The sequence below is a fragment of the Anabaena cylindrica UHCC 0172 genome, from assembly GCF_034931625.1.
GTDB lineage: Bacteria > Cyanobacteriota > Cyanobacteriia > Cyanobacteriales > Nostocaceae > Anabaena > Anabaena cylindrica_A.
The window spans coordinates 1-57,671 of sequence record NZ_JAYGGY010000082.1; the positions used below are offsets into that span (position 1 = coordinate 1).

Below are 57,671 nucleotides of genomic sequence, written 5' to 3' on the forward strand. Positions count from 1 at the left end.
GAGAGCTATGAGGCTTATTCTGTCTGCATTTTAACCATTTTTGTCATCCCGTCAGGAATTTTACCCAAGACTAAATGCAAGTTGGATAGAATTGGCAAGCGATTTTTTAGAAGAAAATGGTATTCCACTGTTTGAAAGAAATGATAAGACCTGCAAGTAAATAACAAAGTGTTACCGCATCAATAGCCCCACACCAAAATTTTCTGTGTAGTAAAGCGTTATAACAAAATGAATAATAGAAATACAAGTTACTAAATATTTACATGAAATATCGTCCTAGACATGGCTGATATTGTAGGTTAGGTTAACGCAAGGAATGTAAATCTGGGATGATTAGCAACAGGTACGACATTTATTTGTGAGTGTGAGGTTTATGTCAAATTTAGTAAAGTCCAAATCTCCCAAACGCCGACTCAAACGCCAACTCTTCATCGTCATGCTGGTGATTTTTGCTTGGAGTATAGCCATAGGATTCATACTAGGTTTAGCTACCAGCACCCAAGCAGCTAACCCCGCTGCCACTATTGGCACTGTTGATGTAGTACCTGCACAATACAAATTAGGGCAAGAATTATATTTAGAAAACTGCGCCAGCTGTCACATTGGTATTCCACCAGCGGTTTTCCCTACCCAAACTTGGAAAAATCTGATTGAAGACTCCCAGCACTACGGCGTACAGGTTCAGCCTTTAGTCGATCCTCAACGGATTTTGGTGTGGAAATACTTATCAACATTTTCCCGTGTGCAACTCCAAGAGGAAGCAACACCTTATCGCTTCAATAGATCACGTTATTTCAAAGCCTTGCACCCCGGTGTCAAATTACCAAAACCGCTGCAAGTTAGTAGTTGCGTAAGTTGTCATCCTGGTACGAGTAAGTATGATTTCCGTACTTTGACCCCAGAATGGGAGTAGGAAGAAGGTGACAGCAGTTAAGAGAATATCTCCCTAATCTTCCCTGTCTTCCTCATCTTCCCAGCCTCCTGCTTCATCTAGGGGCGAAATGATAGTATAAAAGAGGTTTAACTATAAGATATGAGTTAAAACCAATCACATAATCAGTTGATTGGTTAGTTTTCATTCAATTTTTGAGTTCATTCTCATTTCTTGCCCATCCACAAGCAAAATGGCTGGGTTGAGTTAAATGCTTATAATCATATAGCTATTTGCTAAACCTTTAATTCCCATCCCCCTTGATTTAGTTCTATAAACTGCCATGCTAAAACTATTGTTGGGCGATCCCAACGCTCGTAAACTTAAAAAATACCAGCCTTACATTACAGAAATTAACCTCTTAGAGGAAGAAATTCAGCCGCTTTCTGATGAAGCGTTAAAAGGCAAAACGGTTGAATTTAAACAACGGCTGGCGAAAGGCGAAACACTTGATGATATATTGCCTGAAGCTTTTGCTGTTGTCCGAGAAGCGGGACGGAGAGTATTAGGGTTGCGTCACTTTGATGTGCAACTATTAGGCGGCGTAATTCTGCATAGCGGGCAAATCGCCGAAATGAAAACCGGTGAAGGTAAAACTTTGGTGGCTACCTTACCGAGTTATTTAAATGCCTTGACTGGCAAAGGTGTCCACGTCATTACCGTCAATGATTACCTGGCACGTCGGGACGCGGAATGGATGGGTCAGGTACACCGGTTCTTGGGATTAAGCGTGGGGTTGATTCAGTCCACAATGAATCCTAGTGAACGCCAAAAAAACTATCAGTGCGATATTACCTATGTCACCAATAGCGAAGTAGGTTTTGATTATCTGCGGGATAATATGGCGACATCAATGGCTGATGTGGTGCAACCGCCGTTTAATTATTGCGTTATTGATGAGGTAGACTCGATTTTAGTGGATGAGGCGCGGACACCGCTGATTATTTCTGGACAGGTGGAAAGACCGACAGAAAAATATGTCCAAGCGGCAGAAATTGCTTTTACATTGAAAAAAGATGAACATTACGAGGTTGATGAAAAGGCGCGTAACGTTCTTTTAAGTGATGAAGGTTTTGCTGAAGCTGAAAATCTTTTGGGTGTGACAGATTTATTTGACCCGGAAGATCCTTGGGCGCATTTTATGTTTAATGCGATTAAGGCGAAGGAATTGTTTTCGAAAGATGTAAATTATATTGTCCGCAATGATGAAGTTGTGATTGTGGATGAATTTACAGGTCGGGTGTTACCGGGACGACGCTGGAGTGATGGCTTACACCAAGCAATTGAGGCCAAGGAACACGTAGAAATTCAGCCAGAAACCCAAACTTTGGCGACGATTACCTATCAAAATATGTTTTTGCTGTATCCCAAGTTGGGGGGAATGACGGGAACTGCAAAAACGGAAGAAGTGGAGTTTGAGAAGATATATAAACTGGAAGTAGCGATTATTCCGACTAACCGCATTAGAAGACGGGAAGACTTGTCTGATATGGTGTTTAAGACGGAAGCAGGTAAGTGGAGAGCGATCGCTCAAGAATGCGCCCAAATGCACCAAAATGGTAGACCTGTGTTAGTGGGTACAACCAGTGTCGAAAAATCAGAACTTCTTAGCCGACTCCTCAAGGAAATAGAAATTCCCCACGAGTTACTCAACGCTAGACCAGAAAACGTGGAACGGGAAGCGGAAATTGTCGCCCAAGCTGGACGGGGAGGGGCTGTAACTATCGCCACCAACATGGCGGGACGGGGTACAGATATCATCCTTGGTGGTAACTCCGAATATATGGCCAGGTTGAAGTTGCGGGAATACTTTATGCCCCGCATTGTTAGACCTGAAGATGAAGATACCTTTAGTATGCAAAGGGCTTCTGGACTACCGACAGGTCATGGTAGTGGACAAGGTTTTGCGCCTGGTAAAAAGGTGAAAACTTGGCGGGCTTCTCCCGAAATTTTCCCTACCCAGTTATCGAAGGAAGCAGAACAGCTGTTAAAAGAAGCCGTGGAAGTGGCGGTGAAGGAGTACGGTGAGCGCAGTTTGCCGGAATTAGAAGCAGAAGATAAGGTAGCTGTAGCTGCTGAAAAAGCCCCAATAGATGACCCTGTGATTCAGAAATTGCGGGAAGCTTATCAGTTCATTAAGCATGAGTATGAAGAATTCACCAGCAGTGAACATGATGATGTGGTGAGTAGAGGTGGTTTACACGTTATTGGTACAGAACGCCATGAGTCACGCCGGATTGATAACCAGTTGCGCGGAAGGGCTGGTAGACAAGGTGATCCAGGTACAACCAGATTCTTCCTTAGCTTAGAGGATAACCTATTAAGGATCTTTGGGGGCGATCGCGTTGCCGGCTTAATGAATGCTTTCAACGTAGAGGAAGATATGCCTATTGAGTCAGGTATGTTAACCCGCAGTTTGGAAGGCGCACAGAAAAAAGTTGAAACCTATTACTACGACATCCGTAAACAGGTGTTTGAGTATGACGAGGTAATGAATAACCAACGTCGTGCTATTTACGCCGAACGTCGTCGGGTTCTAGAAGGTCAAGATTTGAAGGAACAGGTAATTAAATACGCCGAAAAAACAATGGACGACATCGTTGATTATTACATCAACCCTGATTTACCTTCGGAAGAATGGGAATTAGAAAAGTTGGTAGAGAAAGTCAAAGAGTTTGTTTACCTGTTGGCTGATATGCAGCCTAACCAATTAGAAGATATGGGAATGGGCGAAATTAAAGCTTTCCTCCATGAACAAGCGCGAATTGCCTATGATATGAAGGAAGCTCAAATTGACCAAATCCAACCAGGACTAATGCGTCAAGCAGAACGGTTCTTTATTCTCCAACGCATAGATACTTTGTGGCGAGAACATCTGCAACAAATGGATGCTTTGCGTGAGTCGGTTGGCTTGCGTGGTTATGGTCAAAAAGACCCGCTGATTGAGTATAAGAGTGAGGGTTATGAGTTATTCTTGGATATGATGGTGAATATCCGCCGTGATGTGGTTTATTCGCTGTTTATGTTCCAGCCTCAGCCTCAGCCTACTGTGCAGACTTCTGAGATGGTTTAGGATTTTTTTCACGCAGAGACGCAGAGGCGCAAGAGAGGCGTTTTCTGCGTCTTTTGTTTTATGGTGAGAAGGGGAGATAATGAACCGCGAAGGCGCGAAGGACGCGAAGGAAGAGGAAGAAGGAAGATGAGTTAGGATAGGAGGAAAGGGGGTTTTTATGATTTATCTTTCTGCTAATGAAGTAAAACAGAATTTTACAGAATTTTTAGATCAAGCTCAGAAAGAACCTGTTACTATTCAGGGTCAGAATGAAGATTTGGTGGTTGTGCTTTCTGTTGTTGAGTATCAAAAACTTAAAGGGTTATTGAAATCAGGATTCTCAAAGTGAGGATTACTAATAACATCTGACGAAAAGTATGGTGTTTCAAATTGTGGTAGCAAGGTCTCTACCCTTGACTGACTTCGATTTCCCAAAAACACATTATTTCACAACAGTAAGAATAAATATTATGACTGTATCTATTTCTGACCAAGTTATTGAACAATTAAAAATCATGCCTCAAGACTGGCAATATCAAGTTCTGGAATTTGCCCGTAATTTGACAAAATCAAAAATAAAAGGTGTTCCCGGTAAAGAATTACTACATTTTGCAGGTTCAATACCCAAAGAAGACTTACAGCTAATGAGTGAAGCAATAAAACAAGATTGTTAATATATTGACATCAAGTATTTTTTTACAGCGTATGACTTCCATTAATTTACAATTATCATCTGATTTAATTAACGAAGGTGAGCAAGCTATTCGTCAAGAATTAGCTTTACAATTGTATGAGCAAAATATTTTCACTTTTGGTCAAGCGCGACGTTTAGCTAATTTGTCTGTTTGGGAATTTCAGCAGTTTTTAGGAACAAGGAAAATTGCACGTCATTATACTGAAGTTGATTTATTGGAAGATGTCAAGACTATTACTGAATCCGAACTAATTGATATAGCATTTCCTAGTTGGTGAAGTACAAAATCATCTGCGTTTATCTGCGTCCATCTGCGTTTAATTATTACAGCTTGCACCTTATTTTGAATGGTAATTGCTATATAAATGAAAAAGCTATTATTCCTCTGTAGCCAAAATAAATTACGCAGTCCTACTGCTGAAGCTGTGTTTTCAGAATATCCAGGACTAGAGGTAGAATCTGCTGGTTTGGACAGAACAGCCGATAACCCAGTTTCTACAGAATCTATTACCTGGGCTGATATTATCTTTGTCATGGAAAAATCCCACAAAAGCAAGCTATCTAAGAACTTTCAGCCGTTTCTCAAGGGTAAGAGGGTGATCTGTTTGGATATTCCCGATGAGTATGAATATATGGAACTTGCTTTAATTGAGTTGTTACAGCAGAAAGTTCTGCCGCTATTGGGAACATTTTAGTTGAGATATCTGCTGAAAACCACCTTGCTGCTTGATAAGAAGATAATCATAACTGATATTTTACCCACTACCAGCAGCAAATCACTTAACTAAATTTAACACTGCTATATACTTGTATATATAAATATTTATTTCTAGCATAAATACATAAATTTTCTCCACAAGTTTTGCACAATAATTGTCTAAATTTAGAAGCATCAGGGTGATAGGACAATTCCTGTGGCAGAACTATCAGTGCTTCTCCTTGCCCTGAGCTTATCTAAAAATTTTGTAAAATAACTTCTGGAACGAGCTATGAATAATCTAAAATCTATGGAATCTAAACTACTCTTTCAAGAATTTCAACTTTGTACACAACTACAATACGACGGACAGTTGAAAATTCAAACTTTACAAGGAAAAAGTTGGATTTTCTATTACAGTCAGGGACAGCTAGTTTGGGCAACAGGAGGGATTCACCCCTCTCGCCGATTACGTAGAAACATCGCTCAATTCTGCCCTCAGATTGATACTAACAAATTATCTTTAAGCTCTGAAGATACGTCACTACATTACTGGGATTATCGACTTCTTGAAAATTTATATCAAGGTCAGAAAATCCAACTAAATCAAATTAATGCTATTGCCGAAAGTACTATATCAGAACTTTTATTTGATGTAGTGCAACACCTAAGTTCTAACTCTTTTATTTGCGAACGCAATCAAGAAGTAATACTAGAAGCACCAATTAGTTCCATTAGTGCAAATATGTTTCTCCAGCAAATGCAAGACTGCTGGAATAATTGGTCAAAAGCTGGATTGGAAAACTTATCTCCTGACTTAGCACCAGTTTTACTCAAACCAGAAAAACTCCGGGAGCAAGTAAGTCCAAATGTCTACAAAACCCTTGAGAATTTAATCAACGGCAAACATACTCTGTGGGATTTAGCTGTCGAAATGAAACAGAGTGTATTATCCGTTTCCCGTTCATTACTGCCCTATATTCAGCAAGGAATCACAAAACTAGTAGAAGTTCCTGATCTACCATTAGCATTTGCAAGAATTAAAAATAATCATATGATTACACACATTCATAGTGGAAATATTCCCCTCATTGCTTGTGTTGATGATAGCTCTCAAGTTTGTCAAATTCTAGAGAGAATTGTTACCTCAAATGGAATGAGATTTCTGAAGATTGAAGATCCTCTGCAAGCTTTACCAATTTTGATTCAAAATAAACCAGACTTGATTTTCTTGGATTTAATGATGCCAGGTATTAATGGTTACGAACTTTGCGCTAATTTACGACGTACTTCTGCTTTTGCTAAGACACCACTAGCTATTTTAACAGGTAGTAATGGTGCTTTTGATAGAGCTAGAGCTAAGGTATTTGGTGCTACAGATTTTATTAATAAACCTGTATCTATTGGTAACGTTTGGAGCGTAATAGATAAATATTTAGACACGACACCAAAAAATGTGAATCTATCTAATTCCTGCTTCTTACCTCCTACAAATGAGCAATCTTTATGCTCCTCTAGTTAATACAGAATTTCTATTTCATTTTTGTGAAACTAGCCTGTGTTCTGCATTTCATAATACATAAACATCTACCTTGATTCTTTTTTCTAGCCTTCACTAGTCAGTTGAGTAACCAAACTGGATTCATAATAGTGATATTAAAACTCACTCTTGAAACTTACTCTGAGCATAACGAGGTAAGGATACAGTAAATGTCGTACCTAAGTTCTCTTGACTCTCCAATGAAATATTTCCTTGATGAACTTCAACACATTTTTTGACAATTGCTAGTCCTAAACCTGTGCCTTTGATATTACCGACATTACTACAACGATAGAAGGCTTCAAACAAGTGTGATTGACTTTCTAAGGGAATTCCCATCCCTTGATCACGTATTTGAAATATAGCAACATGATTCTGACATTCCAAATCGAAATAAATCTCAGATCCAGAGTGAGAATATTTAATAGCGTTGGAAAGTAAGTTGGTGAGGATACGTTGGAGTAGTATTAAATCCATTTCTGCTTTTGTAGAGTTGCCAGTGCAATTAAAACAGATTTGGTGTTGATTACCCATACTATATTTCAGGGTATCAATGAGTTCTTTGCAAAAATCTTCTAAATTAACTGATACAGGTTCATACTGCATTTTACCTACTTCCATTTTACCAATGAGAAGTATCTCATCTAGCAATGAGAGCAGTTGGTCAACCGCATTATTAATCTTGTCAACGTAACGATTGAGTGTTTCAGGAGTAGGAACTTTACTACCACATTCAAGTAACCCCGCAAAACCTTGAATACTAGTGAGTGGATTCCGAAAATCATGGGAAATCATCGAAACAAATTCTGATTTTAGCTGATTGAGTTCTTGCTCTTTTTCTAAAGCTTTAAGAGCTTGATCTTTTGCTTTTTGTAATTCTATTTGCATTTGTCTCAAGCTTAACTGAGTTTCGATTCGAGCCAGGACTTCTTCTAACTGAAAAGGTTTGGTGATGTAATCTATCCCTCCTATTCTAAAAGCTCTAACCTTGTCTATTGTTTCGCTAAGAGCGCTGAGGAAAATTACTGGGATAGTTTGAGTCTGTTCATCTAATTTTAAACGCTCACAGACCTCATAGCCATTCATGTTGGGCATATTGATATCTAACAATATGATATCTGGATGCTCGATTTCCACTGCCTTTAGTGCGATCGCACCACTATTAGCACAACGTACCTCATACCCCTGTTCCTCCAGCATACTGGACAGCAAATGTAGGTTGTTTGGCGTGTCATCAACAATTAGAATATTAGCTTTACAGGGATATGGCTGAAAATTATTCATAATTAAAGTGAGTTTAAAAACTATCTAAATCCTATTCTATTTGAAAAAAAATATATAAATTAGTATTTTATATCAAATATTAGATAATTACTTATAATCAACATAGTATATAGCAATTCGTATTCAATTGAGGTACAAGCAATAATAATTAAACGCAGATAATTTTGCATTTTTTAGACTAGGAAATGCTATATTTAATAATTTATTTTTTCAATTATCTGCCCAAACAGATATATTAAATGTAACAAACGAAGATGATGATATCACATCTGATTTCTAATTGTTCGGATGCGCTGGAGACGATTGATAATTCGGGTGAAGAGTTCATTGGGGACAATTGGCTTGGTTAGATAATCATCTGCTCCATTGATAAAGGCTTTTTGCAAAGTTTCTACATCAGCACAGCTAGTCAAAAATAAGATTGGTAGCCAATTCCAGTCATGATTTTGACGTACATCCCGACACAAATCTAATCCTTCTGTTCCACTAGGCATATTAATATCAAGAATCAGAAAATCTGGATAAGTCGATCTTAACGTTTCCCAGAAATTTTCTGGATTTCCTAAACAAGTTAACTGCACTCCTAAAGGTTCTAATAATATTCTTAAGGTGATCAAAATTTGTGGATCATCATCAACGGCTAGAATTGTAGCATTTATTGGTTCAAATAATTCAGATTTTTCGCCTATATTACTGACATTAATTAGCTCTTTAGCAGAACCTTCTATTTCATGACGTAAAGCAATCACTAACGGTTCTAATTTCTGAGCAATTTTTTGTTGGTAAACTACTGTAAAGCGCGATAGAGATTTAAAATCCGACTCCAAGGAAATTTCTATTTGTCGAGCTAAATTACTCCCTTTATCAAAGCCAAACATACCCAGAGATCCGACAAGTTTATGGGCATTTTGAATTGCTTGTTGGTGTGAGTTTTCATCAAATAGACCAACTACTAAAGCAGATATAACTTGTTCCAAAGCTATGAGACGTTCAAAAGTTAAGTTTTTTGTCTGCTGCCATATTTCTACAATAGAGTTATCTAAAGTTTCTTGTTTAGCTGAATTGACAACTAATTGATCATTTTTCGCTGCAAGGAAAGCAGCATTAATCCGGTATCCCTGCCCATATACTGTTTCTAATAAATCACCCGCACCAACTGCTTTTAATTCACGGCGAATATTTTTAATATGGGATCTAACTGTAGATTCATTGGGTAGTTCATCATCAAATGCCCATAGGTGATTAACAATATCTCCGCAACTGTAAACCCGTTTTTGATTGCGAAAAAATAATTCCACTAAAAGATACTCTTTGCGGCTAAACTTCAGTAATTGTGACCCATAAGTTACTTCATGCAGATTTGGATCAAGACGTAATTCACCACACATAAGTACCACAGAACTAGATGTACTTCCTCTCCGAATTAAGGCGCGAATGCGGGCAGCAAGTTCTTCAACATTAAATGGCTTGACAACATAATCATCTGCTCCACTATCTAGCCCCATAAGCTTATCATTTGTAGTATCACAAGCAGTCAATAGCATTACTAAAACTGGATTTTTCATCTCTCTCAAGCGACGACAAAAGCTGATGCCATCAAGTTTAGGGAGCATTACATCCAGCAACACTAGATCATACTGAAAGCTTTCTATGAACTCCCAACCAGTTTCACCATCGCTGGCTACATCTACAACATAATTCTGTTTCTGTAGTACATCAGTCAAAACTTTTACTACAGTGTCATCATCATCTACCAGTAGAATCCTCATAGTGTTTATCTTCAGCTCCTGTGTATCCTCACAATTTATCTCTTATCGTTAAATTTTATAGCTATAATCAATTTAAAAGTTAAGTAATATTACTGGATATTTTAGTTAATTATGGGTTGATTACTGGTTCAAGACCTACAAGGTGAAGTAAACTCATAATATGATATTTGCTGCCTACATTGATTATGAAGATTTCGGAATAATGGAAAAAGTGAAGATTATCTATTTTTATTGGATATTATCTTCCCCAAGTCATAATCTAGCAGATGTATACTTCCCTACGGGTAAGTATTGGTTTTCTAGGAGGTTGAGATGAAAAGAAAAACAATTTTGGTGATTGATGATGAAGATGATATCCGGGAGGTTGCGAAAATCAGCCTAGAAGTTATGGCAGGATTGAAAGTTATCTTAGCTAGAACCAGCCATGAAGGAATACAAAAAGCTGAGACTGAACAGCCTGATGCTATTTTGCTGGATGTGATGTTACCAGATATGGATGGAGTCAAGACATTTCAGAAACTCCAGTCGAACCCATTAACGCAGAATATTCCAGTTATTTTGCTAACTGCAAAAGTACAGGCATCTGATCAACGTCTCTTTGCGGATTTGGGTATTCGAGCGCTGATTGCTAAACCTTTTAAGCCGGCTCAATTAGCTGAAAAGTTATTACTAGCTCTTGGTTGGAGTAATGGAAGTATTGTGGAGTAATCCCAAAAATCAATAAAATCAATAATTAGGAAATGTTTTGGTGAAGGTTTTGTCCAGGAAGTAAGTAATTTACTCTCTTCCTGTAGCTGATTCAATGTATATCCACGAATTTTCCACAATCTAGCAATACAATTTTTAATTAATAACTTAATTACTTGGTAAATACAGGGTATGAATTATGACAAATAGTCTATCTTCAAATCTACACTTTAATGATGCTGCTAATTTAGAAATTAAGGATGAAAATTTCTTCTTGGGTATAAGTCATGAGTTGCGTACTCCTTTGACGGCAATTCAGGTTGCGCTTGATCTTTTAAGTTCAGGTAAGCTCGGTAATCTTTCGCCGCAGGAATTACGGATGGTAGAGATTGCTACTAAAAATACAGAACGGCTGATGCGGTTGACGAATGCGATCGAACGGCAGCCAGAAGCGCAAACTCTCTTCCTGTCATCGGCAGAACTTGCTCACTTGCGGTTGGAGCGAGATCTAAAAATGGCATTAACTCGCAATGAGTTTAAGCTGTGCTATCAGCCAATAGTTTCCTTAACAAACAATCAAATTAGCGGTTTTGAAGCTTTGATTCGTTGGCAACACCCTACTTGGGGGATTATATATCCTGACAAATTTATTCCTCTGGCAGAGGAAAAAGGCTTGATTATCGACATCGGCTTTTGGGTTTTACAAGAGGCTTGTCGTCAACTTTGTAACTGGCAACAGCAGTCTCCTGAGCTTTTTAACTCTTTGACGGTGAGTGTCAATGTTTCTAGTAAACAATTGGCACTTCCTCTTTTAGTGGAACAAGTTAAGCAAGTTTTGGAGGAAACTGGTCTACAGCCTCACAACTTAGTAATAGAAATTACTGAGAGTGCTATAATTGATAACCAGGTAAATGCTAATAAAACTTTAGAGGACTTACAGAATTTAGGAGTTCGGTTGTATATAGATGATTTTGGCACGGGTTATTCTTCCCTGAGCCGACTTTATGAACTGCCATTAGATGTTTTAAAGATTGATCGTTCTTTTGTACAGAAGTTGGATTGTTCCAGTGGCAACCACATAGTTCAAGCGATCGCAAACCTGGCACATAATTTAGGACTGGAGGTAATTGCCGAGGGAGTGGAAACAGTTGAGCAAATGAAAAAGCTTCAGTTAATCGGTTGTAATCAAGGACAGGGATATTTCTTTGCCAGACCCTTAGAAACTCATGAGATCGTAGATTTGTTATTTAATCAGCCCACAGCCGTCAGCTAATGGGTAGACTAATGCTAGGGCAAGCGATCGCTTGCTAACCCGTAATTAATGAATATGAACCAGCAGCAACCTTCTCAATCCCTAGCAAATATCTTGGTGGTTGATGATAGTCCAGTAAATTTAGTTTTGCTCTCCAAAGTACTTACTAATTATGGTTATAAGGTGCGGTCTGCATTAGATGCGGATATAGCACTGAGGTCAGTCCAGGCCAAATTGCCCGATCTGATTTTGCTGGATATTATGATGAACGATATGGATGGCTATGAGGTTTGTAAAAGGCTGAAAGCAAATGAATATAGCCGTGACATACCTATAATTTTTATTAGCGCCCTTGATGAGCCTTTAGATAAGGTAAAAGCATTTGGAATGGGTGGTGCAGATTATATTAGCAAACCCTTTCAAGCTGAAGAAGTAATTGCCAGGATTGAAAATCAACTCAGAATTCAGCGCTTACAAAATCAGCTAGTTGAGCAGAATGAAGAATTACTGCAAAAAACCCAGGCACTGGCTGATTTTAGTTCCAGCCTAAAGCAGTTACATCGAATCAACATGACTGATTTTAGTAATGTTGAAAAACTATTTTTAGATTATTTAAATACAGGTTGTCAAGTTCTGCGATTTTCAGCAGGATCAATTGGTCAGATCAATCATCAGATATATTCATTTTTGGCCGTGCAATCTAATATAAGCAGCCTGGTTCCTGGGCTAGAAATTAAGTTATCAGATGCTTATTGTGGAAAGGTTGTTGAACAACAACAAACTGTTACCTTCCACAATGTAGGAGAGATGATAGAGATGCGTTGCCATCCACTATACCAAAGCTTAAAAATAGAGTCTTATATTGGCACTCCTATATGGGTAGATGGACATATTTATGGTACGCTTTGCTTTTTTTCTACTGATACCAGACCTGATAAATTTGAGAGCCATGAAAAAGAAATTATTGAATTGATGGCTCAAAGTATTGGTAAGTTTATCAGCGCTCATCAAACAGAAAAAAAGCGCCAGCAGGCAGAAGAGGAATTAAGACAAGGTGAGGAACGTTGGCAATTGGCAATTCAAGCCAGTAAAGATGGTATTTATGACTTGAATTTACAGACAGCCGAAGTATTTTATTCGGCTCGCTGGAAAGAAATATTGGGCTATGAAGAAGAAGAAATTGCTAATGACATTAACGAATGGATCAAACGCGTTCATCCAGATGATCTCAAAGGGGTGATTCAGGCAAATCGCGCTCATATGAATCGGGAAAATCCCAGCCTCATACAAGAGTATCGAATGTTGTGCAGAGATGGCAGTTACAAGTGGATTTTGGTACGCGGTCAGGCACTTTGGAATGAAGATGGTAAGCCAATTAGATTTATTTGTTGCCATACAGATATTAGCGAAAAAGCGCGGCTTGAAGCTGAACGCAAACAGCAAGAAGAAGAAATCAGGCAAACTCAAGCATTCCTAGATTCTATCATTGAAAATATTCCCGATATGATCTTTGTCAAGGATGCCAAGGATCTCAAGTTCATCAGGCTTAACAAAGCAGGTGAAGAACTACTAGGCTATACCAGAGAAGAATTAATTGGTAAAACCGACGAAGACCTTTTCTCTCAAACAGAAGCAGATTTTTTTATTGCCAAAGATCGGGAAGTTTTAACCAACAAAAACATTTTAGACATTCCCGAAGAAACTATTCACACAATACATCAAGGAATCAGAACCCTACATACTAAAAAAATCCCCATTCTTGATGAAACTGGAAATCCACAGTATTTACTGGGTATTTCTGAAGATATCACCGAAAGCAAACGCCAACAAACAGCCCTACAGCTGATAGTTGAAGGTACAGCTTCAAAAACAGGAAGTCAATTTTTTCGGTCATTGGTGCGTTACCTAGCAGAAGTTTTACAAGTTCGCTACGCTTTTGTCACCCAATTTATAGATTCTGCAAAAATGCGGGCTTGTACACTAGCATTCTGGGCAGGAGAAGACTTTGGTGAAAACTTTGAGTACGACTTGGCAGAAACACCTTGTCAACAAATATTATCTGGAGAAGTCGTTTTCTATCCCCATAGCATCCAGTCATTTTTTCCTCGTCATGAACATCTAGTCGAGTTAGAAGTTGAAAGCTACTTGGCGATCCCACTCAATGATTCAGTAGGAAATATTGTGGGATACTTGAAGGTATTGGACACCAAGCCAATGGTTAACAACCAAACCACAGAACTGATTGTTAGAATTTTTGCAGCCCGTGCAGGAGCAGAGCTAGAGAGACAATTATTTGAAAATGCTTTGCAAGAAAGTATAGAACAGCAACGGGCAAACCTGCGAGTAGTGGAACGGATGCGACAGACTTTAGATATTTCCAAAATCTTCCATACAACTACGGTAGAATTGCGAAATCTCTTGAAATGCGATCGCGCTGCTATTTACCAATTCCATTCTGATTGGAGTGGTGAATTTGTAGATGAATCTGTAGGTAATGGATGGATTTCTTTGCTGCCACAACACAATAATCATACCCAATTAACAGAAAATCTCGTTTTGAATGAGCAATGTTCTATCAGAAAGTTTGAGAGAAGAAAGCTAGACAGATCAGCCCCAAAGAATAATACTCCTAACTATAAATTCTGTACAGATACTTATATCCAAGAAAAAAAAGACGGTATTTATAATCAAGGCACAAGTTATCGAGTTGTAGAAGACATATACAAGGCAGGATTTAAAGATTGTTATCTGCAACTTTTGGAAAAATTCCAAGCTAAATCCTATATCATTGTCCCAATTTTTCAGTCTGGTAAGTTGTGGGGACTGTTGGCAGTTTATCAAAACTCTGCTCCCCGTCCGTGGCAATCAAGTGAAATTAATCTTGTCATTAACATTGGTCAACAGTTAGGAATAGCCCTCCATCAAGCAGAGTTATTTGCTCAAATTCAACACCAATCAGTAGAACTAGAAAAAGCCAGAGATGCAGCCGAATTAGCTAACCGAGCCAAAAGCGAATTCCTGGCTAATATGAGCCACGAATTGCGAACTCCACTTAATGCTATTATGGGCTTCACTCAAGTAATGAGCCGTGATGTATCCCTGCATCAAACACATCAGGAACATCTCAATATCATCAATAGCAGTGGGCAACACTTACTAGAACTGATCAATGATGTGTTGGAAATGTCCAAGGTGGAAGCAGGTAGAATCCAACTCAATACAACTAGTTTTGATCTATATTATCTACTCAGTAATCTAGAATATTTATTACGCTTAAAGGCTACTTCAAAGCAATTAACACTCATCTTTAATCACACTCCCAATATTCCCCAATATATCAAAACCGATGAGGTTAAATTACGCCAGGTTCTACTAAACTTGCTGGGGAATGCTATTAAATTTACGCAACAAGGGCAAGTGAGCCTAGAGGTAAGCACCAGAGAAAGTCAAGATAACCAAAATCAGGTTTCTAGTTTCCTCATATTTGAGATCAAAGATACCGGTCCAGGTGTTGCACCAGAGGAAATACAGCGGTTATTTACTCCTTTTGTGCAAACTAAAACTGCTCATTCCCATGAAGGAACAGGACTAGGATTAGCCATTAGCCAAAAATTTGTCAAGCTGATGGGAGGAGAGATTACGGTTAATAGTATTGTGGGTGCGGGGAGTGTATTTAAGTTCCATATCAAGGTTGATTGTGCAGAAAAAGTAGATGTTCTTGCTCCATTATCTAACCATCGAGTTATTCACTTGGCTCCTGATCAACCCGCTTACCGATTACTAATTGTGGAAAACCAATGGGAGAGTAAAAAACTTTTAGTAGAGATGCTTAGTCCACTGGGGTTTGAGGTTTATACAGCGGAAAATGGCCAAGAGGGATTAGAACTTTGGCAGCGTTATCAACCCCATCTAATTCTGATGGATATGCAAATGCCGATAATGGATGGTTATGAAGCTACACGACAGATTCGGGCGGGAGAAATACACAATTTAGCTGCTATTCAACACCAAACCAAAATTATTGCTTTGACTGCTAGTGCTTTTGAAGAACAGCGGACTTATATCTTGTCTATAGGTTGTGACGATTTCATTCACAAACCATTTCGAGAAGAATTCCTGTTGAATAAACTGGCAGAACATTTAGGTGTTAAGTATACCTACGCAGAGAAGACCGAAAATATAGAAAGAGAAACGGAACAATCTTCATGTTTTATCCTTACTCCTTCATCTTTACAGGTAATGCCTGCGGAATGGATTACTCAACTACATGGATCTGCTGGTCGATGTAGCAAACGTCAAACTGTGGAATTAATAAATCAAATCCCTGAATTACATAGCAATCTAGCAAAAGCTCTCACTAATTTAGTGCATGACTTTCATTTTGAGAAGATTGTACAGTTATGTGTCGAGTAGGATGCAGGTGGCAGAAGTAGGTAGAGAAAATTTTTACTGAGTACTCAGTACTCATTTATCAGGAGGAAAAATATGGGTTTGGCTGGAATCAGAATTGTGTTGGTAGAACCAGCAGGACCCTTGAATTTAGGCTCAATTGCTAGGGTAATGAAAAATTTTGGGTTATGTAACCTAGTATTAGTGAATCCGCAGTGCGATCGCTCTGCCGATGATGCCTTAAAAATGGCAGTCCATGCCAAAGAGATTTTAGAGTCTGCGGTCATAGTAGACACATTACCACAAGCATTGCAAGGATGCGTGCGTGCGATCGCTACCATAGGCCGTGATTACAGCGGAGAAATCCCCCTAGAAAACCCCCGCACTACCCTACCCTGGCTATTAGAAGAACCAGAACAGCCAGTAGCCCTAATTTTTGGCAGGGAAGACCGAGGACTAAGCAATGAAGAAATAAATTATGCCCAAAAGTTAGTTTTCATTCCCACAAGTCCCAACTATCCATCCCTGAATTTAGCTACCGCTGTCTCCATCTGTTGTTACGAATTATCACAATTAGCAGAAATATTTATAACTCAGAAAAAACCTCCTACAGAAATCGCACCTTTGGATATTGTGGAACCTTACTATCAGGAATTGGAATCTCTGCTATTATCCATAGGTTATCTTTACCCCCATACAGCAGCTAGTAGGATGGAAAAATTCCGTCACTTATATAATCGCGCTCACATCCAAACCGCTGAAGTTGCTATGTTACGCGGAATTCTACGACAAGTGGAATGGGCATTGAAGGAGGCAAGAGGTAGGGAGCAGGGAGCAGGGAGTAGGGAGCAGGGGGAAAATTTTTCATAACTTCTTTCTTCCCAATCACCAATGACCAATGACCAATGACCAATGACCAATCACCAATGCCCAATGCCCAATCACCTAACTAGCAACTTAGGTTAATATGACTTAAACTGAGCAGAAAAAAGCTACTTAATCCCAGAAGTTTATCTGAGTATATCAAGGTGCGGGAAGATTCAATTTTGAGTCGAACATCTACAAACAAAACAGTTGAGCGGGTCACAAGGAGGAGTAGTGTCAGAATCAAGTGACAAACTAATAGCTGTCTCACGACAGCAACCTTCACAGCGTCGTCGCCGTCCACGCCAAAAGGCTGGACAAACACCCGTTGTCAAGAAACAGCAACAGGTTATAGCTAGAGGCGAAAGTGTGGCGCTAACAAGGCTTAATCACAATAATATCATTCCTCCGGCTCTCCCCTCTGAGGGGCGAAGACCACGCTCTAAGATAGTTATGCCGACAGCAGTTAAACCCATCCCTAAATCTATCCCTAAATCTAAGGGCAAGATGCCACAACCGGGTACTGCGAAGTTGAAGACAGTGCGTGTACCAAAGCAAGGAAAGCCAAAAATAGATAGGCGAGCATCCCGCAAAACTCGGTTAAAGCCAATGGCTAGAACCATATTGTATACGTTACGGTTGTTGATTGTGGGCATCGGTTTAGGTGCAATTGTTGGCACGCTGTTGTCAGTATTAGACCCTGCTAATCGCATCACCACATCTTCTTCCCCATCTCAGACTAACGCGGGAAAATCTCCAACTAATTCCTCTGTAACCGCTTCCAGTTTATATTTATCCCAAGAAATTATCCCTTTAAAAACCGATGTGCAGAATTTAGCAGCAGCCAATCCAAATCTGACACCTGGGGTGTTCATGGTAGATTTAGATACTGGGGCTTATGTGGATATTAATAGTACTGCTAGTTTTTCTGCTGCCAGCACAATTAAAGTACCAATTCTAATTGCTTTTTTTCAGGAAGTAGACGCGGGGAAAATACGTCTGGATGAAATGCTGACTCTGCAACAAGAGATGATTGCAGGTGGTTCTGGGACTTTACAGACGAGTACAGTAGGTAGTCAGTACACTGCCCTTGATGTTGCCACAAAGATGATTACCATCAGTGATAACACAGCCACAAATATGCTCATTGCCAGATTGGGAGGCCAAGAGGTACTGAACGAGCGTTTTCGCAGTTGGGGATTAGCAACTACAATAATTCGCTCTCCACTCCCAGATTTACAAGGCACAAACACCACCAGTCCTAGAGAATTGGGTAATTTGATTGCGGCACTCAATCAGGGAAATATGGTGAGTATGCGATCGCGCGATATTATGCTTGATATTATGCGTCGCACACAAAGAAATAATCTCCTACCTTCCGGCTTAGGAGAAGGAGCAAAGTCATACCACAAAACCGGTGATATCGGCACAATGTTAGGAGATGCAGGTTTAATTGATATCCCCACCGGTAAGCGTTATATAGCTGCTGTCATGGTACAACGTCCCAACAATGACCCTGCTGCTGAAAAACTTATTGGTTCCATCTCTAGTGCCGCTTACCAATACTTTAGCCAAACTCCTATCACACCCCGGACTCCCACAAATAATCTACCTACAAATAATTTTCAGCAACCTGTTCAACCATTTATTCAACCCCAGGTAATGACTCCAATAGCACCTAACGGAACAGTTAACAATGCGCCTATGGGTACTTATCCAGCCCCTGCAATCACTCCACAATATTACCCACCACAATAAACAATTCAAAATTAGAAAGTGAATAGATTGCAGAAAATATGACTTTCTTGTTAGAACAGCCTTAAGGCTATCAATAAGATGGAGAATACATTATGAATATTCAACTTAAACCTGAAACCGAGGAATTAATACAAGCTTATATCGCTAGGGGGAGATTTAAAAATATAGAAGATGTAGTTAACGAAGCTTTTGATTTACTGCTGGATAGAGAAAGAAGACTAGAGGAACTAAGAGAAAAAATAGCTGTAGGAACTGAACAAATTAATAATGGACAAGTAACAGATGGTGAGTTGGTTTTTGCCAGACTACAAGCAAAAATTCAACAGATAGAACAAGAATTAGGCAATGGGTAAATATTCATTTTCAGATGAAGCTATTCAAGATTTAGAAGAAATTTGTGAGTATCTTGGTCGTAGTAATCCAAAAGCCGCAAGTCAACTTTTTGATAAAATTAGAAACAAGTGTAAATTAGTTGCAGGCTTTCCAAGTATTGGTAAAAGTTATGGAAGACTAGCAAAAAACCTCCGTGGCTTTCTTGTAGATGACTATATTATATTTTACTATCCTCAAGAAGATGACATTAATATTACTCGCATTGCTAGTGGCTATAGAGATTTAGAATCATTATTTGAGTAAATTTAATGATTTTGCAAACATTCTCTCAAAATCTTTGATATCGCATTCCTGGTAATTGCGAAACCAAACCCATGAGTTCTAACTGTAATAAAGAACTGGAAACTAAACCAGCATTCATACCTGTTTTCTGCACAATGAAATCAAAGGATAAAGCATCAATAGATAGAGTATCTATTACCTGTTGTAATTCTGGTGATAAATTAGGTAAAGGAGCAGATTTAACTAATGGTATCTCTACATCTATGTTTGGAATTGCTCCCAACATTGTTAATAATTCACTTAATTGCTGATTAATAATACCAGCACCTTGACTAATTAATTTTAAACAACCTTGTGATGGTTGATCATCAACTCTTCCCGGTAAAGCATAAACATCTCTACAAAATTCATTCGCATAGGTAGCTGTAATTAACGCACCAGATTTTATCGGTGCTTCTATAACTAATACTGCACGACTTAAACCCGCAATAATACGATTTCTTCTCGGAAAATGGGTACGATTAGGTGCAGTTTTAGTCGGATATTCACTAATTACTATTCCAGAAGTCAAAATCTCTTTATATAAATCTCGATTTTTATGGGGATAAATAACATCTACACCAGTTCCCACAACCGCTATTGTTCTTCCTCCAGCTTTCATTGCTGCTGAATGACTTTCCGTATCTATTCCTTCGGCCATTCCCGAAACAACAGTAAAACCATTTTTTGCTAAAGCGGTACTAATTTGACGAGTCCATTTAATTCCATATTCTGTAGGTTGACGAGTTCCCACAATTCCCACTAAGGGTTTTTGTCCCGAATTTTCTTGTAAATCAACTTCACCGCGATAGTACAATAATGGAGGTGGACTGGGAATTTCTCGCAGCAGTTGAGGATATTCTGTGTCTGCTGGTGTCCAGAAAAGAGGGTTTGCTTGTTGGTGTTGGGTAAGTAGTTGTTCTGGGTTTAAACGGGTTCTCTGTTGGACGACTTTTTCTAATGTTTGAAATCCAAAACCTTCTACTGTTCTTAAATCACTGGAATTTGCTTTCCAAGCTGTTTCTAAATTTCCAAAATGTTGTTGTAATCTTTGCAATAATACTGGACCAACACCAGAAATTTGTGACCAAGCTAACCAATATTTGCGTTCTTCTGTCACTGGTTATATCTCTTCTTGATTACTGGTTTTGTGAAAGCCAATCAATTACTTGTTCTGCATTTTTATCAGGTGGAAATACAGGATAAAACACTTTTTCAATTTTCCCATTGGATAAAATCAATGTTAACCTTTTCCCTCCCTTAAATTTTCGCTAATCGTTGATTTTTTAAATAATCAAATACAGATTTATCACCAATATCATCAGGAATATTTTGTACTGTTTTCCGTAATGCAAACACTAGAAAACAAATTGTCCAAATTCCTAATAAAATTTGTTCAGCTTGAGTTGATAAAATTCCTGTTAAATGTCCTAATAAAAGTAGAGGTACAAGGGGTGTTAAAATTTTAGTTTCTAAGCGGTTGAAGCAAAAACCTTCTTTAAAAAAGATCCCTGTTAATGCTGCGAAAGTAAAACCAAATCCGAATAAAGTCAGAGGTTCATTATAAACAGTAATCGCAAAAGGTTGACTATCAAAATGTCCAAAAATCAATGCGGAAATGCTGCCAATTATCCAGAAAAGTTGTAAGATTCGGTGCAGAGATGCCATATAAATATGGATGGTTAGCAAACTAACACCCAGTGCAAGACTAAAACAGGTGTAGAGTGGAGTAATTGCTGGAATTGCGACAGATTGAGGAGAGAATAAAACTAACCCGCTACCGATCGCAAAACTAACAGCAGCTACCATTAAACCTGTACGATAGATGATCACACTTGTGCGATCGCTCTCCGTAATTGTAAAATTGCCAAACTGGCCTTGATATACTTCTGGTGCAGATATTGTTTGTGTAGTCATATTACATAATAGATGATATTGCTAACGAGCTTCTATAGCCATTCTATCTGATTTGTGCAGATTTCCCCAAATCTCATCAGCCCAACCAAAATCACAAATTCCGTACCCCACATTCTACAGAAGCGACTTATATTAATATTTTTGAAAAAATATGAAATGATTGATATAGGTTTTCTTGTACCCAATTTTACTATATCCTCTCAATTACAAGAAAATGCTGTAATTCTACTCCTGGAGAAGGTACAGAAGTCCAATTAGAAATTCCTATTGTTTATTCATTAGATAATTCTAGAAAAATATAAATTTAATTATTCTTTCACTGCTAATTCTCATCAATCATTTACACCTGTTGCTAGTTGAGAACGGTAATGGGTCATTGGTCATTGGTCATTAGTCATTAGTGAATAATTTTCTGTTTTAATCCTGTAAATCCTTAAATCCTGGATATCCTGTTCGCGTTCACGTAGTGTGACGTAGGCATAGCGTGGCGTTAGCCATATCAGACATTTTCCCTAACTAGCAACTTACGTTACTAGAACATCGCTGGAAAGTAGCCAGATTAAAGGGTAATACTAGTGTAAGTTAAATTTGCTAAAGAATTAAAATTTTTTTGCATAAAAAAATATTACCAGTTTCGACCAGTGTTGCCACACCTTCTAAATAGGTAACAATTAAGAATATTGCTGTTAATTATGCAGTGAATTTAGTAGTTGTCAAACACCACATCTCAAAACAGATAAAAGAAAATTTTTGAAGCCTTATAGCCAGAGTAGGCAAAATTTACTCAAAAATGGCTATAAAGCTAACATTGGTCTCAATGGACATGAACTTCTGGACAAATTACCCAAGGATAACCAGGTAGCAATTTCGCCGAATTTGCTGAAAATTGCCAAGACTGGATTAAATAGTGGTTATTTCCGACCTGTAAATAAGCGGTAAAAACCCCCATCCAGTCAGTTATCCTTTGGGTTTTGTAGAGTTCTTTATTCAGTTTGTAACTGTTGACGGATATCTAGTTCTAGATACCTGATCAGGTTCTAAAACAGTGGATTTCATTGCTGAAATCTCACAATGTCTATAGATATCTCTGGAACTGAAAGAGGTTTATTTAATGGGATACTGCTATGGATTTAGCAGAGAGTCCTTACTTGAGTCGTCGTGGTTTTACTATCGTCTCAAGTGCAGTCAATGTTTCTGCACTGGAGATTTTAGAGTTTAGACTCCTCAAGACAGATTCATATGTCACCATTAACCTGCATTTGATGGACTTGATCTGCTAACTCTTGACGACCTTGATCATCCAATTTGTCAATTGCTAACATCCCCATGAGAATAACCTCTTTTAAGGTTAGACGTGTAGAATGTGCCTGTTTTTGCACAATCTCTTTAATTATTGGACTGACACCAATTGCGGTACTAGCTCTAGCCACGGAATAAAAGGAAACATTAATGACTTCGGATAAATCTTAGCACTTTAAATGACGTTATTCTAATTTTGAAAAAATTTTTACTTACTTGTAAATAATAATAATAAATTTGAGCCGCTTGCTGAATGTAGTATTTTATACTTGGGCTTAGGAAGTTATATTCTCATGGGGGATATTGATACAGATGTAAGGAAAGCAAAATTTTCCTGAATTCAGCCTGAACAGACTGTCATAAGGAAAAGTAGTGAGTATTTACAAGGACAGAAAAAACGATGAAGGAACCTTATCTGTTGGCAGCCAGCTTGTTAACAGGATTGACTGTACCAACATCAGATATCCCAAAGATGTCAAGTATCCTACCAGAAAATACTGGTTTTCTGGAAGATTTAACACCACATTCACAGTCGCAAGTAGGTGAAAAAGTTATCACTAATGTTGACATTTCTTTACCAGAATTTAGCGGTCAAGCTACTTCTACACCAAGGCGTTCACAGCGACAAGTACGTGAAAAAAGTATCTCTTTACCAGAATTCAGCAGCCAAGCTGTATCCACATCTGAGAATTCGCAGCGAGAAGCAGGTGAAAAAATTACTCCCAGTATTGACATCTTGTTAGCAGAATTCACTAACTATATTTTGCCAACACCCATAAAAACATCACTGAACTTAAGTTCCCAAAAAACCAAACAAACTTTTTTATCTGGAAGTCAACTGTACTACCTCAGATTAGCGTCATTAAAAATTGGTCAGATTTACACACGCGTGGATGATGACGATTTATCATCTTCGTGGAAGTCAGCTAAACAGTATAAACTCAGTTATCAAGATTGGAAAAGCTTATTAGCTATGGAAGCTAGAGCTATTTCCCAAGGTCAGGGTACAAACCGGTTGAGTATCTTGGTGGGTGATTCTCTGAGTTTGTGGTTTCCTAAAGAAAAGCTGCCTTCTGGTAAATTGTGGCTAAATCAAGGCATATCTGGAGATAGGTCTGAGGGTGTATTGAGAAGACTGGGAGCATTCTCGACAACACGTCCAGAAGTGATTTATTTGATGGTTGGGATCAATGATTTACTCAGAGGTGCTAGTGATGTTTCAATTTTGCGTAATCACCGCCAGATTATTCGCAGCTTACGCCAAACTCATCCAAAAAGTCAGATTATGGTGGAATCAATTTTGCCTATTCGCCGGACTATAATTCCCAATAGTCGTATTCGTCACCTTAATGCCCAAATAGCTCAAATAGCCAGACAAGAGGGTGCAAATTATCTGAATATCCACAATTGGTTTACAGATATGGAAGGCAACTTACGTCCAGAATTAACGACGGATGGGGTGCATTTAACACCGGAAGGATATGATGTATGGCAAGCTGCTCTACAGCAGACAGAGTTTAGGGTTGCCCAAAGCCTGAATTGAGGGTAATTAGAGGAGTTAAGATTTATTACCCACGGTTTCCCGATTTAAAACCTGATTTAACTTGCCGCTGCGATAACCTTCTAAATCTAAGGTGACGTAAATAAATCCCAAATTCTGAAATGCAATAATTAAAGAGGGTAAGTTTGTAGTTAAAACAAATTTTTGAATTTGTTCTGGTGATAGTTCAATTCGTGCGGTGTCTTGTTGAGAACGTACCCGCAGATTGTCCCAACCCAGATTTCGTAAATAAATTTCTGCTCTGCCGACTCGCTGTAACTTGGCTATGGTAATTTCTTCACCATAGGGAAAGCGAGAACTCAGACAAGGTTGGGCTGGTTTATCCCACCAAGGTAAACCGAGTTGTCGAGAAAGTTGACGAACTTCGGCTTTAGTGATTTCAATTTCTGCTAAGGGCGATCGCGCACCTCTTTCTTTAGCAGCCTGAATGCCGGGGCGATAATCGTGCAGATCATCGGCGTTTACCCCATCTACCACATAGGGATAGCCTAACTCTAAAGCTAGAGGTTTAAGTGTATCGTGGAGTTCACTTTTGCAAAAATAGCAGCGGTTAACAGGGTTAGAAGTGTAATTGGGATTTTCCATTTCGTGCGTTTGGACGATTTTATGGTTAATCCCAATGGTTGCGGCTTGGGCTTCTGCATCTGCCAACTCTTCTGGTAACAGCGAAGGAGAAACAGCCGTTACAGCCAAAGCGCGATCGCCCAACACATCATAGGCAATCTTAGCCACTAATGTACTATCAACGCCCCCAGAGTAGGCAATCAGCGCCTGCTCCATTTCTGCAAATAAAGCTTTTAATTGCTCCAATTTTTCTGTTAGCATCATTTCTCAATCCTGCCAAAACCTGATAGCACCTGACAATTCCTATTTTAGGGGTGGATGAAGATAATTATGAATTTTGGAGTAATTCAAACATTCTCTTAGTAGATTTTTTATCTACCTATCAGGCGTTGCACTTGAACAAATACGTCGGGAAAGGCTAAGGGGGCAATAGTGCCTGTAGTTATGATCAGTTCTGTTGAATATTGTCTATTTTTTAAGTCTCGAAATACTTGCAATTGCGGAGTCTTGAGATTGGCTACCCAATATTCAGCAATACCTGCTTCTGCGTAGATCTCTTTTTTTTCACCTAGGTCTTTGCTGAGAGTAGCTTTAGAAAATTCAATAATCCAGAAGATATCTTGAGGATAAGGATGGTGTTCTAAATAGACTTCACCTAAAGGTTTGACTATGGCAATATCTGGTGCGGGTTCTGAGTCATTGGGTAGAGTGATGGGTTTGGCATCGCGGATTTTTGCCCTTGCACCAAGGAGAGTACGGATATAATCTGCGGCTTCTGTGTTGTAATAAGCGTGAGGTTCTCTTTCTGGGGGCATAAGGATGAGGTCGCCGCGCAATAATTCTATAGGCTGGTCATCAAAAATACCTGCTGCTATTGCCCGGTGATAGCGTTGAACTGTCCATTTATAGGTAGTTACGGTCATGAAAGTTGATTTGGTTGTTTCTGCCGTTGAGACTAGAAGCTCTATTTTGAGTTTAACTTTTTCGCACCCTCATCTCCTCATTGACAATACTTTGCCATCAGACGGGCTAAAAGTTGTAAATCTATGGGTTTAGAAATATAGTCATTGACACCAGCCCCTAGACAGGTTTCTCTATCCCCTTTCATAGCCATTGCTGTTTGGGCAATTATTGGTATTTGTTGATATTGGGGATTGTCTCGCAGTTGTTGTACCAAGTTCAAACCATTGCCATCTGGTAGACTCACATCCATTAAAATTCCTGCTGGTTGTAGCTGTGGGAGAGTTGCCCACATTTGTTCTGCATTTTGGACACAAGTTACCTGATAACCCAATCTACCTAGATAAATTTTTATTAATTCTGCATTACCTACATCGTCTTCTACCAACAAGATTTTTGGTGAGGTATTGAGAGGGATAATAGAATCAGAGAGAGAACCAGAATAATTACTTGTTTCTTTACTAATTTCTAAATCCTTTTCTGCCTTGACTTCTATTGCTTCCAAAACTTTTCCCATTGGCTGGAGGGGAAGAGAAATGGTGAAATAGGAACCGCGATTTACTTCTGATTCCAACTCCAAAGAACCACCGTGAATTTCTGCCAGCTGCTGAGTCACCACTAAGCCTAAACCAGTCCCTTCATTGGTTTCAGCAGCGGGGTTAATAATTTGGCTATAGGGACGAAATAGTAGCGCTTGGTTTTCTGGAGATATGCCAATTCCAGTATCCCAAATTGTAAAACGTAAATATAAATCTTGTGTAGCTACCCGTAAGCCAACGCTACCTGTCATTGTAAATTTAACAGCATTGAAGAGTAAATTCAATAACATTTGTTTGAGTCGCAAAGGATCAGCTAGTAAAGTTTTGACATCATCGTCTATTTCCAGACGCAGCTTCAAACCCTTGTTAGCGGCTTTCTCTTTCACTAAAGCTAAGACATTGCGACATAATGATGGCACATCAACTATTTCCCATTGCACTTCTAGCTGATTGGCTTCGATTTTAGAAAGATCCAAAATATCATTAATCAGTCCTAGCAAATGCTTACCGCTGGATTGGATGATGTGTAAATATTCTTGGTGACGCTGTTTGTCTGGTTCGTAACCTTGTGCCAGCAGTAAATGTGTGAATCCGATGATAGAACTGAGAGGGGTACGGATTTCGTGGCTGGTATTGGCCAGAAACTGGTTTTTAAGTTGATTGGTACGTTCTAGTTCTTGATTAAAGTTAGCTAACTGTTGACAATGTTGTTGCCAAGACTGCATTTGCTTCAGTTGTGCCAAAGCTGTATGACAATAACCGATTGTTCTGGTGATTAATTGCGATCGCAGTTGAGTTGGTAATGAGTCGATGCTGTCACTATCATGATTGGATTTGGTTGTGGCAATAACTAACCATGTCATCACGTTGCTAGAATCATCAACTAAACGCCAAGCACAAGGGTTTTTTTCTCTTTCCATTTGCTGCAAATCTTCTAGTTTAATGGCAGCGTTTAATCTCAATCGCAGTTTTTTCCCTACTTTGGATCTTATTGATGGAATTGGTATTCCTTGAGTAGAAGAACTAGAAACATAGCAAATATTACCAACAATTTCTTCTGGTTGACATTGAGCAATGCCTACAGCAAACTGCGGAGACTCTTCCCAACTGGCATTTAAAGCGTTGTCAAGTTCGTCAACCACAGTTTGAAAAATCTCTGCTGCCGTAATGATGGACTGTGGCATTGTTTCAGTAAATGAAAGCAGACAATCATTGAGACGACTCTGCAAGTGATTCAACTTGCGTTCCAACCACAAGTTATCCCGCAGTTTCTGGATTGTTGTCAAAACTGTTGGCGTTCCATTTATCTGTGAGTTCTGTTCTGGTAAGCTTGAAGACTGCTGCATGGTCACCTAGACCGCCAAGAAAATGCAAACTGGATTTTATGTATATTAACGAACAAATTTTTTTAAATTGAAAAACATAACTGATAGTGTCAATTGTAACGGTTAATCAAACACTTAGAGAAGGAAATTACTGTCTCAAAAACTTCTTCATAGTAACTTAAAACATATGGATGCACAATTTGCTCAATTAATTATCAACGGGATTGCGGTGGGAAGCATTATTGCTTTAGCCGCAGTCGGACTCACTCTTACCTATGGAATTTTAAGATTATCTAATTTTGCCCACGGTGATTTTCTCACATTGGGAGCTTATCTGACCCTGATCGTAAATACTACGGGGGTAAATATTTGGCTGTCGATGATTCTAGCTGCTGTAGGAACTGTAGGGGCAATGTTACTGGCAGAAAAATTACTGTGGTCAAGGATGAGGTCGATCTGTGCTAGTTCGACAACACTGATTATTATCTCTATCGGACTGGCTTTATTTCTCCGCAATGGGATTATTTTTATTTGGGGAGGTAAAAACCAAAACTATGATCTACCTGTCACTCCGGCTTTAGAATTTGGGGAATTGAGAATACCACAAAATCAAATATTGGTACTGGGTTTAGCAGTACTGGCAATTGTGTCGTTACATTACCTGCTCCAAAATACCAAAATTGGTAAAGCGATGCGAGCCGTGGCGGATGATTTAGACTTAGCCAGAGTTTCTGGTATCAACGTTGATAGAGTTATTCTCTGGACTTGGGTAATTGCGGGAACTTTCACTTCTTTGGGTGGAAGTATGTATGGTTTGATTACCGCTGTTCGCCCGAATATGGGTTGGTTTTTGATTTTACCCTTATTTGCTTCTGTAATTTTGGGAGGTATCGGCAACCCCTATGGTGCGATCGCAGCAGCTTTTATCATTGGTATAGTTCAGGAAGTCAGTACTCCTTGGCTAGGTTCACAATACAAACAGGGTATAGCCCTATTAATCATGATTTTGGTGCTGCTCATTCGTCCCAAAGGTTTATTCAAAGGCACGATTTGAGTAAGAGGCAAGGGAGCAGGGAGCAGGGAGCAGGGAGCAAGGGGGATGATTTCAGATGGGAATTCTAGGCGATTCAAACCCATGTTTCGCTCTACTCCATAGCAGGAGAAAGAGGTCGTTTCCCCCTGCACCCTGCCTCGTTCCCCCCTGCCTCTTCATTGAGCAGCACCAGTTCACGTTTAACTAGTCAATGAGGTGGAAGTAGTAAGCCGCTACCAAGAAGTTGATAGCCAACAGTAGCAACGCCCAACTTGCACGAAAAACGTAAGTAGGTTTAGCAGCTTTACCTTTAGAAGTCATAATTTTGGTTCTCCTGATTTTGATGACTTTTTAACAAATAGCAAACAGAAGCACCAATTCTCCAGAATCTTTAAAAATATTTTTGTAGAGATGGGTATTGGGAAATTAATATTTCTCCCCTGCACCCCGCCCCCTGCCCCCTGCCCCCTGCCCCCTGCCCCCTGCCTCCTGGCTCCTGCCTCCTTATTCCCCTGCATGATATGAACTACGCACCAAAGGGCCAGAGCGGACATGACTAAATCCCATTTCTCTGGCTATGCTGCCGAGTTCATCAAATTCTGCTGGTGTCCAGTATTTTTGTACTGGTAGATGTTCTAAAGAGGGTCGCATATATTGACCAAGGGTAATGCGATCGCACTTTATAGCCCGCAAATCAGCCATTGTTTCAATTACTTCCTCTTTACTTTCGCCATGTCCCAGCATTAAACCTGACTTAGTGGGAATACTAGAATCAATGTTTTTAACAGTTGCCAGCACTCCTAAAGAGCGATCGTACTTTGCCCCCCGTCTCACTGGCCCCGTTAATCTCCGCACAGTCTCCACATTATGATTAAAACAAGCAGGCTTGGCTAAAACAATCATCGCTATTCGTAGGCTTTGCCCTGCTTCCCCAACACCCGCACCACCCCATAAATCAGGTGTCAGCACTTCAATTTGAGTTTCTGGGTTTAATTGGCGAATAGCCGCCATCGTTTTCACAAAATGGCTCGCACCCCCATCAGACAAATCATCACGGGCTACAGAAGTCAGTACCACATAACGCAATCCCAACAGATGGACTGACTCCGCGACTTTTTGCGGTTCCTCTTCATCCACAGCCATTGGAGCATGACCTTTATCTACTTGACAAAAAGCACAAGACCTAGTGCAAGTTGAACCCAGCAATAAAAAAGTTGCGGTTTTTTGGGCATAGCACTCCCCCCGGTTAGGACAGCGGCCTTCTTCACAAATCGTATGAATTTGGCGCTGCTTAATAATACGTTGTACGGTAGAAATTTCACTAGCTTTGCCAAGAGAACGACGTAACCAGCTAGGCATGGCCGCAATGTTCGATTTGAGTTCGGCTTGTCGGGAAAAAGTCATAGAAATCCCAGTAAAATGCAAAAATAAAGATAAAAGATATACTAGTGCAAGAAAGCAGGAGAGAAAAAAGCAAGTTTTATGAGTTTTTGCGGCTTTGCAAACTAGATAGTTATTTTAGCGACACTACACCAGTGCAGGTCAGCAGAAATTATTTATCAGTTTAAATTACCACAAAAGCCTGTAAGATAAGACTTGTAGAGATAAACCTACTCCTAACTGAATACTGACATTAGTTTAAGTTTTTTAGTTCATGGAATTTCTATGATACAAATTGATCACAACGCAAGCAGAAGTTTTACAAACTACTTGTTTTTTTGACACTTATACAGAAATATACTCTCCCCCAATTTACATAAATTTTGTATATAGTGGGAGAATTCTTAATGTCAATCGGCAAACTAGCCATCTAAACATAAAGTCTCTGGTAGAGTAATCAGTCGTGGCAAACAAAATTTTAGTTATTGATGACACTACAGTTGTCAGGGTAAAAGTCAGAGAAATGTTGCCTCCGGGCAATTTTGAAGTATTGGAGGCAAAAGACGGCTTAGAAGGATATAATCTCATCCTTAAAGAAAAAGTCAGCCTGATCATGTTGGATTTTATTTTACCGAAAATGAGTGGGTGGGAAGTTTTCCAGAAAATTCAAGCCAACTCAGAATTAAAGAAAATTCCTTTGGTGATCATGTCTGGCCGCAAGGAAGAGGTAACGGAAAAAATACCTGAACCATTTGAATATTTTGAATTTCTCAATAAGCCTTTTGATCAAAGACAGCTGATTACTGCTATTAAGTCAGCAATGACCATAGCTACTAAAAGAACTCGTATTAATACTGAGCAACCAATAGTTGCTCCTGCGAGACAAGAAGCAGTAGCGGCAAAACCTAATTCCGTAGTAGGTAGCTCTGATGCAGAAATACAAGCTCTGAATGCAAAAATGGTGAAGATGCAAGCAGAGATTGATAGCCTCAAGAAACAGCTTACTCAAGTTGTGACATTTATTAAACAGAAAATTAAGTAGTATTAACTCTTGCGATGATCTTTACCGCCAAAATATTCAGTTAAGCAACACAGCTATAGACTGAGCAACCCTGCCTATTTGTACTTAAGTTTCACAGAATGGCAGGTTTTTTTTGGTTAGGGAGAGCTGATAACATACTTCCAAATAAAAGAATGTCAGATTTCATATAGTTTTCTAACTGTATAATCACTAATTGTTCATAACGTATTTACTTACGAGCCATTTTTAGGAATTATATCAATAGAGTTTAGAAACTAGAGTCTTAAAATTTATGACATTAGATAACATCAATATCAATTTAGAGCGTGATGTTTTTTTGCGTACCTTAATTAGAGAATTATCAGGGACATTACAGGACGTAGTGGGGTTAGAAGAAGCCGCTGGATTTATTAGTGTAGTTGGTGAAAGCATGGGTAGACAGATTAACCAAGATTATAAGTCTGCTCTAAAAGTATCAAATCTTAACCGTGAGCAAGTTGTTAGAGTCTTGATTGATTTGAAAAAAAGAATCCAAGGGAGTTTTTATGTCATTGAGGAGAATGATGAAAAAATTGTCTTTGGAAACCATAACTGCCCATTTGCAGAAAAAGTAATTGATCGCCCTGCTATGTGTATGATGACTTCAAATGTCTTTGGAACTATTACATCTGATAATTTGGGATACGCCAAAGTAGAGTTACAAGAGACAATAGCACAGGGTGCTACTGGATGTAGGATTGTAGTCTATCTAAAAACAACACCAGAGTCAGAAGATATAACAGGACGAGAATATTTTCAATCATTATAAACTCTATAAATTCATCATTATTCAGCCAATATTTGGATGCTTAGATTATTGCATTGCTGTAAAAATGCTTAAAGATTCAAAATATAAACCGCATGACTCCTGAACAATTTCTTGAATTTGCCAGAGTTTTGCCAGAACCTTTACTATTAGTGAATAGTGATGGTCAGATACTAGCCACTAATCAACCAGTAACAGATATGCTGGGATTACGCCGTCAGGAATTGCAAGAAAAAATGATTTTTGATCTTGTAACTGAGCCTTACCATAAAATTTCTGCATACCTGAAAGCTTGTTCTCGTAGCCGTGCCATGATTTTGGGTTCATTAACTTTACAAAATAGTGATGGAGAAACATTAGTATGTCGTTGTCAAGGTGCAGTTATTCAACCTTGGTCTGATGAATCTTTAGCTCTAATTCTCCTGCGGTTGGAACCGAAAAAAGCAGCCAACATTAACTTTATTTTGCTTACTAAAAAAATAGATGAATTAGCAAAAGAAATCCAGGGACGTAAACAAGCAGAAGCAGCGCTTTCAAAAGCAAATCAAGAACTAGAATTCAAAATTGAAGAACGTACTACTGCCTTAAGGCAAACATTAAAAGAGTTACAACTTGCCCAAAACCACTTAATTCAATCTGAGAAAATGTCTAGTTTAGGTCAGATGGTTGCTGGTGTTGCTCACGAAATTAACAACCCTATCAGCTTTATTCATGGTAATCTCTTTCATCTTGAACAGTATATTGAAAATCTGTTAAAGTTATTAGAAAAATATCAAGAATATTATCCAAATGCTGATCAGGAAATACAAGATATTAAAGAAGCGATAGATATAGATTTTATAGTAGCAGATATCAGTCAAATTACCCATTCTATGAGAGTGGGAACACAACGCATTCAGGAAATTGTGAAATCGTTACGGAATTTTTCTAGGCTTGATGAAGCTGAATTGAAGTTAGTGGATATACATGAGGGAATTGAAAGCACTTTAATGATTCTGGCACACCGATTGAAAGGTAAACATTATAAATATCCAGAAATTAAAGTTATCAAAAAATACGGGAATTTGCCGGATATAACTTGTTATCCTGCTAAACTTAATCAGGTGTTTATGAATCTTATTACTAATGCAATTGATGCATTAGAAGAGTTGTTTATTAGTGATGATGTCTCAAGGTTAAATTCACAAACAAATGAACCAACAATTTGTATTACTACTGAATTACTAGATAATCAATGGGTGAAAATCAGTATTGCCGATAATGGTTTAGGAATTGAAGAAGCATTAAATAGCAAGTTATTCAATCCCTTTTTTACAACAAAACCTGTAGGTAAAGGAACAGGACTTGGTTTATCAATTAGTTATCAAATTGTAGTAGAAGAACATGGGGGATATCTGAACTACAATTCTATACCTATGAAAGAAACCAAATTTGAGATTAAGATTCCAATCCATACAATCAATAAGACGGCTTGTGATAAAAAAAGGTGATAGGTAACGGGTGACAGGAAAATAAAGGAGTTTAATCAATAATTTTTACCTATTACCCATTACCTATTACCCAATTACCAAGAATTACTCTGCTTGCTCAGTGATAATTACACTCGCTTGAGTACTCACTATTTTTGCTGCTTGCAATATGGGAGTATTCGCAACTGAATTATTGACTAAGGTAAACAGTGGGTTTGACAAAATACCGGCGATGGTAGTAGCGATTAAAGTTACTATCAAACCTACTTGTAAAGGTCTGAAACCTGGTAAATCCCAATTAATTGCGGGATAATTTTTCACCACATCAGACATTTCTTGTGGTTCTTTGACTACCATCATTTTAACTACACGGATGTAGTAGTAGATGGAAACGACGCTTGTAACTAAGCCGAGTAGGACTAACCAGTAAAGACCGGCTTGCCAACCAGCCCAGAATAGGTAAATTTTCCCGAAAAACCCAGCTAGTGGGGGAATACCACCTAAGGAAAGAAGAGAGATACTTAATCCTAAAGTGAGAAGTGGGTCTTTTTGATATAACCCTGAGTATTCAGCTATTTGGTCGGTTCCCGTCCGCAGGGAGAAGAGAACTATGCAGGTAAAGGCGCACAGGTTCATGAACAGGTAGACCAGTAGATAAAATATCATGCTGGAATAACCTGCATCAGTACCAGAAATTAAGCCAATCATCACAAAACCAGCTTGGGCAATGGATGAATAAGCCAACATCCGTTTCATGCTGGTTTGGGCTAGGGCGACAACGTTACCCAAGATCATACTGAGGACTGCAAGGGCAGTGAAGACAAATCTCCACTCATCGGCGACGAGGGGGAAAACTACGGTCAATAACCGGATAGCAAGGGCAAATCCTGCTGCTTTGGAACCGACGGATAAAAAGGCGATAACTGGGGTGGGAGCGCCTTCATAAACGTCTGGTGTCCACTGGTGGAAGGGGGCAGCGGAGATTTTAAAACCAATGCCGGCAATTACGAAAACGAGGGCAATGATAAAGCCGAGAGATTGACTGACGTTGGCTGCGGCGATACCATTAGCGATCGCACTCAATTCCGTTTGTCCACCTGATAAACCATACAGCAGTGATACACCGTATAAAAATACGGCTGTGCTGGAAGCTCCAATTAACAGGTATTTCAGCGCTGCTTCATTGGAGCGAGGGTCACGTTTGGTATAACCTGTCAACAAATAAGAGGAAATACTCAGGGTTTCTAGGGAGATGAAAATCATCACCAATTCACTAGCACCTGATAAAAACATTCCTCCCAAAGTCGCAGTCATCAAAATGGCGATGAATTCTGCTAAAGCAGTGCCACTCTGCTCAATGTAGCGAATTGACATGAGGATGGTGACAATGGCAGACAGAGCAATAATGCCTCGAAAGACAATACTCAGGTCGTCACCATTAAAGCTACCAGTAAAACCGATGGGGTTGGTAGCGTCCCATTGTAAGCATAGGGCGACAATTGCAGTGAGTAAACCTGCGATCGCTAGATATCCTATCCAGCGTGAAGATGTCCGCCCCAAAATCAAATCAACAATCAAAACCCCTAAGAGGGTGATAATTACAATCCCCTCTGGCAAAATCGTTCCAGCATTTAACTGGGATGCAATATTAGCAAAATCCATGATATGTATAGGTTTTGGCGATTAGATATGAAGGCTAACTCTGTTCATTCTATCTATAGTTCTTCACCATAATTGCATTTAACCGTATGTTTTAACCACTAGCAAAGTTAGTCAGTAGACGCAGCAAGCACTACAAAAAAGATTGAAATCCATATTACTCACACTCAGCCAAATCTTTCAGCGTGTTTATTGAGACTTTTGTCTAAGTAATAAAACTTAGGTAAAGAAATTTTATAATACTTCTACTAGAGACCGAACCGAAAGAATTTCATCGGCTTTGAGTTCGACAATAGCTGATTTTGGCACGATGACTGTATTAATCGACTCACCAACAGCATTAAATATTTCGAGTATATATCCTTCTTCCCTGCCTGTGGGATGGTTAACGGTATCGATAAAGGTGGCAACATCTCCTTTTTTGAGGTGATATTCTGGGAAGTCTTGCCCTAAAGAAACTCGTTGATACAGGGTAATCATGATTTTTTCTACTTTATTTTAAAATCCTTATATTGTTGTTGAAACTGTACGCAACCCAAGATGCTTAACAAATGGCAAAAAATCTTTATCAGTAAATAGAAGTGCATTTTGGCTTTGAATACAGAAAGTAGCAATAATCACATCAGCCGTTTTACGAATGGTAATACCACGTTGGCGGAGAAATCTATAGTTATCAACACTCTTGATAGCAAGATCAACACCTAACATCTCAAAAATCGTCAGAGAAGTAAGCAATTCTTTTGCTGTTTGATATTCTGTATCTGAGCGAAATCCTTGGAGTACCTCAGTCAAAATGAGATCACCAACAGCAATTTGTTCTACGCCTAAAAGTGTGTCTAGCTTATTAGCTTCTGGGTTTTCTATGCCATTGAAATAGTCTATCCATACACTTGAATCTACAATAATCATGAATTTATTCTCATCTCTTCAAGGTTGTCTTCCCATTTAAGTTTTCCTCGATAAGCCTTAATTTTTTCTTGTTGTTTTAGTTTAATTAATGTTTTAAGACCAAGTTCTATTACCTCTTCTTTAGTCTTCATTCCAGTCGCTTTAATAGCATCATCAATGAGTTTTGGATCAATAAAAATATTGTTTTTCATGGTTATAATGTGACTCAGGAGTAATGGCAATATTTAAGTATTATAGCAAGCAGATTTAATTTGTAAATCTACTTGCATATGCAGAGAATAGGGAACAGGAAAGACATGAAGTTGCAAAGACTAAAAATTTTTTGCGTCAATTTTGATACAATAAGCTGTTACGCAGCTAAATCTAATATTTTGTAGCCTAGAGTGCTTGCAGTAAGGCTTTTGCATAAAAAAGTAAATGCGTAACAGCTTATTGCTTTTCTTTATTATTCATTTTGTAAATATCTTGAATTTTAAGATTTTCTGAAGTTTTTTTAAAAAATCGGGGATATTTAACAATACTATTGCCAAAACCCTGAAACCCTATTGATATTGTCACGATTTTATTGGGTTTCAGACATATTTGGGAAAATTGGCAATAGTATTGATTTAAACTAACGAATTAAACCAGCACGTTGAAAGATAGTCTGGGGAGTAATTTCTAATTCTGGTAATGTTTCATAACTGATGACTTGATTTTCTCGAAAAGTCACAGGGAGAGAAGATGCTGTAAAGACAGTGATAGATTGAGATATTGTATCTACTATCCAAACAAGAAAAATCCCAGCTTGAAGATAATAAATAGCTTTTTCGATCATCTCTCCAAAAGTTTGACCAGGAGAAATAATTTCAATCACTAATTCTGGTATCACAGGACAAGCTTCATCTTTCAGCCAGTCAGCAGGAAGACGGTTATAGGAAACATAGGTTAAATCAGGTACGGGTATCCAATTTTCTTGATTTCTGGTTAATTTAATCCCCCATTCCACGACAACACGACCTTTTCCTTCTGCCCATGTAGATAAAAGTATAAATAATGCTCCTGTGGTTGAGCCATGAAAAAATTTAGGAGACATTTGCTCATTTTTATATTTAGGTATAGATTCACCGTTAACAAACTCATAAGCAAGATCACTTTCGGGAAGTGCCAGAAATTCTTCGAGAGTGAGTTTGGTTTTTAGTTGACTCATGGTTAGTTTGGGTGGGTTCAAGATTCCCGACTTTTATGATAACTAAAAGTTGGGTTTCCCATCTGTTGACAAGAGAAGGCAGATGGTAGTAAACAGTAGTAAATAAACATGGATAAGAACTTTAAAGCGGTAATAATGCGATCGCTTCTCTCTACGTATAGGCTACCCGTAGCTTCCTTCCCCCAGTAAGCCGCAGGTATCACACTTTAGTTAATCATTGAGGTATCCTTTGCTCCACAGGCAGTGAGCTAAATGAGAATTTATAATTGCTCAGAACCCCTAGCCCTCAACGAAAGAAGGCATAACACTAGTTATACTTCAGGGATATTTTAAAAACTGTAGTCGCCAATTGTGCGTTAGATAAGTTAAAGATGGAAATATCTGACAATTTCAATTTGGCATTACCCTCCCCAGACTTCTGGGACTAACTGTGCCAAAAGTTGAAAAAATTTTCACCCTTTTGGGCAGTTTGTGTAAGGATTAAATCACTGCTTAGGCGTGATATTTCATCTTGACATTTCGCCGAAACTATCCCAACTTGACTGTTTAGCTTCGCAGCTATTCTTTTTTTGAAATTTCCATGTCAACTCTCGTCATTGTCGAATCTCCAACCAAAGCTCGTACCATTCGTAACTACCTGCCCAAAGACTATCGGGTAGAAGCTTCAATGGGTCATGTGCGTGACCTCCCGCAGTCGGCCAGTGAAATTCCCGCCGCCGTCAAAGGGGAGAAATGGGCGCAGCTTGGGGTGAATATAGAAGCCGACTTTGAACCGGTATATGTTGTCCCCAAGGATAAAAAGAAAATTGTCACTCAGCTTAAAGAAGCTCTCAAAGGCGTTGATGAATTAATTCTAGCAACTGACGAAGACCGGGAAGGCGAAAGCATCAGTTGGCATTTATACCAATTGCTGAAGCCAAAAGTGCCAACAAAGCGGATGGTATTTCATGAAATTACCCAAGAAGCCATCAAAAAAGCTTTGACAAATTGCCGCACTATTGATGAGCAGTTAGTTCGCGCCCAAGAAACCCGACGCATTTTAGATCGGTTGGTGGGATACACCCTATCGCCCCTGCTATGGAAAAAAATCGCCTGGGGATTATCTGCTGGCCGAGTTCAGTCTGTAGCTGTGCGGTTATTGGTGACAAAGGAACGCCAACGCCGTGCTTTCCATGAAGGTACATACTGGGATTTAAAAGCCAGTTTGCTCCAGGAAAAAACCCCCTTTAGCGCTCAGTTAATAAACCTAGGAGGCACGAAAGTTGCCACAGGTAGCGATTTTGATGCCGCGACGGGACAAATTACCGCAGGGCGCAATGTGGTGTTGCTTAATGAGGAACAAGCAATAGACCTCAAGGAACGGCTGACAGGAAAAACTTGGAATGTCAACGACATTGAAGAACGCCCAGTCACCCGTAAACCTGCACCACCATTTACAACTTCCACACTGCAACAAGAATCTAACCGTAAACTGCGCCTTTCGGCACGGGATACAATGCGGGTTGCTCAAAATTTGTACGAGCAAGGGTATATTACCTATATGCGTACAGATTCGGTACATTTGTCAGATCAAGCGATCGCAGCTGCCCGCAGTTGTGTAGAACAAAAATATGGCAAACAATACCTCAGCCCCCAGCCCCGTCAATACACCACCAAATCTAAAGGCGCACAAGAAGCACACGAAGCCATTCGCCCCGCAGGTAGTAGTTTCCGTACCCCCCAAGAAACCGCTTTAGGCGGCAGAGAACTGGCTATATATGACTTGATTTGGAAGCGCACCGTCGCCTGTCAAATGGCCGACTCTCGCCAAACCCAAATTACCATCCAGTTACAAGTTGAAGATGCTGGTTTTCGTTCTTCTGGAAAGCGCATAGATTTTCCTGGCTACCTCCGCGCCTACGTCGAAGGTTCTGATGATCCCGAAGCCGCATTAGAAGACCAAGAGGTAATTTTACCACCACTAAAAGTTGGCGATCATCCCACTTGTAATGAACTAGAAGCTGTGGGACATGAAACCCAACCCCCAGCTAGGTACACAGAAGCAAGTCTAGTGAAAACCTTAGAAAGTGAAGGCATTGGTCGTCCTAGTACCTATGCCAGCATCATTGGCACTATCATCGACAAAGGTTATGCCCAGTTAGTCAGCAATGCCTTGATTCCTACTTTCACCGCTTTTGCTGTAACTGATTTATTAGAGAAACATTTCCCCGATATTGTTGATCCCAGCTTTACCTCCAAAATGGAGCAAACCCTGGATGACATTTCTACCGGAGAAGCTAAATGGCTACCTTATTTGCAGAAATTTTATCTCGGCGACCAAGGCTTAGAAACCCTGGTGAGGGAACAAGAAAGTAAAATTGATGCCACTACAGCTAGAACCGTAATATTAGAAAATTTAGATGCTAAAGTCCGCATTGGTAAATATGGCCCTTACATAGAAGTGAAAAATGGTGATGATGTTGTCACAGCATCTATTCCCAAAGACCTCACACCCGCAGACCTAGACCCTAAACAAGTAGAAGTCCTACTACGACAAAAAACCACTGGACCTGAACAAGTAGGACGGCATCCAGAAACTGGCGAACCAATTTATGTAAAAATTGGCACTTATGGGCCTTATGTGCAGTTGGGGGATAAAACTGACGAAAACCCCAAACCCAAACAAGCTTCCCTACCCAAAGGTGTAACCCATGAAAATGTCACCCTAGACATGGCAGTTGGTCTTTTAGCATTACCCCGGATATTGGGAGTTCACCCGGCTACTGGTGCCAAGATTCAAGCTAGTTTGGGACGTTTTGGGCCTTATGTTGTTCACGACCAGGGGAAAGAAGGGAAAGATTACCGATCTTTGAAAGCTGCTGATAATGTATTGACAATTTCCTTGGAACGTGCATTAGAGTTATTAGCAGAACCAAAAAAAGGACGTGCTGCCAGTAGCAAATCTAAGGCAGCTTTACGGGAACTGGGTACACATCCAGAAGATGATGCTCCTATCAATATCTATGATGGACCCTATGGCCCGTATATTAAGCATGACAAAACTAATGTGCCTATTCCCGAAGGACAAACAGTAGAAAATGTGACGCTGTCTACGGCACTGGAATTGCTGCAAGCTAAAGCATCTACCAAATCCACTAGCAAAACTAGGAAATCAACAACTTCTAAAGCTAAGTCATCAACCAGTAGGACAAAAAAGAAAGACACAACTAGTTAGAGAACTGGGAACTGGGAACTGGGAACTGGGAACTGGGAAGATCAGGAAGTATCTATATTCTGCCACCCACTACCAATTACCAATTACCAATTACCCATTACCAATCACCAATTACCAATTACCAATTACCCATTACCAATCACCCATCACTAATGTGATAATCTAAGAAGTAAGGGAGAACACAAAAAAAATTTTAGCAGCGGCTTTAGCTCTAAATCTCAGAACGTGTTAACCCTGTGAGAAGCCAGAGGTGCAATAATACGCCAGTTTCTGCGACTAAAGTTAATTAAAATTGAGGTAGTATCTCAGGAGCGTTCAGTTCAATGGATTATATAGAAAGGGTACTGGAAAAGCTTAAAGAATTAGCGCGGAAGCTAATGGGGGCCTTGCTTGGTCCAGAGGCTGAACCGGAACCGGAACTAATTCCGATTCCTGTGAACGAACGTCGCCGCAGTCGCTAATTACCTGAAGTGATTGGAGTTAACGTTGCCAACTTTAAGCATTTTGATACTGCACGGGCCAAACCTCAATTTACTAGGACAGCGGGAACCGGGAATTTACGGTTCTCTGACCCTAGTGGAAATTAATAGATTGTTAGAGGCAGAAGGACTAAAGCTACAGGCTAAAGTTACTGCTGTGCAGTCAAATCATGAAGGAGTCTTGCTGGATACGATTCACCAGGCATTAGGGCTACATCAAGGGATTGTAATTAATGCTGGGGCGTATACTCATACTAGTGTGGCTTTGCGGGATGCGATCGCTGCTGTGAATTTACCAACGGTAGAGGTGCATCTTAGCAACATTTATCGTCGTGAAGATTTTCGTCATCATTCTTATATAGCGCCAGTGGTGATTGGTCAAATCAGTGGCTTTGGTGTCCAAAGTTATTTGTTGGGCTTACAAGCATTGATACATCATCTGAGAAAGGACGAAATTTAAGAGTTTGTTGTAGATTTTGGTTTTTGGACTAAATATACAATCCAAAATCTAAAATCTAAAATCCAAAATTGTATGCGCTATTCTCTCATAAGTCGGGTTAGAGGTATTTTTATAGGCGCATTCCTGGGGGAAAACTTAGCTGTTGGGAATGCTGGTGATTTAGGTAAAATGGCGGTTTTGGGTAGCCAAAGTTTAATTGCACTGGGTAGATTAGATTTAGATGATTGGTTAAAGCATCAGCAACAAGCATCTCTTGTTTGGGAGAAAACTGATCATACTTGGGTAAAAATAATTTTAGCCACCTTACCAGTGGCAATTTTTTTTCACGAAGATACTATTAAACTTAAACAAAATTTGCTGCAAATATTACAAATTTGGGATACTGAGTCGATAGTAAAAGATGCAGCCCTAGTTATAGGATATGCGATCGCTCAATCTCTAACAGAAAAACTCGACCCCTTAACCCTTATTCCCCAAACGATTTCTTTTCTGGGAGAAACAACCACACCGTTAACACAAAAATTATTAAAAATTAATACTTTATTAGCGCAAGGAGCGGGATTAGAACAGGCGCGAACCGAACTGAGTAAACAAGAACAACTAAGTAGCAATATCGCCTTAGCTTTTTATTGCTTTCTGAGTACCTTAGAAGATTGGCAATTAACAGTTTTGCGAACTACCGTTAATTCTGGGAAAGAAGATCCTTGGTGTATGGACTCACATCCTAGAAGTGCAATTACTGGAGCCTTATCAGGAGCATATAACAGTACAACTGGCATTCCTGTGAATTGGCAACTGTTAGCCATTAATTCACCCGGCTGGGGACTGAGCAGCTTTTCCCAAATGTTAGAATTAGCCGATGCACTTGTAGCAGTCTGGTCAGGTGTGTATAATATTACCCTGGATACAAACAAGCCCACAAAAGAAGGATGTGGCATAAATCGGGAATTGACTCCACTATCTATCTTTGCGGCTCCCCGCGTTATTCGCCCACGATGAAACATAAATTTCTAGCTAAAGCATCTGATTAATTTCTAATTTGTCTGGAATTATCTGGTTTTGGGTCAGTTTTTCAGAGCAGATCAGCTGCTAAAATTTACACAAACCAATGCGTAAGAAAAATGGCTGTCTGATATGTAGTCATTTTGGTTGTTTGGTAAAAAACTCTGTCCGATAGAATCCATTTATGTATATATAGACTAATAATTCATGGAGCAGTAGTCATGATTGTCTTGTTTTGGGCTATCAAAGTAAGGAACTACACCCAGAGGTAATGAAAACGCAGAAATTTTTGCGGTCTTTGACCCAGCAATTCCGGGAATGGCGGCGACAGTGCAAAGTGTTATGCCGTAAAGTGAAGTGGCTGGGTTTGATGAGTAGTCCCAGTAGTCAGAGTCATAACAAAAAATTTTTCAGGAATATCCTCAAGAATTTACTTGTATTTTTGTTACCTACAACTGACGAAGGTGGACACCAACAAGGAAGAAAAGCTCCTTACTCAACACCAAAATCTTTCAAACCGAATCACGGCATTTATGCTGTTGTTTGCAGTTGGTTATATAAAAAGCGTTCTACAGTGATTTTAATAATTGCCGTGATATCTCTCACAGGTGTCATGGGGCATGAATTATATAACCAGCCTCAGATGAAAGTTGGTTCTTTTGCACCACAGACATTTATTGCCCCTAATACTGCAAATATCGAGGATCGCAAACAAACAGAAGACGAGCGCAAAGCAGTGAGAACGAGTTCTCAGCCTGTATTGATGATTAATGCCCAAAAAAATGAACAAATTAACGAACATTTGCGACAACTGCTCGATGATGCTAATGAACTTCGTGCTGTTGCTGGGCCTTTTCCTTTTTTCGATGTATCAGTTTTGTCTATTCCTACCCAACGCTATCTCCGTTCTTGTCTGGAGTCTGAATGGCAACAGTTAAAAGTAACTTTAGAAAATAATCAGAAACAAAATTATAAATTGTTGATGCCTAAGTCGAGGCCAACTGATAGACAACCATTTTCCAGACCTTTGCGTAGTCCGCTGTTATCCTTATCTATACCCTTAATCAAAGAGGGACAGACGGATATTTCTCAAGCATTAGCAGAACTAGAAGCTTATCGCCTCACCACTTCAGAAAAAAATCTATTTTTACTCATTGCCCAAATAGGTCAAATTAGATCGGCATATGCCAAAGCTACTGACAAACTTGTAAAAATGGAGACTGAACAAACACAGGCAGTATATGCAGAAACTTTTCTTTTGCAACTGTCAGATGAGGATTGGGCAAAAACACAAATGGGAGTACACCAAAGTGCAGAACGGATGCTTACTCAAGGTATAGCACCTGGACTGCCGCGTAGTATTTTACAGGATGCGGTGAGCCTACAAGTACAAATCTCTGTCCCTGGTGAAGCTGAATCATTGGCAAGTAAAGTTTTGTTGGCTGTACTCCGATCAAATCTCATGCAAGATGAAGAACAAACGAGACAAAAGGCTCAATTAGAAGCGGATAAAGTGCCATCGGTAATGCAAAAAGTGCGGCAAGGAGAAGTAATTGTTAAGAAGGGGGAACGAATTACAGAATGGAAATTTGATGTGCTGGAGAATTATCGCTTGATTCGTAGAGAGGTGAATTGGCTGGCTTTGACTCTTTTAGGAGGCTTAGTTAGCATAGCCCTTGGTGTTTTTGTTTGGGTAGAACGGCGGATTGGCAATCACCTGCGAGAACGCGATCGCTTTTTGATATTATTGCTCACTCTTAGTATCCCTAGTATTTTAGCAATTGGTGTGCCATATACTACCTGGATCGCTATTGGTTTATTGTTAGGCAGCTTTTATGGCCCGACTTTGGGTGTTACCGTTGTGGGACTAGTATCGCTGATATTACCTATTAGTATGGACATCAGTAAGATTGCGCTACTGGCTGGTGTGGCGGGGGGAATCTTAAGCAGTTATGTCGCCCAAAGATTTAAATCTCGTGAGGAATTGGCGTTATTAGGTATTGTTCTTGGCTTGACTCAAGGTGGTATTTACTTGGGTTTGAATATACTTGTTGGTGCGGCGTTTGGTTCTGCTTGGTATATTGTCCTGCAAGAAGCACTGTTATTTGCTGTATCAGGTTTGGCGTGGAGTATTATCGCTTTGGGTTTAAGTCCTTATTTGGAAAAACTGTTTGATTTAATTACCCCGATTCGTTTGGCAGAACTAGCTAACCCTAACCGTCCGTTGTTAAAACGACTGGCTACTGAAACTCCAGGTACTTTTCAACATACGTTGTTTGTGGCGACTCTGGCTGAAGCTGCGGCTAAACAACTGCGCTGCAATGTGGAGTTAGTTAGGGCTGGAACCTTATATCATGATATTGGAAAAATGCACGACCCTCTAGGATTTATTGAAAATCAAATGGGGGGTCCGAATAAACACGATACAGAAATTAAAGATCCTTGGCGGAGTGCGGCAATTATCAAAAAGCACGTAACTGAAGGTTTGGTAATGGCTAAAAAACATAGTTTACCAACAGCAATTCAAGCTTTTATCCCTGAACATCAGGGTTCAATGGCGATCGCTTATTTTTATCACCAAGCCGAGCAAATGGCTAAGGAAGACCCCAATATTATCGTCAATAAAGCAGATTTTTGTTACGATGGACCAATTCCCCAATCTAGAGAAACAGGAATTGTGATGTTGGCTGATTCTTGTGAGGCTGCATTGCGAAGCCTCAAAGATGCCACCCCAGAACAAGCATTAAATATGTTGAATAATATTATCCGGGCTAAATGGCAAGATGAGCAATTAATAGACTCTGGATTAACAAGGGAAGAAATGTCAAAAGTTTCTCGAATATTTGTTGATGTTTGGCAGCAATTCCATCATAAACGTATTGCTTATCCAAAATCAAAATAATTAGGGTTTGCTGTTCGCGGAGCGTGCCGTTAGGCATATAAACCTAAAACCTAGATAAATTAAGAGTTTTTATTTTATGACTGGAGTTTAGACTAAATCGGTGATGTTCAAGAACTTATCTTTAGACTACCAAATTACATCTACAAGATACTGACTGATTTTGTTATCTATGGTGATTATTGGCATTTTTTCCACTTGACTTTGAGCAATAAGTATTCTGTCGAAAGGGTCTTGATGCAAAGCAGGTAAATTGACAACTTGTAAAGCGTGAGTCATTTGAATAGGCAAGCTTTCAAATCGATTTATAGTCAACCGACTGGGAATGTAAATTTCTGGCGGTTCTGGTAAATTCAACTTTCCTAAACGTACTTTAATTACAATTTCCCATGCACTCGCAGCACTTAAAAATAAGATGTTTCCTGGGTCAGTAATTATATTTTTAGCTATAGATGAAAGCCGATTATCGTCAATAACCCACCAAATAAAGGTATGTGTATCAAGTAATGCTCTCATTCTTCTTCTGTTGGGTTGATAAAAGCATTTAGTATATCATCGGGTAGGAGAGCATCAAAGTCGGAGGAAATTATTACTTTACCACGGTCTAAACCTGGAATACGAGATAATATCTGTTCAGATATGGGGATTATACGTGCTATAGGAGTACCAGCTTGAGAAATAATTACTTCTTCTCCCTCTCGCACTCGACGGAGTAGTTCAGCAAATTCAGCTTGTCCTTCGGGAATTTCTAGGCTGTACATATAATATAAAATTGTTTGTACTGTATTTTTAATTTTACTTTAGGGCGATCGCTCTTACTATATCAATGTTGGGTGGTGCGATCGCACTCCTCACATACCCAAAAGCGATTGTATACCGCCTTATCCCTAAAAAAAGGGATGATTTTTCTACTTAATTACTCAGTTTATTTTATTAAAAATTGGCTTAAATTTTCTAATAATCTTTGATGTCTTTCGGTTGAAATATTGCCAATTGAACCAATTACACTGTTACGATAGATGACGGTTAAAAAACTCAATCGAATAACAGATTGACTAACTAAGCCACTGGATTCAAAATCATCATCATCTAGTGAAATTATTTCATCAAAATTAGAAATATATTGTTTTAATTGGTTACTAATACCACAGACTAAAAAGTCTTGATATTTTGGCATTTCTTTTAAAATCAGTGCAGGGCGATTTTTTATTTCTCCATTCGCTTGGGGAATAGGCGTTAATATAATATTACCTTCTTTCATAATTATCGTTATATTCTTTGATTGAGTCTAGGGTATATTCTGGTTCATTGTCTTCATAACATTGATTAAGATTTATCAAAGAAAAATAATCCCAATTATCTCCATTTTCTGGCTCTTTATCTAAAAGAATAGGGGTAATTAATACTTTTGTTCCTTCAGGAATAGATAGGTCATCAATTAATTGTATTTTTCCATCTTTAACAATTGCTAAATGTGCTGATATCATGGTAATATTTTCCGTTTTTCTTTATTCTAGCATCCCTAAAAAGCGATACCTTCGGTCAGCTTCGCTATCGCACCACAAACGTTCCAGTATTGGGAATGCGATCGCTTCACTCGCCGCAGGCATCGCTCTTACTGTATTAGTGTAAAGGGATGGGTGGTGCGATCGCTTGCCGCAGGCATCCTTGCATATCTTCTCTGATTTATTCCCCATCTTCTACTGCGCCTAATGCTTTAAGTGTAGCTTTTTCAGCTTCGGTTAAACCCTTAATACCTGTGATGTTCATGCGTTCATAAGGGCGATCGCTTCTCAAGGTTTTTAAACACTCGCCAGTTTCGACATCCCAAATTTTGATTGTGCCATCATCACTACCGCTAATTAGAGTTTGACCATTCAGATCAAAAGCAACTGAGTTTACTGAACTATCATGACCTCTTAAAATTTTGAAGCATTCACCACTGCGAGTATTCCAAAGTCTTATTGTACGGTCATAACCACTGCTCGCAAAAACGTTACTATCTGGATTAAAAGCAATCGACAATATCTTACTACCATGACCTTGTAATGTATTTAAACGCTCCCCAGTGTTAATATCCCAGAGCATTACTCTACAGTCATAGCTACCACTAGCAATTACTTGACTATCAGGACTAAGAGCAATTGAGCTTACTGGAGAAGTATGACCTTGTAATGTATTTAAACAGTCTCCAGTGCTAACATCCCACAGTCTAACTGTATTGTCAAAACTCCCACTAACAAGCGTTTTGCCATCTGAACTGAGAGTAATTCTCCCAACTCTATCATTATGTCCGTTAAAAGTTTTAAGACATTGATTACTGTCAATATCCCATAGCCTTATTATTTTATCACTCGCTGTGATCAGTATTTTATTGTCCAAGCCAAAAATAAGCGAACGAACCCAATTATTATGTTCTAATGTTTTTAGACATTCACCAGTGCAAACATCCCATAATCTTGCCATTTTGTCTTTGCTGCCACTAGCAAGCATTTGATTATCTATGCTAAAAGCAACCGTCAAAATCGAACTCTTATGTGCTGGCAATGTTATTAAGCACTCACTTGTGCTAACGTTCCATATCTGTATTGCCTTACCACTACTGCTAGCAAGTATCTCACTATTTGGACTAAAGACCAGCGATTTTACTTGATTTGTACCGCTATGCAAGATATTTAAGCACTTACCAGTGTTAGTATTCCAAAGTTGAACTAATCCATCGCTACTGCAACTAGCCAATATCTCACCACTCGAACTGAAGGTAGTTGAAACAACCCACTCTGTATTTATGTGAAAGACTTGTAAGCATTTATCATCTCTGATATTCCACACTCTTAATCCATACAGATAAACCCGTGACATATCCACAGGGTTACCCGCCTCAATATCTGGCAATGCTTCTAAAATTAACTCAGTCATTACGGGACGACGGGCTAAGTCTAATAATTGCGGATTGCCCATTACCTGCTCAACTGTTGTCGGTTCAGCTTGGTATGACAACACCTGCCGAATTTGCTCGTCGTTGAATTTCTCCAATTCCAACACTTCAAATTGCGGTGTTTCGCCTGTTAATTTTTTAGTTGATGCTTGCAATTCTGCATTTAGTAATGCCCTTCCTTCTTTCGCCTCTGGAAAATGCTCAGTACGACAGGTGAGGATGACTTTAGCACCGGGAACTACCACCTTTGCCAGTTCCCAGAAGTTGTTAATCATCTGTTGACGGTCAACTTTTGCTGCCATTTCGTCAAAGCCATCAAAAATTAGCAGCAATTTACCCATGCGGTTGAGTTGGTCAAAAACTTCGCTATTTAAGCGGATATTGTGTTGGGTAAAAAAGAAACCTGCCAAAACATTTTCGACATTTAGGGCTTTGGCAAAGTCACGCAGGGTAATTACTAGAGGGAGACGGGGACGTTCAACACCACGTTTTTGGGCATCACGGTAACGTTGCAATGCAGTCCAAGCATAGTGAAAGACAAACCAAGTTTTACCTGTACCAAATTCTCCCAAAATGGAAATATGCTCTTTTGCAGGATCATCAAGCCAAAGGTCGATATAACCATCAATCCAGCCGTCTTCTTCTTCATAACGACTTACCCCAATTCGTCGCTTGGTAACTGGGTCAATTTCTTCTTTTGTACAAGCAAGTGGTACATATTTTGTATCAATTTTGCGGCGTTGGATTTCTGCTTCTAACCAGTCGAGATAACCGTTAAAGTCAGCATCCAAATCAATCAGTTCGTCAAATGTAAAACAGTCAAGGTGACGATTTTCTTCTTTCTTGACTTCATCTCTGGCGGCGCGGGAAATGCGGCGGGTAGTTACCAACCAGCCTTCATCTGTTTTTTGTTCCTCCACTGACTGACGCAAGGCCATGACATCACTTAGTCCAACTTCTCCTGCCACGCCACGGACAAGAATGCGGTCAAAACTGCGACGTACTGGAATATTGATTATCCATTCAAAATATTCTTCCGCCCAGATTTCGTATTTTTCTAGGCGATAACTCAAGGTTTCAAACCATCCTCGCATTTGTTGGGCAAGGGCTATAGCTCTACATTGATTTTCGGTTACACTTCCAGCTAGTGCGGGATAATTTTCTACTGCTAATCTGGCTATTTCTGTGCGAATTCCTTCCAGCGTCGGCAATCTTTCCAGTTGTTCTTGGATACCGGCAATCCTTTTATGTAGAGAACCAATTTTCTGGTTCATCAACACGTCAGCGGGTGTGCGAGTGCGTTTGGCAACTTCAATAAATACCGTAGCAAATTCAGCTACTTCTCTCCTGACATCAAGCCCCAAACTTCTGATATCATCACCCAAGGTATAGGCATCTAGAAAAACATCAACTTCAGAAAGGAGAATTGAAGGATTATTATGGTTTAATGCTGTGCGAAAAGCTTGTTTAATTGCTTCTTGTCGGAATAATTCTAGTAATGGCTTCGGTTTGCCTAATCCATATTCTACTAGGGCGTAAGCGTAAACACCACTAAAATCGGCAGGTGGATGCTCTGGATCTAAATTAAATTGCTGGAGTAACTTAATTACAGTTTCACTCCGCAGAATTTTTTCTTTAATTAAAGGCTTGGCGATGCTCGTAATGGCGTTGAAGACCAGATCCAGGTTAATCAAGCTCATGGGGATATTCCGAAAGCACAGAGATATAGCAGGTAACTACGGTTTAATTGCTATTACAAATCATACTATTAATTTGAGTGTATCTTCCGGCATCGCCATCACAAAAATATATAATTCGTCGTTACTAATGAAACTACCTGTGGCATCACTTCATGGCTAAGGAATTATTTTAATATCGACTTAAAATTAAAAACCCTACTTGAAATAACCCGACGACAAAACCCAAAATACCGCCTAAAGTCACAATTGCTTGTAATTCATTTTTTACAATTCCCTCAATTGCGGCTTCTAAATCAGCAGGTGAGGTTGATTTTACTCGGTCGATAATTACTTGATCTATAGATAGGATAGGAATTACTTGGGTGACAATTGCTTCTAAATCTCTTTCTAAATACCGTTCCAAAATTAATGCTAACTCTTCAGAAACAACTTCTAAAGAAGTACTGACAACAGGTGAATTGCTTAAACGCTTTAGAAGTAATCCAGCAATATTTTCCCAATCTGCTGATTCAGTTAATTCTTTTAACAAATCACTACCACTATTTTGGAGATAATGACGAACACTATCTCTCGTTGTTTTTCTGAGTTGACGGACTGTACCAATTGGTAGATTTTGGAAAGATAACTCTTGTAACAGTTTTTTGAAGCGATCGCGCATTTGCAAATCTTGAATTAATTCTTGCAACCGCTTATTAGTAGCTTCTTTTTCATCTAAACAAAATGTCCGCAATCGGGTGAGAGTATTACGTAAACCAAATAGATTAGCAACTACCCAGTAAGTACCGCTGGTTTTTTCTCGAAAGCTGTCATCAATAGTTTGAATTGTGCGATCAGTTAAAAAGTCAACGATCGCTTGTCTTAACACATCTGGTGGTAAAACTACTTCTAACAACCAATCAGCTAACCGAGTCGATTGTTCTTCACTCAGTTGAAATTCCAGTAATATCTGGTCAAAAATTTGGTTGATTTGTGCTTCTAAAAAGTTTTCCTGTCGTGCTAAAACTTTAAGAAGGCGTGGTAATGACTCTCCTAATAAATCACGTAAAATTCCGGCGACAACTTTGATGCTTTTCTGGTTTTTATCACCTTGAACTTGTTCAATTGCTAACTGCAATAACCAGAGAATCGCACTTTTTACTCTTTCTGTTTGTAGGAGTCGTCGCGCCAGTTTTTGTAATTCATCTGGCGTTAACAGCGACCCCATAATCGTATCAGAAATATTTTTTGCTAACCGTTCTTGATTACGGGGAATCAATCCGGGAGTAAAAGGTACTCTCCGCCCCAGAATATAAATAGCTTGGTAGGGGCGAAATAGCATTTTGATGGCTATATCGTTGGTGAAATAGCCGATAACTCCACCCAAGATAGGGGGTGATACATAAAGCCAAAAATGAGACCAATCCACAGTATTTTGGATTAGGAAACGAGGACAAGGGACTGGAGATTGGGGACTGGGGACTGGGAGAAATTAATTAAAAATTAAAAATAATTCTGATTCTCCTGTCTTTTGCCATCCAATTACCAATTATTTATTTACTACTAACACTCCCATCATATCGTTAGAAATGGGATAATGTATGCTATTGACAAAACCGATTTTTTGCGCTATTCGCACTTGTTCTTGACCAATGGGGAAGCGGTCTAGGCTGGGACTGATATAAGCATATTCTTCCTTTACGCCTAGATTTGTGGCTAGGGGAACAACTAAGTTGTCTAAATACCACTGCTGAAAGGTACGTAATATAGCATTACTAGGTCGATGAAAGTCTAGAATAGCTGCTTTGCCACCAGGCTTGAGAACACGATATATTTCTTGGAGACTAAGGGGAATATCTTTAACATTTCTTAAACCATATCCCATTGTGATGGCATCAAATTGATTGTCATCAAAGGGTAAATTTAATACGTCCGCTTCTAACCAAGTTATAGGTGCTTGGAGGTAATATTTGTGGCAGCGTTCTTTGGCCACTGTGAGTAAGTTGCAGGAAAAGTCTACACCATATACCTTTCCCCTCACTCCTACATATCGGGCTAAGTGAAAGGTTAAATCGCCACTACCGCAACACAAATCCAAGCAAGTATCTCCAGGTTTAGCTGCACTCCATTTGACTGTCATTTCTTTCCATATGCGGTGTTGTCCCAGACTTAACCAATCATTCAATTGGTCATAAACTGGAGCAATACGGTCAAAAATGTCACGAATTTCGTTGCCCATTAGTCAGATAATTATTGAAAATTGAGATTGGTATACTAGAAACAGTTTATAAAGTGTCATTCTGTAGCTTGCCTCGGATTCTGATGAGGGATACAGTATGGCATTAGGTCTAGATTTCACTCGTTTGTAGTATAACCACTCGATAGAGCGATCGCTAATAGTTCCACCGATAAATGAATGAGTTTGAGTTCATCTGTTCTTAAAACACAAGGTTGTTGCCACTGTAGCGATAATACCCCCAACATTTTCTGCCGATAAGTAATCGGGATAATTAAATGTGCTTGCACCCCAGCGGCTTGGTAGTGAGTAAGACTACTAAGATTAGGGTCTTTAGGTATATTTAGAGATGATTGTATTTGACCAGTTGCGATCGCAGCTTTTGCTAGTGCATCTTGAGAGAGCCAATTTTCAATCTTGCCTTTTTTACTGTATAACCCTTGAGTTCCCATTAGAGTTTCTCCCTCAAGCAGTTGCACAATACAGCCGTCTGCGTTAAAAGTTTCACTACAAGCTTTAGCAATGGGAGTTAGAGTTGCTTCTAAATTAGAAGCTGCTTGAGTGACTTCAACTAAAACCGTCAGCAAATCCATTTGGGCATTAGCACGGCGTAATTCTTCAGTTCTTTGCTTGAGCAGATCATAAGTTGCTGCTGCTCTTTGCACTACATCCTTCAGTTCTCCAGAATCCCAAGGTTTGGTGATGTATTTGAAAACTTGACCGGAATTAATAGCTTCTACCAAGTCTTCAATATCAGTAAATCCAGTGAGAATAATTCTGACTGTATCGGGAAATTGTGGTAATGTCCTGCTCAGAAATTCGGTTCCTTTCATTTCTGGCATCCGCTGATCGGATATAATGACTGCGACTTCCCCCTCTTCCTCCAACAATTGCAGTGCATTTATACCACTGTCGGCTTTGAGGACATTAAAATCACGGCGAAAGGTACGATACAGCAAATCCAGATTATCTGGTTCATCATCAACTACAAGAATTTTGAGTTTTGCTGGGCGTTCACGATTACTCACTTGAGAGCGCACTTGCTCAATGTCACTATTCAGGTTATCCATAAGTTGTTTTATATCTTCTTTCCAATTTGGTTATATTCCATACAAGGCTAACTTGAGAATAGAGGATTAGGGATTGGTAATGGGTAAAACACTCCTGATCGGGTAGTGTAAATCATATTCCCAGATTCAGTAAGCGTTGATTATGGAAGATTCTGAGTCTGACAAGAGATTAGCACTTTAGAGATTAGAATTAGGATATGCTATTCAGGTTAAGCAGTAACATATTTTAATTACACGTTGATTAATAAAATTCCGGCATCAGGCAGATGCTAAAAGCCTACGCCAGGAACTAAGTACATCGTTTACATCTCAAAGAATCACCATATTAAGTTAAAGCTTACACTTTAGATTATGACTGAAATACCAACCAATACTCAAGATACTGAGAATGCTGCTAATGATACAGCACAAGAATTATTAGTCAAGTTAAGACAAAAACAGGGTAACTGGGTGGAATGGGGAGCAGCGATCGCTTACCTACAAAAAAACGGTTACAATCCTCAAGAAATTTTTGAAGCCACTGGATTTGAGCCAAGTCAACAAAATCAGGTAATCGTTGGCTCACAGGTTTACGGTTGTTTAGAAAAGTTTGGTGCATCCGAAGCTACAAAGACATACTATGGCGAAAGGGCTAGTGATATTCTATATGAACTACGCCTACTTACCCAAGAAGACCGAGCCGCAGCTGCCGATTTGATTTTTCTCCATAAACTCGATGTAGACGAAGCGCGGGATATTGCTAAATCAATTAAAGACTTTGCTCGATTTTCTGTTCCCCCAACAGGTTTTACAGCCCATCCTGGAGATGCTGTAGCGTATCAAGTTTGGAAATTAGCAAGACAAAATTCTGACTTACAAGAGCGATCGCGCTTAATTGCCAAAGCATTACGATTTGTTCACTCACAAACAGCTAGGAAACAAATCGAACAACTATTAATGGACTTTACCGCAGTTGCTCAACGCTCTGCGCCAATTCTGCCCTTTTTCCGTCTAGAGTCAGATGAAGAATTACCCCGGATTGTACCTGTAGTTGGTGAGTTGCCATTGACACCACAAGATGTGCAAGCTGTACCCCTAATTACAGAAATTGGACCATTTCGGATTGTCAAATTTGCCGGAGAACAAGCTTGGGTATCCTTACCAGGTTGGCAAGTACTGCGATCTGCTGAAGATCCAGTAGTAATTATTGCCAGTAGCGATATCTTCCCTAACCCAACCCAAACCAAAACAGAACCTGTACTAGTCGTTATAGATCGCGCACAAAGAGAATGGGATATTTCCAGCTACTTTGTCGTCGATAACTCCGGTGAAATTGATTTTCAGTGGTTTGACACTGCACCAGAAAATACCCTACTAGGGAAAATAATCGTAATTTTACGTCCTAAGAAAGTTCTTGACGAAGAATTTACCAAGGATGCTTGGCAAATAGACGAATAAGTTTAGGTGATTGGTGATTGGTGATTGGTAAGAAGAGTTTTGCCATTCCCCAATTACGAATTACTGCAACGATAAAGTTGATAGGGGAAGTGACCAGTGCGATAGTGTTGGGTAGGTTCTATATTACAAGTAGTTTTCCCAGCAGTAAGTGCCAACTTTGGTGGATAATCTCGTTTTTTCATGCTTGAACCTACGAACCATAAATTAAATTGAGATACATCTGCCATAGAAAGTTGAGAAAGCTTATTACTAAAGGCAGAAAAATCAGAATTTTTATCTAAAAAAACCAAACTATCTTTCTGGAATTGGCTGGCAATTTCATGGCTTCTAAGTTGTTCTAATGCCAAAGCAAAACTGAATCCCCCAGCGACATCTTGATAATTGTCATATCCCACCACTAACATTAATGGTACATTAGATTCAAAATTCATATTTTGGGCAACTTTCTCAGGTTGAAAAGGCTTTTGAAAGCCTAAATTAGAAAGCACAAAAATACAACTGATTACACCAATCAATAAAAAGATAAATTTGGAAATTTTGACCTTTTCTAAACTGGCTGCTAGTAGGGCGCAAAAACTAGGATAATAGACAAAATGATAACGAGGAACAACCGTAATATCTTTACCTAATAAATAAGCAATAAAGAAGAATTGTAATAATACAAAAAAAGTAAAACTTAAAAGTGTGAATGTAGGTAAATGAGTTGTACTTTTTAACCATAGTAACTTTAAATTTGGGAAGACTTGCCAACCAGCCCAAATCATAAATACAACCATGAGAAAACTACAGAAAATTGCAATCAACAAGGGCTGATTTTCTACTGGGAGAGTAATTATCATCAACACCCAGGTGATCAAAGTTTGATAGATAGGTTCAACATGATGAGCAGATGGCAACCAATTAGTTTCTGAACTGCGTAAATGGCTGACTATAACTAGTACCCAGGGCATGAAGCTAATAAGAATAAAACAGGTAAAGATAACTAGATATAAATAGACTTGACGGAGTTTGAAAATCTTACTTCTACCCTGATAAATTAGCAGTAATAGTGTAGCTATTTCGGCGATAAATGCTATACTGAAAAAATAGTGAACATAAAGACCGATACTATTAATAATTGCCCATAATAGCCAAACCCAAAATTGTAATTTTTGTTTATAAAACAAATCTTGCTGAATTAGCATAAGCAAGAATAATGCTAAAGTAATTATGAGCATAGGAAGGGTATAGTGCCTTGCTTCTTGGGAGAGGTAAACAGCAAAAGGGGACAATGCCATCAACAATGCTGCCATAATTCCAGATGTAGGAGAAAAAGCAATGCGATTGACTCCATAAATTGCTAGGATTGTAGCCACACCAAATAAAGCAGGTAGCGATCGCAGTTTAACCACCAAATCCATACCCAAAGGCTGCAAAAAACCTAACCAACTGTACATCCAGCAAAAAAACAGCGGTGGGTGAGTGGAATAACTAGCAAGATTTTCGGCAATTTGAGGGCAGCTAACACCTGGTTGAAAAGCAAAAACTTCCTGAATGTGGTTGAGGGGAAAGAGAACATCCAAAGGTAAATCACGGTAATTTTTACCCAAGCTAAAAATAGCCGTAATTATTTCATCAAGCCAGAGAGGTTTTAAGTCTAGATGCCAAAAGCGCAAAATAGTACCAATTGCGATCGCTATGCACACCGCAGGTATCGTTCCAGCTAAACCCAAATCATATATAAAAAGTTTGCGATTTGTCATTATTGAAATATTGATATGTCTAAAGATAATTTTACTGATTTAGTACATCAAGAAAGCCTTGAATTAGAAGCAAGTCAGCAATCCTCCTTTGCTAAATTAAACGACAACATTGTAGCCATTCGTGATAGTTTGCGACCTGGACAAAAGCAAATGGCCGACTGGGAACATGGGTCATTAGCTGTGTCAGCGGTTCCTGGTGCTGGTAAATCGAGAGGAATGGCAGATGCATCTGCGATCGCAATTGCTCGTCAATATCAACATTCCCTTTCCACAGGAAACAATTACCGTCGTCAATTGGTAGTCGTCACCTTTACCCGTTCCGCTGCTGCCAACATTAAAGCAAAAATCCGCGAATGCTTACGAGATAAATTATCTTTACCGCAAACAGGCTTTGCCGTCTATACCCTGCATGGTTTAGCCTTAAACATTGCCAGTCGCCATCCCAACTTATCCGGTTTGCAGCTAGAAAATGTCACATTAATTACCCCTAACCAAAGCCATCGTTTCATTCGTCAAGCGGTAGAACAATGGATTATTCATAATACCGAACAATATTCTCACTTACTCGCAGGTAAACAATTTGATGGTGAAGAAACAGAAAAACTGCGTCGTCAGTCAGTATTGCGAACAGAAGTATTACCAGATTTAGCTTATACCGTTATCCATGAAGCCAAAAGCTCAGGAATAACACCAGAACAATTAAAAAAATGGAGTCAAAAAACTACCGATAAGTATGCAATTTTGCAAGTTGCGGTGGGATTGTATGAGGAATATGAAAACTTAATGCGTAGACGTAGCCCATCGGATATGTCGCCAGATTTCATCGACTACGACGATATGATTTTAGCCGCTTTGCGAGTTCTAGAAAACGACAGCGCCCGTCGCATTGAGCAAAATCAAGTTTTCGCCGTTTTTGAAGACGAAGCCCAGGATTCTAGCCCGCTTCAGACGCGACTTTTAGAAATATTAGCAAGTGAAGGTGAAGGAGGCAGGGGGCAGGGAGCAGGGGGCAGGGGGCAGGGGGCAGGGGGCAGGGAGCAGGGAGCAGGGGGCAGGGAGCAGGGAGATGAAGATGATCCTGATAATTCTTTACTCAGCACTCAAAACTCAGCACTCAGCACTCAGCACTCAGCACTCAGCACTCCTAAAAGCACTCCTCAACTCAACCTAGTGCGAGTGGGTGATCCTAATCAAGCGATTAACTCGACTTTTACTCCTGCTGACCCGATTTATTTTCGGGACTTTTGTAAAAAATGTCATCTTGAACAAAGATTGGCAACAATGGATCAAGCTGGTCGGAGTACAAAGATTATTATT

General features: G+C 39.3%; 50 protein-coding genes and 1 pseudogene (1 of these 51 running past the window's edge). 25 read left to right on the forward strand and 26 right to left on the reverse strand.

From position 1 onward, the window contains the following. The first annotated feature begins 373 nt into the window (after window positions 1-373). The 7 genes from VB713_RS16635 (at window position 374) to VB713_RS16665 (ending at window position 6,896) form a co-directional block, all read left to right on the forward strand. The gene (locus VB713_RS16635) at window positions 374-913 is read left to right on the forward strand and encodes a cytochrome C (RefSeq protein WP_323312629.1); all 540 of its coding nucleotides are present in this window, start codon (window positions 374-376) and stop codon (window positions 911-913) included. 301 nt (window positions 914-1,214) lie between these two features. Next, window positions 1,215-4,004: a preprotein translocase subunit SecA gene (secA, locus tag VB713_RS16640; RefSeq protein WP_323312630.1), complete on the forward strand. Its 2,790-nt coding sequence runs from the start codon at window positions 1,215-1,217 to the stop codon at window positions 4,002-4,004. Window positions 4,005-4,161: 157 nt separating this feature from the next. Further along, window positions 4,162-4,332 carry a type II toxin-antitoxin system Phd/YefM family antitoxin gene (locus VB713_RS16645; protein WP_323312631.1) on the forward strand — a complete coding sequence of 57 codons (171 nt, stop codon included), beginning with the start codon at window positions 4,162-4,164 and terminating at the stop codon, window positions 4,330-4,332. Between the two features lie 121 nt (window positions 4,333-4,453). Then, window positions 4,454-4,657 (forward strand): hypothetical protein, encoded by a 204-nt coding sequence (locus VB713_RS16650; protein ID WP_323312632.1) that lies wholly within the window; start codon window positions 4,454-4,456, stop codon window positions 4,655-4,657. 31 nt (window positions 4,658-4,688) lie between these two features. Continuing rightward, entirely contained in the window at window positions 4,689-4,955 is a 267-nt protein-coding gene (locus tag VB713_RS16655) for a UPF0175 family protein (RefSeq protein ID WP_323312633.1), read from the forward strand. An 87-nt stretch (window positions 4,956-5,042) separates the two neighbouring features. Next, a complete protein-coding gene (locus tag VB713_RS16660) occupies window positions 5,043-5,372 on the forward strand; it encodes a low molecular weight protein tyrosine phosphatase family protein (RefSeq protein ID WP_323312634.1) in 330 nt (109 codons plus the stop codon). A gap of 294 nt (window positions 5,373-5,666) precedes the next feature. After that, entirely contained in the window at window positions 5,667-6,896 is a 1,230-nt protein-coding gene (locus VB713_RS16665; RefSeq protein ID WP_323312635.1) for a response regulator, read from the forward strand. A 141-nt stretch (window positions 6,897-7,037) separates the two neighbouring features. Here VB713_RS16665 and VB713_RS16670 read toward each other — a convergent pair whose 3' ends face one another. Next, complete coding sequence (locus tag VB713_RS16670; protein ID WP_323312636.1) at window positions 7,038-8,198, reverse strand: hybrid sensor histidine kinase/response regulator; 1,161 nt, start codon at window positions 8,196-8,198, stop codon at window positions 7,038-7,040. 263 nt (window positions 8,199-8,461) lie between these two features. Further along, on the reverse strand, window positions 8,462-9,967 hold the full coding sequence (locus VB713_RS16675) for a response regulator (RefSeq protein ID WP_323312637.1): 1,506 nt from the start codon (window positions 9,965-9,967) through the stop codon (window positions 8,462-8,464). Window positions 9,968-10,279: 312 nt separating this feature from the next. Here VB713_RS16675 and VB713_RS16680 point away from each other — a divergent pair, with 312 nt between their 5' ends. The 7 genes from VB713_RS16680 (at window position 10,280) to VB713_RS16710 (ending at window position 19,553) form a co-directional block, all read left to right on the forward strand. Next, the gene (locus tag VB713_RS16680) at window positions 10,280-10,675 is read left to right on the forward strand and encodes a response regulator (RefSeq protein ID WP_323312638.1); all 396 of its coding nucleotides are present in this window, start codon (window positions 10,280-10,282) and stop codon (window positions 10,673-10,675) included. A gap of 178 nt (window positions 10,676-10,853) precedes the next feature. After that, window positions 10,854-11,927 (forward strand): putative bifunctional diguanylate cyclase/phosphodiesterase, encoded by a 1,074-nt coding sequence (locus tag VB713_RS16685; RefSeq protein ID WP_323312639.1) that lies wholly within the window; start codon window positions 10,854-10,856, stop codon window positions 11,925-11,927. Window positions 11,928-11,975: 48 nt separating this feature from the next. Beyond that, on the forward strand, window positions 11,976-16,319 hold the full coding sequence (locus VB713_RS16690) for a response regulator (protein ID WP_416242452.1): 4,344 nt from the start codon (window positions 11,976-11,978) through the stop codon (window positions 16,317-16,319). 72 nt (window positions 16,320-16,391) lie between these two features. Next, complete coding sequence (locus VB713_RS16695) at window positions 16,392-17,165, forward strand: RNA methyltransferase (RefSeq protein ID WP_323312641.1); 774 nt, start codon at window positions 16,392-16,394, stop codon at window positions 17,163-17,165. A 228-nt stretch (window positions 17,166-17,393) separates the two neighbouring features. Beyond that, window positions 17,394-18,917, forward strand: a complete 1,524-nt coding sequence (locus tag VB713_RS16700; protein WP_323312642.1) for a serine hydrolase — start codon at window positions 17,394-17,396, stop codon at window positions 18,915-18,917. Between the two features lie 92 nt (window positions 18,918-19,009). Then, window positions 19,010-19,270 carry a ribbon-helix-helix domain-containing protein gene (locus VB713_RS16705; protein ID WP_323312643.1) on the forward strand — a complete coding sequence of 87 codons (261 nt, stop codon included), beginning with the start codon at window positions 19,010-19,012 and terminating at the stop codon, window positions 19,268-19,270. Beyond that, complete coding sequence (locus tag VB713_RS16710) at window positions 19,263-19,553, forward strand: type II toxin-antitoxin system RelE/ParE family toxin (RefSeq protein WP_323312644.1); 291 nt, start codon at window positions 19,263-19,265, stop codon at window positions 19,551-19,553. Before VB713_RS16705 ends, VB713_RS16710 begins: the two co-directional genes overlap by 8 nt. Window positions 19,554-19,578: 25 nt before the next feature. Here the strand turns inward: VB713_RS16710 and dprA are convergent, their stop codons facing one another. The 4 genes from dprA to VB713_RS16730 form a co-directional block, all read right to left on the reverse strand. Beyond that, the gene (dprA, locus tag VB713_RS16715) at window positions 19,579-20,691 is read right to left on the reverse strand and encodes a DNA-processing protein DprA (protein ID WP_323312645.1); all 1,113 of its coding nucleotides are present in this window, start codon (window positions 20,689-20,691) and stop codon (window positions 19,579-19,581) included. A gap of 140 nt (window positions 20,692-20,831) precedes the next feature. After that, complete coding sequence (locus tag VB713_RS16720) at window positions 20,832-21,488, reverse strand: DUF2301 domain-containing membrane protein (protein WP_323312646.1); 657 nt, start codon at window positions 21,486-21,488, stop codon at window positions 20,832-20,834. Window positions 21,489-22,302: 814 nt separating this feature from the next. Beyond that, window positions 22,303-22,437, reverse strand: coding sequence for a hypothetical protein (locus tag VB713_RS16725; RefSeq protein WP_323312647.1), 135 nt, complete (start codon window positions 22,435-22,437; stop codon window positions 22,303-22,305). Between the two features lie 286 nt (window positions 22,438-22,723). Next, window positions 22,724-22,918: a hypothetical protein gene (locus VB713_RS16730; protein ID WP_015216787.1), complete on the reverse strand. Its 195-nt coding sequence runs from the start codon at window positions 22,916-22,918 to the stop codon at window positions 22,724-22,726. Window positions 22,919-23,187: 269 nt separating this feature from the next. On the opposite strand from VB713_RS16730, the gene VB713_RS16735 reads away from it, so the two are divergent. After that, window positions 23,188-24,330, forward strand: a complete 1,143-nt coding sequence (locus tag VB713_RS16735) for an SGNH/GDSL hydrolase family protein (protein WP_323312648.1) — start codon at window positions 23,188-23,190, stop codon at window positions 24,328-24,330. A gap of 15 nt (window positions 24,331-24,345) precedes the next feature. Here the strand turns inward: VB713_RS16735 and larE are convergent, their stop codons facing one another. The 3 genes from larE to hrmK all read right to left on the reverse strand — a co-directional run bounded on the left by larE (window position 24,346) and on the right by hrmK (window position 27,757). Beyond that, window positions 24,346-25,176 carry an ATP-dependent sacrificial sulfur transferase LarE gene (larE, locus tag VB713_RS16740; protein ID WP_323312649.1) on the reverse strand — a complete coding sequence of 277 codons (831 nt, stop codon included), beginning with the start codon at window positions 25,174-25,176 and terminating at the stop codon, window positions 24,346-24,348. 107 nt (window positions 25,177-25,283) lie between these two features. After that, entirely contained in the window at window positions 25,284-25,835 is a 552-nt protein-coding gene (locus VB713_RS16745; RefSeq protein WP_323312650.1) for a Uma2 family endonuclease, read from the reverse strand. A gap of 77 nt (window positions 25,836-25,912) precedes the next feature. Then, window positions 25,913-27,757, reverse strand: coding sequence for a hybrid histidine kinase/response regulator HrmK (gene hrmK, locus VB713_RS16750; protein ID WP_323312651.1), 1,845 nt, complete (start codon window positions 27,755-27,757; stop codon window positions 25,913-25,915). A 166-nt stretch (window positions 27,758-27,923) separates the two neighbouring features. On the opposite strand from hrmK, the gene VB713_RS16755 reads away from it, so the two are divergent. Continuing rightward, complete coding sequence (locus tag VB713_RS16755) at window positions 27,924-28,790, forward strand: branched-chain amino acid ABC transporter permease (RefSeq protein ID WP_323312652.1); 867 nt, start codon at window positions 27,924-27,926, stop codon at window positions 28,788-28,790. 183 nt (window positions 28,791-28,973) lie between these two features. Here VB713_RS16755 and VB713_RS16760 read toward each other — a convergent pair whose 3' ends face one another. Continuing rightward, the gene (locus VB713_RS16760) at window positions 28,974-29,090 is read right to left on the reverse strand and encodes a photosystem I protein PsaX (protein ID WP_323312653.1); all 117 of its coding nucleotides are present in this window, start codon (window positions 29,088-29,090) and stop codon (window positions 28,974-28,976) included. 183 nt (window positions 29,091-29,273) lie between these two features. Continuing rightward, on the reverse strand, window positions 29,274-30,173 hold the full coding sequence (gene lipA / locus VB713_RS16765; RefSeq protein WP_323312654.1) for a lipoyl synthase: 900 nt from the start codon (window positions 30,171-30,173) through the stop codon (window positions 29,274-29,276). A gap of 439 nt (window positions 30,174-30,612) precedes the next feature. Here lipA and VB713_RS16770 point away from each other — a divergent pair, with 439 nt between their 5' ends. The 3 genes from VB713_RS16770 (at window position 30,613) to VB713_RS16780 (ending at window position 33,465) form a co-directional block, all read left to right on the forward strand. After that, complete coding sequence (locus tag VB713_RS16770) at window positions 30,613-31,191, forward strand: response regulator (protein ID WP_323312655.1); 579 nt, start codon at window positions 30,613-30,615, stop codon at window positions 31,189-31,191. Between the two features lie 271 nt (window positions 31,192-31,462). Continuing rightward, window positions 31,463-31,978: a methanogen output domain 1-containing protein gene (locus tag VB713_RS16775; protein ID WP_323312656.1), complete on the forward strand. Its 516-nt coding sequence runs from the start codon at window positions 31,463-31,465 to the stop codon at window positions 31,976-31,978. A gap of 92 nt (window positions 31,979-32,070) precedes the next feature. After that, the gene (locus tag VB713_RS16780) at window positions 32,071-33,465 is read left to right on the forward strand and encodes an ATP-binding protein (protein ID WP_323312657.1); all 1,395 of its coding nucleotides are present in this window, start codon (window positions 32,071-32,073) and stop codon (window positions 33,463-33,465) included. 84 nt (window positions 33,466-33,549) lie between these two features. Here VB713_RS16780 and VB713_RS16785 read toward each other — a convergent pair whose 3' ends face one another. The 5 genes from VB713_RS16785 to VB713_RS16805 form a co-directional block, all read right to left on the reverse strand. Beyond that, complete coding sequence (locus VB713_RS16785) at window positions 33,550-35,106, reverse strand: NAD(P)H-quinone oxidoreductase subunit N (RefSeq protein ID WP_323312658.1); 1,557 nt, start codon at window positions 35,104-35,106, stop codon at window positions 33,550-33,552. Between the two features lie 231 nt (window positions 35,107-35,337). Continuing rightward, complete coding sequence (locus VB713_RS16790) at window positions 35,338-35,583, reverse strand: DUF4926 domain-containing protein (RefSeq protein ID WP_323312659.1); 246 nt, start codon at window positions 35,581-35,583, stop codon at window positions 35,338-35,340. Between the two features lie 27 nt (window positions 35,584-35,610). Next, window positions 35,611-36,012: a PIN domain nuclease gene (locus VB713_RS16795; RefSeq protein ID WP_323312660.1), complete on the reverse strand. Its 402-nt coding sequence runs from the start codon at window positions 36,010-36,012 to the stop codon at window positions 35,611-35,613. Continuing rightward, entirely contained in the window at window positions 36,009-36,203 is a 195-nt protein-coding gene (locus VB713_RS16800; protein WP_323312661.1) for a type II toxin-antitoxin system VapB family antitoxin, read from the reverse strand. The genes VB713_RS16795 and VB713_RS16800 overlap by 4 nt, the downstream gene beginning before the upstream one ends. 422 nt (window positions 36,204-36,625) lie before the next feature. Next, the gene (locus VB713_RS16805; protein WP_323312662.1) at window positions 36,626-37,201 is read right to left on the reverse strand and encodes a Uma2 family endonuclease; all 576 of its coding nucleotides are present in this window, start codon (window positions 37,199-37,201) and stop codon (window positions 36,626-36,628) included. A gap of 580 nt (window positions 37,202-37,781) precedes the next feature. On the opposite strand from VB713_RS16805, the gene topA reads away from it, so the two are divergent. The 4 genes from topA (at window position 37,782) to VB713_RS16825 (ending at window position 45,258) form a co-directional block, all read left to right on the forward strand. Further along, window positions 37,782-40,415: a type I DNA topoisomerase gene (topA, locus tag VB713_RS16810; protein WP_323312663.1), complete on the forward strand. Its 2,634-nt coding sequence runs from the start codon at window positions 37,782-37,784 to the stop codon at window positions 40,413-40,415. Between the two features lie 486 nt (window positions 40,416-40,901). Next, complete coding sequence (gene aroQ / locus VB713_RS16815) at window positions 40,902-41,354, forward strand: type II 3-dehydroquinate dehydratase (RefSeq protein WP_323312664.1); 453 nt, start codon at window positions 40,902-40,904, stop codon at window positions 41,352-41,354. Window positions 41,355-41,426: 72 nt separating this feature from the next. Beyond that, window positions 41,427-42,353, forward strand: a complete 927-nt coding sequence (locus tag VB713_RS16820; RefSeq protein WP_323312665.1) for an ADP-ribosylglycohydrolase family protein — start codon at window positions 41,427-41,429, stop codon at window positions 42,351-42,353. 274 nt (window positions 42,354-42,627) lie between these two features. After that, the gene (locus VB713_RS16825) at window positions 42,628-45,258 is read left to right on the forward strand and encodes an HD family phosphohydrolase (protein WP_323312666.1); all 2,631 of its coding nucleotides are present in this window, start codon (window positions 42,628-42,630) and stop codon (window positions 45,256-45,258) included. A 126-nt stretch (window positions 45,259-45,384) separates the two neighbouring features. Here the strand turns inward: VB713_RS16825 and VB713_RS16830 are convergent, their stop codons facing one another. The 9 genes and pseudogenes from VB713_RS16830 to VB713_RS16870 form a co-directional block, all read right to left on the reverse strand. Then, complete coding sequence (locus tag VB713_RS16830; protein WP_323312667.1) at window positions 45,385-45,771, reverse strand: type II toxin-antitoxin system VapC family toxin; 387 nt, start codon at window positions 45,769-45,771, stop codon at window positions 45,385-45,387. Continuing rightward, on the reverse strand, window positions 45,768-46,016 hold the full coding sequence (locus VB713_RS16835; protein ID WP_323312668.1) for a type II toxin-antitoxin system Phd/YefM family antitoxin: 249 nt from the start codon (window positions 46,014-46,016) through the stop codon (window positions 45,768-45,770). Before VB713_RS16835 ends, VB713_RS16830 begins: the two co-directional genes overlap by 4 nt. A 164-nt stretch (window positions 46,017-46,180) precedes the next feature. Then, a complete protein-coding gene (locus VB713_RS16840; RefSeq protein ID WP_323312669.1) occupies window positions 46,181-46,516 on the reverse strand; it encodes a type II toxin-antitoxin system PemK/MazF family toxin in 336 nt (111 codons plus the stop codon). Next, entirely contained in the window at window positions 46,503-46,742 is a 240-nt protein-coding gene (locus tag VB713_RS16845) for a glycosyl hydrolase family 31 (protein WP_323312670.1), read from the reverse strand. Before VB713_RS16845 ends, VB713_RS16840 begins: the two co-directional genes overlap by 14 nt. 21 nt (window positions 46,743-46,763) lie before the next feature. Beyond that, on the reverse strand, window positions 46,764-46,952 hold the full coding sequence (locus VB713_RS16850; RefSeq protein WP_323312671.1) for a hypothetical protein: 189 nt from the start codon (window positions 46,950-46,952) through the stop codon (window positions 46,764-46,766). Between the two features lie 94 nt (window positions 46,953-47,046). Next, window positions 47,047-49,893: pseudogene (locus VB713_RS16855) on the reverse strand (NACHT and WD40 repeat domain-containing protein); the annotation flags it as partial. A 169-nt stretch (window positions 49,894-50,062) separates the two neighbouring features. Continuing rightward, window positions 50,063-51,298 carry a DUF445 domain-containing protein gene (locus VB713_RS16860; RefSeq protein ID WP_323312673.1) on the reverse strand — a complete coding sequence of 412 codons (1,236 nt, stop codon included), beginning with the start codon at window positions 51,296-51,298 and terminating at the stop codon, window positions 50,063-50,065. Window positions 51,299-51,418: 120 nt separating this feature from the next. Continuing rightward, the gene (ubiE, locus tag VB713_RS16865; protein WP_323312674.1) at window positions 51,419-52,108 is read right to left on the reverse strand and encodes a bifunctional demethylmenaquinone methyltransferase/2-methoxy-6-polyprenyl-1,4-benzoquinol methylase UbiE; all 690 of its coding nucleotides are present in this window, start codon (window positions 52,106-52,108) and stop codon (window positions 51,419-51,421) included. A gap of 116 nt (window positions 52,109-52,224) precedes the next feature. Next, window positions 52,225-53,175, reverse strand: a complete 951-nt coding sequence (locus VB713_RS16870; RefSeq protein ID WP_323312675.1) for a response regulator — start codon at window positions 53,173-53,175, stop codon at window positions 52,225-52,227. A 351-nt stretch (window positions 53,176-53,526) separates the two neighbouring features. Between VB713_RS16870 and VB713_RS16875 the strand changes: the two genes are divergently transcribed. Beyond that, entirely contained in the window at window positions 53,527-54,612 is a 1,086-nt protein-coding gene (locus tag VB713_RS16875) for a RuBisCO accumulation factor 1 (RefSeq protein WP_323312676.1), read from the forward strand. Between the two features lie 53 nt (window positions 54,613-54,665). Here VB713_RS16875 and VB713_RS16880 read toward each other — a convergent pair whose 3' ends face one another. Beyond that, window positions 54,666-56,354, reverse strand: coding sequence for a glycosyltransferase family 39 protein (locus tag VB713_RS16880; protein WP_323312677.1), 1,689 nt, complete (start codon window positions 56,352-56,354; stop codon window positions 54,666-54,668). Between the two features lie 15 nt (window positions 56,355-56,369). Here VB713_RS16880 and VB713_RS16885 point away from each other — a divergent pair, with 15 nt between their 5' ends. Then, a protein-coding gene (locus VB713_RS16885; RefSeq protein ID WP_323312678.1) for an ATP-dependent helicase crosses the window boundary here: on the forward strand, window positions 56,370-57,671 show its 5' portion. Its footprint extends 1,227 nt past the window's final position; 1,302 of the gene's 2,529 nt are visible here — the first part of the coding sequence; its start codon is at window positions 56,370-56,372; its stop codon lies beyond the right edge, outside the window.

What these genes read in the sequence shown, in the direction of transcription:
- VB713_RS16655 (WP_323312633.1), top strand. Translation starts at nt 4,689, where the DNA reads ATGACTTCCATTAATTTACAATTATCATCTGATTTAATTAACGAAGGT.
- VB713_RS16695 (WP_323312641.1), top strand. Translation starts at nt 16,392, where the DNA reads ATGGGTTTGGCTGGAATCAGAATTGTGTTGGTAGAACCAGCAGGACCC.
- VB713_RS16660 (WP_323312634.1), top strand. Translation starts at nt 5,043, where the DNA reads ATGAAAAAGCTATTATTCCTCTGTAGCCAAAATAAATTACGCAGTCCT.
- VB713_RS16820 (WP_323312665.1), top strand. Translation starts at nt 41,427, where the DNA reads ATGCGCTATTCTCTCATAAGTCGGGTTAGAGGTATTTTTATAGGCGCA.
- VB713_RS16805 (WP_323312662.1), bottom strand. Translation starts at nt 37,201, where the DNA reads ATGAGTCAACTAAAAACCAAACTCACTCTCGAAGAATTTCTGGCACTT.
- VB713_RS16760 (WP_323312653.1), bottom strand. Translation starts at nt 29,090, where the DNA reads ATGACTTCTAAAGGTAAAGCTGCTAAACCTACTTACGTTTTTCGTGCA.
- VB713_RS16635 (WP_323312629.1), top strand. Translation starts at nt 374, where the DNA reads ATGTCAAATTTAGTAAAGTCCAAATCTCCCAAACGCCGACTCAAACGC.
- VB713_RS16710 (WP_323312644.1), top strand. Translation starts at nt 19,263, where the DNA reads ATGGGTAAATATTCATTTTCAGATGAAGCTATTCAAGATTTAGAAGAA.
- VB713_RS16795 (WP_323312660.1), bottom strand. Translation starts at nt 36,012, where the DNA reads ATGATTATTGTAGATTCAAGTGTATGGATAGACTATTTCAATGGCATA.
- VB713_RS16725 (WP_323312647.1), bottom strand. Translation starts at nt 22,437, where the DNA reads ATGGGGGTTTTTACCGCTTATTTACAGGTCGGAAATAACCACTATTTA.
- VB713_RS16830 (WP_323312667.1), bottom strand. Translation starts at nt 45,771, where the DNA reads ATGAGAGCATTACTTGATACACATACCTTTATTTGGTGGGTTATTGAC.
- VB713_RS16720 (WP_323312646.1), bottom strand. Translation starts at nt 21,488, where the DNA reads ATGACTACACAAACAATATCTGCACCAGAAGTATATCAAGGCCAGTTT.
- VB713_RS16705 (WP_323312643.1), top strand. Translation starts at nt 19,010, where the DNA reads ATGAATATTCAACTTAAACCTGAAACCGAGGAATTAATACAAGCTTAT.
- VB713_RS16775 (WP_323312656.1), top strand. Translation starts at nt 31,463, where the DNA reads ATGACATTAGATAACATCAATATCAATTTAGAGCGTGATGTTTTTTTG.
- VB713_RS16650 (WP_323312632.1), top strand. Translation starts at nt 4,454, where the DNA reads ATGACTGTATCTATTTCTGACCAAGTTATTGAACAATTAAAAATCATG.
- VB713_RS16790 (WP_323312659.1), bottom strand. Translation starts at nt 35,583, where the DNA reads ATGATTACCCTGTATCAACGAGTTTCTTTAGGGCAAGACTTCCCAGAA.
- VB713_RS16880 (WP_323312677.1), bottom strand. Translation starts at nt 56,354, where the DNA reads ATGACAAATCGCAAACTTTTTATATATGATTTGGGTTTAGCTGGAACG.
- VB713_RS16785 (WP_323312658.1), bottom strand. Translation starts at nt 35,106, where the DNA reads ATGGATTTTGCTAATATTGCATCCCAGTTAAATGCTGGAACGATTTTG.
- VB713_RS16680 (WP_323312638.1), top strand. Translation starts at nt 10,280, where the DNA reads ATGAAAAGAAAAACAATTTTGGTGATTGATGATGAAGATGATATCCGG.
- ubiE (WP_323312674.1), bottom strand. Translation starts at nt 52,108, where the DNA reads ATGGGCAACGAAATTCGTGACATTTTTGACCGTATTGCTCCAGTTTAT.
- topA (WP_323312663.1), top strand. Translation starts at nt 37,782, where the DNA reads ATGTCAACTCTCGTCATTGTCGAATCTCCAACCAAAGCTCGTACCATT.
- VB713_RS16675 (WP_323312637.1), bottom strand. Translation starts at nt 9,967, where the DNA reads ATGAGGATTCTACTGGTAGATGATGATGACACTGTAGTAAAAGTTTTG.
- VB713_RS16735 (WP_323312648.1), top strand. Translation starts at nt 23,188, where the DNA reads ATGAAGGAACCTTATCTGTTGGCAGCCAGCTTGTTAACAGGATTGACT.
- VB713_RS16645 (WP_323312631.1), top strand. Translation starts at nt 4,162, where the DNA reads ATGATTTATCTTTCTGCTAATGAAGTAAAACAGAATTTTACAGAATTT.
- VB713_RS16845 (WP_323312670.1), bottom strand. Translation starts at nt 46,742, where the DNA reads ATGATATCAGCACATTTAGCAATTGTTAAAGATGGAAAAATACAATTA.
- VB713_RS16875 (WP_323312676.1), top strand. Translation starts at nt 53,527, where the DNA reads ATGACTGAAATACCAACCAATACTCAAGATACTGAGAATGCTGCTAAT.
- hrmK (WP_323312651.1), bottom strand. Translation starts at nt 27,757, where the DNA reads ATGCAGCAGTCTTCAAGCTTACCAGAACAGAACTCACAGATAAATGGA.
- secA (WP_323312630.1), top strand. Translation starts at nt 1,215, where the DNA reads ATGCTAAAACTATTGTTGGGCGATCCCAACGCTCGTAAACTTAAAAAA.
- larE (WP_323312649.1), bottom strand. Translation starts at nt 25,176, where the DNA reads ATGATGCTAACAGAAAAATTGGAGCAATTAAAAGCTTTATTTGCAGAA.
- lipA (WP_323312654.1), bottom strand. Translation starts at nt 30,173, where the DNA reads ATGACTTTTTCCCGACAAGCCGAACTCAAATCGAACATTGCGGCCATG.
- VB713_RS16850 (WP_323312671.1), bottom strand. Translation starts at nt 46,952, where the DNA reads ATGGGGAATAAATCAGAGAAGATATGCAAGGATGCCTGCGGCAAGCGA.
- VB713_RS16745 (WP_323312650.1), bottom strand. Translation starts at nt 25,835, where the DNA reads ATGACCGTAACTACCTATAAATGGACAGTTCAACGCTATCACCGGGCA.
- VB713_RS16755 (WP_323312652.1), top strand. Translation starts at nt 27,924, where the DNA reads ATGGATGCACAATTTGCTCAATTAATTATCAACGGGATTGCGGTGGGA.
- VB713_RS16665 (WP_323312635.1), top strand. Translation starts at nt 5,667, where the DNA reads ATGAATAATCTAAAATCTATGGAATCTAAACTACTCTTTCAAGAATTT.
- VB713_RS16685 (WP_323312639.1), top strand. Translation starts at nt 10,854, where the DNA reads ATGACAAATAGTCTATCTTCAAATCTACACTTTAATGATGCTGCTAAT.
- VB713_RS16840 (WP_323312669.1), bottom strand. Translation starts at nt 46,516, where the DNA reads ATGAAAGAAGGTAATATTATATTAACGCCTATTCCCCAAGCGAATGGA.
- VB713_RS16670 (WP_323312636.1), bottom strand. Translation starts at nt 8,198, where the DNA reads ATGAATAATTTTCAGCCATATCCCTGTAAAGCTAATATTCTAATTGTT.
- VB713_RS16835 (WP_323312668.1), bottom strand. Translation starts at nt 46,016, where the DNA reads ATGTACAGCCTAGAAATTCCCGAAGGACAAGCTGAATTTGCTGAACTA.
- VB713_RS16690 (WP_416242452.1), top strand. Translation starts at nt 11,976, where the DNA reads ATGAATATGAACCAGCAGCAACCTTCTCAATCCCTAGCAAATATCTTG.
- VB713_RS16825 (WP_323312666.1), top strand. Translation starts at nt 42,628, where the DNA reads ATGAAAACGCAGAAATTTTTGCGGTCTTTGACCCAGCAATTCCGGGAA.
- VB713_RS16870 (WP_323312675.1), bottom strand. Translation starts at nt 53,175, where the DNA reads ATGGATAACCTGAATAGTGACATTGAGCAAGTGCGCTCTCAAGTGAGT.
- VB713_RS16800 (WP_323312661.1), bottom strand. Translation starts at nt 36,203, where the DNA reads ATGAAAAACAATATTTTTATTGATCCAAAACTCATTGATGATGCTATT.
- VB713_RS16780 (WP_323312657.1), top strand. Translation starts at nt 32,071, where the DNA reads ATGACTCCTGAACAATTTCTTGAATTTGCCAGAGTTTTGCCAGAACCT.